Source organism: Actinoplanes sp. G11-F43, from assembly GCF_050589265.1.
Lineage (GTDB): Bacteria > Actinomycetota > Actinomycetes > Mycobacteriales > Micromonosporaceae > Actinoplanes.
On sequence record NZ_JBNZCE010000002.1, the window covers coordinates 42151 to 98608 of the forward strand.

The window sequence follows — 56458 nt, forward strand, 5'->3', positions numbered from 1 at the left end:
CGCGGCTCGAATCGAGCCGCGGATCACCACCCGGACTCAGGGGAGCGCCCCCGCCAGCCGGCCGGTGTGGTCCAGGGCGGACAGGTAGTCGCGGGCCCAGGCCAGGATGTCGTGCTCGGTGAGGTGCCGGCGCATCGCCGTCATCCGGGCGTGCAGGTCCGCGCCGTCCGCCTCCATCGCCTGCAGCAGGGTGTCCTTGAGGCCGTCGACGTCGTGCGGGTTAACCAGGAAGGCCTGCTCCAGCTCGGCGGCCGACCCGGCGAACTCGCTCAGCACCAGGGCGCCGGCGCAGTCCTCCCGGGCCGCCACGAACTCCTTGGCGACCAGGTTCATCCCGTCCCGCAGCGGGGTCACCACCATCACGTCCGCGGTCTGGTAGAGGGCGGCCAGCTGGGACCGGGCGAACGGCTGGTTGAGGTAGTGGATGGCCGGCTCACCGACCCGGCCGAACTCCCCGTTGATCCGGCCGACCTCGCCCTCGATCCGGTCCTTCAGGTCGCGGTAGCTCTCCACCCGCTCCCGGCTGGGCACCGCCACCTGCACCATCACCGTGTCCCGCACCTTCACGTGGCCGTCCCGCAGCAATTCGCTGTACGCGGTGAGCCGGTGCTCGATGCCCTTGGTGTAGTCCAGCCGGTCGACGCTGAGCAGCACCCGTTTCGGCCGGCCGAGGCTGTGCCGCAGTTGTTCGGCCTGGCTGACCACGTCCGGCCGGGCGGCCAGCGCGCGCATCTCGGCGACGTCGATGGAGACCGGGAACGCGCCGGTCCGCACGGTCCGCCCGTCGACGGTGATGGTGTCGCCGGAGGCTTCGGCGCCGAGCAGTTTCCGGGCGAGCTGGGCGCAGTTGTGGGCGGCCTGCTCACGCTGGAAGCCGATCAGGTCGGCGCCGAGCAGCCCGCGCAGCAGCTCGACCCGGCGCGGCAGTTGCATGTAGAGCTCGGGCGGCGGGAACGGCACGTGCATGAAGAACCCGATCAGCAGGTCCGGCCGCAGCTCGCGGAGCATCCCGGGGACCAGCTGCAGGTGGTAGTCCTGCACCCAGACGGCGGCGCCCGGCTCGGCGACCTCGGCGGCGGCCTCGGCGAACCGCCGGTTGACCGTCCGGTACGTCTCCCACCAGCCCCGGTCGAACGTGGGCTGCTGCACCGCGTCGTGGTAGAGCGGCCACAGCGTCGAGTTGGCGAAGCCCTCGTAGTAGTCGCGCAGCTCGTCCTCGGTCAACGGCACCGGCCGCAGGCGGAGGCTGCCGATGTCCGGCAGGGCGGGCGCCGGGCCCACGTCGCCGGTCCAGCCGACCCAGGTGGCCGGGGTCTGCTCCAGGATCGCGTGCAGGGCGCTGGCCAGGCCTCCTGGGCTGCGGCGCCACTCGCAGGCGCCGTCCGGCGCGGCGCTGTCATCCAGGGGCAGACGGTTGGCTATGACGACGAGCGAACTCTGACGCATCACCGTAGGTTATCGGTCCGCCACCCATGATTGTCTATACGACGGCGCCGTCGTCGAAATCGTCGTCGTCGTCACCGGAGCGCAGCCGCCACACCAGGGTGACGGCGCCGCCGACGATCGCGGCGAAGCCCAGCACGGTCACCGTGAACGAGTCGATCGGGATCAGCTGCGGGAACAGGAAGAGGATGAACCCGACGGCCACGCTGAGCATGCCGGCCACCGCGTACTTCGAGATCTGCGGCAGCGGCGGGGGCGGCGGCGGGACGTATCGCTCGTTCTCCTCCTCGCCGTCCGGCGGCAGCTCGGCGCCGAAGGTGTCGAGTCCGTAGAGGATCGACTGCTCCTCCTTCGGATCGGTGCGCCGCCGGTTGTGCTGCGGCGGCTGATCCTCGGCGGCCGGGCGCGGCTCCTCCCGGGGCGGCGCGTCCTCGGCGGCCGGCCAGGGTGGGCTCTCCGCCTCGACGGTGGTGTGGAAGCCCGCGATGATCCGGGCCCACTCCTCGTCCACCTCGGCCTGTGGCTTCGGGGTGGGCGGCGGTGGCGCCGGGGGAGTGGGCGGGGTGCCGCCGGTCACCTTCTGCAGGTGCTCCTTGGCGGTCTCCAGATGGGTCCGGTCCACGAACAGCCGATCGATCGGCCGTGCGGGCAGAGTGGTGGCACGCAGGATCGGATTGAGATCGGCCGTCGGCTGGAGGTAGGCGGCTATGCCACCGGCCGCCAGCACGTCGAGCAGATGCTCACCGATGCGTGGATCCACATCTCCCGCCGCCGCGAAGTCGGCGGCGTCGAGCCCGTTGTCGCGCCGCCCGCGACGGGCGCCACCCGCTGTCACCGATGCACACCCCCTTGCCGACCGTGCCTTGAATGGTGACACGGCGGGCACCCGTTGCGGGAGTGCGTTGTGCCGTGCCGCCCCTGCTTCGTACGCTTCCTGTCGCCCCGGACGCGCGGAGGCCTGAAGTCGAAAGGACGTCGGTGTTCTACTGGCTGCTGAAGTTGGTGGTCCTCGGGCCGGCCCTGCGTGTGTTCTTCCGTCCCAAGGTGGAGGGGCTGAGAAATGTTCCCCGGTCCGGGCCGGTGATCCTCGCCTGTAACCATCTCTCGTTCTCGGACTCGATCTTCACCCCGCTGATCATGAAGCGAAAGGTGACCTTCGTCGCCAAAGCCGAATACTTCACCGGCAAGGGGATCAAGGGATGGTTCTCCCGGATGTTCTTCACCGGCGCGGGGACCATCCCGGTGGACCGTTCGGGTGGTGAGGCGGCCCAGGCGGCCCTGGAGACGCTGCTGCGCGTCCTCCGGGAGGGGAAGGTGGCCGGCATCTACCCGGAGGGCACCCGGTCGCCTGACGGGCGGCTCTACCGCGGCAAGACCGGGGTGGCCCGGCTGGCCCTGGAGAGCGGCGCCCCGGTGGTGCCGGTGGCCCTGCTGAACACCGACGAGATCCAGCCGACCGGCACGCTGATCCCGGCGGTGAAACGGGTCCGGATCCGGATCGGCGCGCCGCTGGACTTCTCCCGGTACGCCGACCAGCGCGGCGACCGGTTCGTCGAACGGGCGATCACCGACGAGATCATGTACGAGCTGATGGCCCTCTCCGGCCGGGAGTACGTCGACGTCTACGCCTCGACCCGGAAGTAGAGACCTCAGCCCTGCATCCCCGCTCGCCGCCGCAGGGCCTGCACGTCGGTGACCACGATGCGCCGGCCCTCGGTGCGCAGCCAGCCACGGCTGGCGAACGAGCCGATGGCCTGGTTGACGCTCTGCCGGGAGCCGCCGGCCATCTCGGCGAGCTGACTCTGGTTCAGCTCGATGGTGATCATCGGGGCCTGGCTCTCGCCGGAGAGCCGGACCAGGGTCTTGGCCACCCGGCCGGGCAGGTCGAGGAAGACGTGATCGGCGTTCTGCTCGGTGAGCCGGCGGATCAGCCCGCCGACCGAGCGCATCACCGCGTCCAGGATGCGCGGGTTGGAGTGCACCAGCTCCATGAAGGCGACCCGGGACAGCGACAGCGCCTGGGAGTCCTCGATGGCCTCCGCGGAGGCGCTGCGGGTGGAGGCGTCCAGCAGGGACACCTCACCGAGCACGTCGGGCGGCCGGACCACGGTGAGGACCGCGCGCTCGCCGGTCGGCGCGGTCCGGAAGACGGCGACGGCGCCCCGCTTCATGATGATCAGCGAGTCGCCGGGATCGTGCTCGACGAAGAGGATCTGCCCCTTGCGGTAGTGCCGTGGCACTGCGGCGGCGATCACCCGTTGCCGAACCTCGGGCTCCAGCCCGGCGAACATGTCGACCCCGGTTAACGCGTCGCCGGGATCCGGCATGCGATGGTCCACGGCGCTATCCCTCCCCCGGTGGGGACCGCGTCGGACTACGGTCGGCGCCGGCCCCACGACGCGAACGATCACTCTTAGCACGAAGCGTGCCCCGAACGCCATTTCGGAAACGGACATCGAAGCTCACCCCGTACGATCATGTCCCTTCGGTAGCGTTCTGTAAACCGCCTATCTCGTAGAGTGACTGTCGCCCACGCTGTCCGTCGCTTTGGTGGCTTGTGTCGAGATAATCCCGCGGTGCCGGATGACGAGTTTCTTCGATCGATCCTGCGCGACCAGTGGCACCTCGTTCCGTCCGAGATGACCGAACTGCCGGTGGCCCTGATGTCGTGCGGCTGGGACTTCACCGCGGGCGGCGAGCGGTACGTCGCACGGCTCACCGAGGCGACCGACCGCCAGCCGGTCGAGGCCGGTCTCGCCGCGGCCCACCACCTGGGCGGTGCCCGGATCGACGCGGGCACCCCGGTCCGCACCCTCGGCGGGGCGCTCACCGTACTCGTACCGCAAGGGGTCCTGGCCGTTCTGCGCCGTCTCCCCGGCCGCTGTCTGGACGGCCGGGACCCGGTGGACCAGCAGTGGTGGGGCGAGCGGCTGGGGACCGTACACCGGGCTCTGCGGGGTTTCCGGCACACCGGTCTGCGGCCCTGGCAGCTGCCCGACCCGGAGGCCGGCCACCTGGACGCCGAACCCTGGCTGCGCGCCGCGGTCGCCACCGCGGTCACCGCGACCACCCGGCTCACCCTGATCGACCGGCTCACCTACGGGGTGCTGCACGGCGACCCGGGCCCGGCGGTGTTCGCGATGGACCCGGCGACCGGCCGCTCCGGGCTGCTGCACTGCGGGACCAGCCGGACCGGGCCGCTGGTCTACGACCTGGCCGCCGCGGTCGCCTACGCCGGCGGCCCGGACCGGGCGGGCGAGCTGCTGGACGGCTACCTGGCCGCCGGGCCGGTGGGCGCCGACGAGGCCGAGGCCGCGCTGCCCGTCCTGCTGCGGCTGCGCTGGGCGGTGCAGGCCGACCGGGCCGCCCGCTACGACTGCCCGATCGGGCTCGGCATGGCGAGACAGGCCCTGGAGTCCATGCCCGGATGACGATGGGCGAGGATGGACCACGATGGTTTACCGCTATTTCTATGACTGCGAATTCATCGAGGACGGCCGCATCGTCGACCTGGTCTCGATCGGTGTCGTCGACGAGTTCGGCCGCGAGTTCTACGCGGTCAGCACCGAGTTCGACGACTCCCGTGCCGTGCCCTGGGTGCGGCGCAACGTCCTCGACAAGCTGCCCTCCCCGTCGGACAAGTCGTGGCGCAGCCGCGAGCGGATCCGGCAGGACCTCTACGAGTTCCTCACCGAGCCGATCCGCGGGCGCAGCGAGCAGATGGAGCTCTGGGCGTGGTACGCGGCGTACGACCACGTCGCCCTGGCCCAGCTCTGGGGCGCCATGCCGGCGCTGCCCCGGGAGATCCCCCGGTTCACCAAGGATCTCCGCCAGAAGTGGGACGACCTGGGCCGCCCGCACCTGCCGGAGATGGCCGGCCGGCACGACGCCCTGGTCGACGCCCGGCACAACCTGGCCCGCTGGAACACGATGACCGCCAAGGCCTGACCCGGCCCGGCCGCCGCTGCTCGGCGGCCGGTCCGCCGATTTGTCCGCTTGCGACCGGATGTTGGTGCGGCGGGGTGGCCTCGCTGATCCTTTTCGGCCGGGTTACCCCATTTCAATCCGTTTCCGGTACGGATCAGGATCTCCACGACCGCACCACGCCTTTCGATGTCGTCCCCGCGAGATGGGCGTTACCCGAGGCCGGAACGCGGCCGCCGGGCGAATGCGGTGGTCTCTGGGCGGTTCCGCCCACTTCCTGCCGACCTCCACTGCCGGTGACGCCGGCGCCATGCCCGGCCGCGCTCCCCACTCGCCTCTGCCCTGCCGGGCCCGGCCGCCCTGCCGGGCACGGCCGCCCTGCCCTGCCGGGCCCGGCCGCCCTGCCGGGCCGTCCCGGCCGCGTCCCGCGCGAGCCTCTGCCCTGCCGGCCCGCCTGCCCTGCCCTGCCCGTCTGCCCTGCAGGCCCGTCTGCCCTGCCGTGCCCGTCTGTTCTGCCGTGCCCGTCTGTTCTTCCGTGCCCGTCTGTTCTGCCGTGCCCGTCTGTTCTGCCGTGCCCGTCTGTTCTGCCGTGCCGTCCCGGCCACGTTCCTTACCGATTTCCGCCGCCCGCTTTTGTCACTTTTTGCGGCATTGCCCAGGTGGGTGCTGGGGCCGGCTTCGTCGGGGGCGGTGTGAGGCGTGGACATCCGGGTGGGTGTGTGGTTGCGGTCTGGTTGCCATGGCGGAGTGGGTGCTGGTCGGTGCGCTTAGCGCCGCTTGGTGTCTTCGTGGGGTCGGTTAGACCTTGTTTTGCGGGAGACATGTCGCTTTTGCCGTCTATGTCAGGCGGGTGACTGCAGCTTGTGGCGATCTTGGTGGATTTACCCCCGTTTTCGGTGGTAAATCCACCAAGATCTCTGCTGGGTGGGTCGCTCGTGCGAGTGGTTGACCGCAAGTGATCAGGCGGTCGACAGCAAGGCTCTTTTCGGTGGTAAAACAGCCAAGATCGCAGATTTTGGGCTGTTCGCGCGCGGGCATCACCGCGGGGGACGGCTCTACGGTGGTCAATCCGTTGATGGTGCTCGTCAGTGGCCGTGGCCGTAACTGAAGAGGGGGGTTGCGGTGTCGTTGGGGACGTCTTCTCTTGAGGCTTCCACCTCTTCCATTGATGACGGGAGCTCGAAGGGCAACGTTGCGGTGGATGTGGTGCGGCCGAAGAGGACGTCCAGCAGGGCCTCGTCGCTGGAGCCGAAGCTGCCGGTCAAGGCCGCCTTTCCGGATAGTGGGGTGAGCACGGCCGGGCGGTCCAGCCACACGTCCACGACCGTCGGCAGGGTGGTGGACAACTTCAGGAGGGGAGCCAGTTCGTCGGCTGTCCAGTCCAGGCGGCCGGCGTGGAAGAACGCCTCGAAGCCTTCGCCTCGGGGGTCGAAGGGGGCCGCGCGGCGCACGATCGCCACCTCGGCCTGGGCCGGGTCGTCCACCACCTTCGCGTAGCGGGCGGCCACCGACGGGTCCACCCCGTCCAGGTAGACGGTTGTGCCCTCGGTCAGGGGCAGGGTGTCCCGGGGGTCCAGTACCACGATCGAGCGACGTTGGGCGTCCAGGCCGGCCTCCCGGAATGTGGGCTGGCCGGCGATCCGGGCGGCTGCCGCCGGGTCGACCGTTCGGCGGTCGTCGAATAGGCCGAGGGTGAACTTGTCGCGCAGGATCCGGCGTACCGAGATGTCGATCCGGGCTTCGGTGATGCGGCCGGCGGTGACCAGGTCGATGATCAGTTCCGGGCAGTGTTCGCCGCCCAGTTGGTCGGCGCCGGCGTTCAGGATGCGTTCCACCCGGGTGTGGCGGTCCAAATGTTCGACGCCCCAGGCTCGGGCGGGCATGTCGGTGCCCATGATTTTCGCGTCGGTGACCAGGCCCCAGTCGGTGCAGACCACGCCGTCGAAGCCGTAGCGCCGGCGGAGCAGGCCCTCGATCACGCCGCGGTTGAAGCTGAAGCCGACCTCCTCGTGGCCGGTGCCCACCGGCATCCCGTAGTACGGCATCACCTGCGCGACGCCGGCCTCGAACGCCGCCTCGAACGGCTTCAGGTGGTAGTCCCACATGTTGCCGGGGTAGACCTGTTCGCGGCCGTAGTGGAAGTGCGCGTCCTCGCCGTTCATCTGTGGGCCGGCGCCGGGGAAGTGCTTGACCATCGCGGCCACGCTGTCCGGGCCCAGTGTGTCGCCCTGGAGGCCCAGCACGTACTCCCGGATCATCGCGGACACCATCTCGGCGTCCGAGCCGAGGGTGCCGTTGGTGCGGGCCCAGCGTGGCTCGGTGGCCAGGTCGGCCATCGGATGCAGGGCTACCCTGATGCCGGTGGCCAGGTATTCCTGCCTGACGATGTCGGCGAACGACCGTACGAGCGTGGGGTCTTTGGTCGCCCCCAGCCCGATCGGTTCGGGCCACGCGGAGAATCCGCCGGCCGACGCGGACGCCGCGGGGTTGTCGATCACGCCGTGCCGGGGGTCGGTGGAGACGGTGACCGGGATGCCGTGGCCGATGTCCGCGGCCAGTTCCTGGATCCGGTTGTGCCATTCGGCCAGCCGGGCCGGCGGGACCGGGGCGAAGGTCAGGATGTTCAGGTGGTTGATCAGTCTGCCGGCGATCAACTCCCGGGCGGACGGGATCATGTCGGTGCCGTCGGCGAGGGTGCCGTCCGGGTTCACCCCGATCATGGTGTGGAACATCAGTCCGGCCTTCTCCGCCAGGGTGAGGCGGTTCAGCAGGTCGGTGACGCGCTCCTCGATCGGAAGGGCGGCGTTCTGGTACGGGTTCATCCTGTTCTCCAGGGGATGGTCAGCGGGCGCCGCGGATCATGCGGACCAGCACCGATCCGATGACCGAGACGACGGCGCCGCAGAGGAAGAGCAGGCTGTAGTTGGAGTTGTCGCTGCTGCCGATCGCCAGGATCGGGGCGGCCAGGATCGGGACCAGCGACTGCGGCAGCGCGTTGGCGATGTTGAGCACGCCCATGTCCTTGGCGGCGTCGTCGGGGTCGGGCAGTACGTCGGTGGCGAGCGCCAGGTCGACGGCGAGGTAGACGCCCTGTCCGAGGCCGAACAGCAGGGACGCGGCCAGGAAGACCGGGAAGCTGGCGGCCAGGGAGATCACCACGAGGGCGGCGGCGACCACGAAACCGGCGCCGAGGACGAACGGCTTGCGCCGGGCCAGCCGGTCGGAGAGGGCGCCGCCGGCGGAGGAGCCGACGACCAGGCCCGCGGTGCTGACCAGGGTGGCGATCAGGATGCCGTTGGCGACGTTGTCGGTGGTGTAGCCGAATCGGTCGATCAGCAGGTACGCCTGGTAGGTGGTGACCGTGCAGAGTCCCATCCAGATCAGGAACCGGCTGAGGATGTTCCAGGAGAAGTCCGGGTGCCGTCGCGGGTTGACGTAGAAGGTGTTCAGGAACTCCTTGAACCGGTAGGGCGCGAAGTGGCCCTTCTCAGCCGGCCGGTCCTTGACCACGACCACCAGCACGAGCACGGTGGCGACGCCGATCAGGGCGGGCACCAGGAACATCAGGAGCGTGTTGCCGGCGAGTACGGCGGCCAGCGCGGTGCCGGCCAGGATCGCGGCGGACGTCATCAGGCCGAGGATGCCGCTGACCTTGCCGCGCTGCTGGGCCGGGATCTGGTCGGGCAGCAGTGCGGTCAGGGTGGCCAGGGTGGCGTTCACACCGAGCTGGGCGACGGCCCAGCCGAGGGTGAGGATCGCGATGGTGCCGCCGGTGGCGACGATCAGCAGGCCGGCCAGGCCGAGCAGGATGCCACCGATCAGCCAGGGGCGGCGGCGGCCGAACCGGGAGGTGGTGCGGTCGGACATGGCCCCGAAGAACGGGTTGCCGAGCAGCGCGAGGACGGCGCCGACGGAGAGCACGGTGCCGAGTGCGGCGGCCTTGCCGTCCGGGGCGATCTGGGCGACCCGGATCGACATGGTGACGATGACCGGGGTGAGGATGGTCAGGTAGGCGCCGAACATGGCCAGCGCCATCGCGGCGATCAGCCTGGTGGGTGCGTTCGGCACGTCCGGGATCTTGGCCGGCGGACGGGATTCGACAGTCGTCATCGCACACCTCGAAACAGGAGGGAAACGGGAGGTCACCGGGCCGGCACCGGTGTTTGTTAACGCCTTGTTTCCGAAGGTATCGAGTTGATTAGCGTCGAACCAGATCCTAAAAGGCCTGCTCACGGCTTTGATTCGCCTGTGCTTTGCCTTTCCCGTGCCAGGTTTGGGGGCATTCGCGTGTGACGGCCGTCGCAGTTGCCGGGAAATTATGTCCAGTCGCGGCAAAACTGGTGCTCATGCCGGGTCGACGCGTCCACGTGGTCCGCCGTGACCTGCTCCTCGCCGCGGTCCGGGAAGCCGGCCGCAGCACCCGCGCCGACCTGGTCCGCCGCACCGGCATGGCCCGGATGACCGTCGACGGCCTGGTCACCGAGTTGCTCGGGGCCGGTCTGCTCAGCGAGGACGAGGCGGTCGCCGACGGCGCCCGCGCCGGCCGTCCCGCCCGGTCCCTGACCCTGGGCCCGGCCGCGGGTGGGGTGGTGGGCGCGCTGGTCACCACCGAGGGGGTACGGGTGGCGCTCGCCGACCTCACCGGCGTCATCCGGGCCGAACGCCACCACCCGGACACCGGCCTGGACACCCTGGCCGCCCTGATCGCCGAGTGCGAGGCGCAGACCGGCGGCCGGACCTGGGCCACCGTCGCCGCCTTCGCCAGCCCACCCGACGGCGACCCCGGGACACGTCTGGGCCGCCCGGTCATCGTGCGGACCGTCGCCGAGCTGAGCCTTCTCGGCGAGGTCGGTTATGGAGCCGCGGCCGGGCACACCGACGTCTGCTACCTGCGGGTCGGCACCGGCATCGACTGCGGGCTGCTCCTCGGCGGCGTCCTGCACCACGGGGCGACCGGGGCGGCCGGGCAGATCGGGCACGTGCAGATCGACGAGATCGGGCCGTTCTGCCGGTGCGGGCACCGGGGCTGCCTGGAGACGATCGCCTCGACGCCGGCCATCCTCACCGCGATCACGACACCCTACGGAGCCGCCGCCGGCCCGCCGGCCATCCCCACCGCGGTCGCGACGCCCTCCGGAGCCGCCGGGCCGCCGGGGATCACCGCGGCCCGGGCCGTCGCGCTGGCCCGGCACGACGCCGCCGCCGAGCGGGTCCTCGCCGACGCCGGGCGGATGATCGGCCGGGTGGTAGCCGACCTGGCCAACACGATCAACCCGGGGCTGGTGGTGCTCGACGGGCCGCTGATCGAACCGGACGGGCCGATCGTCGCCGCGGTCCGCGAGTCGGTGCAGCGGTACGCCCAGCCCGAGGTGGCCGCCGCCACCGGGATCGTGGCCGGGACACTGGGGGCGCGGGCCGGGCTGCTGGGCGCGCTGTTCGCCGGGCTGCGGGCCACACCGACCGGGCGGGGTAGCCGTACGCTGGCGCGGTCCGCCCTGACCGCGCCCACCGTCCTCCCGGCGGCCTCCTCTATCGCTGCCGGGCCTTCCGGGGTGGTGCCGCCCGGTGCTCACGAGCGGGCCGTGCGCCGGGAGATCATCGTCGACGCGCTGCGGGGGAGCGGCCCGGCCGCCCGCAGTGACCTGGTGAAATCCACCCGGCTGCCGCGGGCGGCGGTCGCCGATCTGCTCGCCGGCCTGGTCCGGGACGGGGTCGCCGAGCGGTGTGCCCCGGCCGAGATCCGGCCCGGCCGCCCGTCGCCGTACTTCCGCCTGGTCCGTTCCCCGGCCCTGCTGGTGGGCATCGACATCGGTGGGTTCGGCGCCCGGGTGATCGTCGCGGACGGCGCCGGGCAGGTGCGCTACGACGGATTCCTGCCCAGTCCCCTGTCCGGTGACGCCCGGCCGCTGATGCGGGCCGCCGCCGGGTTCGCCCGCGACCTGATGGGGGAGCACGGCGACCGGCCCGGACCGCAGACCCGGGTCGCGGTCAGTGTTCCGGCCCCGGTGCATCCGGTGACCGGCCGGTTCGGGGAGCGCAGTGTTCTCCCGATGTTCTCCGGCTATGCCCCGGGCGACGACGTCGCGGCGGTCCTCGGCCACCCGGTCCGGGTGATCAACAACGGCCATCTGGCGGCGCTGGCCGAGGCCCGCCGGGGTGCCGCCCGGGGCGCCCGCGACGTGCTCTACCTGAGCGCCGACCAGTACGCCGGGGCCGGCCTGATCACCGGCGGCCGGATGCATCCCGGCGCCATCGGGTACGCGGGCGAGGTCGGCCACCTGCACGTCCGCGAGGTCGGCCCGTTCTGCGCCTGCGGCCGCCGGGGCTGTCTGACCCCGTTCCTCTCCCCGGCCCATTTCGCCGCCCTGTCCGACCAGCGCCCGGGGGCCGGCCCGCCCACCGAGGACCACCTGCTCGGCCTGGCCGCGTCGGGGGACCGGCCGGTCCAGCGCGCGCTGCGGGACGCCGGGCGCCTGATCGGGCGGACCGTCACCCCGCTCGTCACGGTGTTCAACCCGGCGGTGGTGGTGGTCGGCGGCCGGTTCACCGAGCCGGGCGTGTTCGTGGTCGACGGCGTCCGCGAGTCGCTGCTGCGGCATTGCTCCCCGGCTGCGGCGGCCGCGATCACCGTGGTCCCGGCCGTTCTGGGGCGGGACGCGGAGGCGCTAGGGGCGATCGAGTCGTTGCTGTGACGTGACCGGCCCGAAATGGTCGGGCCTTAAGGCCCGCCTTCGACCGGCTCAGACACGGCGACTACAGTTCGGGTGCGGCCCGCCCCGGACCCCGGCAACGCTGCCGACCGATGGACGTCCTCGGGGCCTCGACGGGCTATCCGCATCTCGCGACCCGATCCAGGGGGAAGAAAAATGCGTATCGGCGTGCTCACCGGTGGCGGCGACTGCCCCGGTCTCAACGCGGTCATCCGTGCCGTCGTCCGTAAGGGCGTCTCCGCCTACGGCCACGAGTTCGTCGGGTTCCGCGACGGCTGGAAGGGCCCGCTGGAGGGTCTGACCAAGCCGCTCGGCATCGCTGAGGTCCGTGGCATCCTGCCCCGCGGCGGCACCATCCTGGGTTCCTCCCGCACCAACCCGTTCAAGATCGAGAACGGTGTGGAGCGGATCAAGGAGAACCTGGCCGAGATGGGCGTCGACGCGCTCGTCGCCATCGGCGGTGAGGACACCCTCGGCGTCGCCACCAAGCTGCACGACCTGGGCGTCAAGGTCGTCGGCGTGCCGAAGACGATCGACAACGACCTCAACGGCACCGACTACACCTTCGGCTTCGACACCGCGGTCAACATCGCGATGGAGGCCATCGACCGGCTGCACACCACCGCCGAGTCGCACCACCGCACCCTCGTCGTCGAGGTCATGGGCCGGCACGCCGGCTGGATCGCGCTGCACGCCGGTCTCGCCGGTGGCGCCAACGTCATCCTGCTGCCCGAGCGCCAGTTCGACGTCGAGCAGGTCGCGACCTACGTGACCAAGCGCTTCCAGGTCGAGTACGCCCCGATCGTCGTCGTCGCCGAGGGCGCCCAGCCGCTCGACGGCCAGATGGTCCTGCACAACCAGGAGCTGGACAGCTTCGGCCACGTCCGCCTCGGTGGCATCGGCCAGTGGCTGGCCGAGCAGCTGGAGGAGAAGACCGGCAAGGAGGCCCGCACGGTCGTCCTCGGTCACATCCAGCGTGGTGGCACCCCGACCGCGTTCGACCGGGTGCTGTCCACCCGCTTCGGTCTCCAGGCGATCGACGCCGTCCACGAGGGCGACTTCGGCAAGATGGTGGCGCTGCAGGGCACCGACATCAAGCGGATCCCGCTGATCGAGGGCACCGGCGAGCTGAAGACCGTTCCGCTCGAGCGTTACGAAGAGGCCGAGGTCTTCTTCGGTAGCTGATCGTCCGCCGACGGCGCCGGTCCCGCATGATGGGGGCCGGCGCCGTCGTCGTTTCCGAAGGAGTGCGTTTTGTCCGATCACACCGTCGCGGTCCTGGGCACCGGCAGGATGGGCGAGCTCGTCCTGGCCGGTCTGCTGCGCTCCGGCCACCCCACCTCACAGGTGCTGGCCACGGCCCGCCGCCCGGCCCGCGCCGCCGAACTGACCGAGCGGCACGGCGTCGCGGTGGTCACCAACGAGGAGGCGGTCGCCCGCGCCGACATCCTGGCGGTCGGGGTCAAACCCCAGGACGCCGGTACGCTCCTCGACACGGTCGGCTCCGCGGTCACGTCCGGCAAACTGGTGGTGTCGCTCTGCGCCGGCCTGCCCACCTCGTTCTTCGCCGCCCGCCTGCCGGAGGGCACCCCGGTCATCCGGGTGATGACCAACACGCCCGCGCTGGTCGGCCACGCCATGTCGGCGATCTCCCCGGGCGCGCACGCCACCGATGAGCACGTGGCGATCGCCGAGGAGCTGTTCCGGCCGCTGGGCGCCACCATCCGGGTGCCGGAGTACCAGCAGGACGCGGTCACCGCCGTCTCCGGTTCCGGCCCGGCCTACTTCTACCTGATGGTGGAGGCGATGATCGAGGCCGGTGTGCTGCTCGGCCTGCCCCGCGCCACCGCCCACGAGCTGGCCGTGCAGACCGCGGTCGGCTCCACGGTGATGCTCCGCGACTCCGGCGACCACCCGGCGCTGTTGCGCGAGGCGGTCACCTCCCCGGCCGGCACCACCATCGCCGCCCTGCGGGAGCTGGAGAACCATGGTCTCCGGGCGGCTGTGATGGACGCGCTGTCCGCGGCCCGGGACCGGGCTCAGCAGATCGCCGCGCAAGCCTCCTAGTACCAGATGGCTATCCGGCTGCCGTTCTCCTCCTCCGGGGGACTGGGGTGGCTCAGTGCGGTGCCGGTGGCCACCCGATGGGCGGTCCAGGCCACCGCCGCCGCGTCCAGGATGTCGTCGGGCGGCGCCTGACCGGCCGGTCCCAGCCTGTCGGGCAGCACGATGCCGTTGCGGGCGAGCAGCTCGCGGCGGCGCGTCTGGCCACTCCACGTCTTCTTGGCCCAGGGCAGCGGCTCGCCGGCCATCGTACGGAAAGAGACCTCGGGGTGTGCCTCGAAGAGCAGGCCGGGGTGCCGTTCCCAGATCGCGTTGGCCTCCAGCAGCTTCGGGCGCAGCGCCCATGACTGGCGGCTGAGCCCGGCGCCGGTGAGCTCGCGGCAGAGCCGGTTGGCGGAGGCGAAATCGGTCTCCTGCCAGACCGGCCGGGGCGGCACCCGGAAGACGCTGCCGCGGCGGGGCCCGAGCTGGTCGGCGGCCAGGGTGTCGGCGGCACGCCAGCGGTCCGGGAACATGCCGAGTGGGATGTCGACGCCGATGACGGCGGCGCCCGAGCTGCCCGCGACGATCTCGTAGAGGGTGGCGGCGAGGACGGCCCGCCCGAAGACGCCGTCGCGGAGTTCGACGCCGACCCAGCCGAGCGCGTACGCGTCGACGCCGATGACGTGGATGGCCATCAGTGCGGCAGCAGCTTCTCGATCGTCGCGATCAGTTCGCTGTCGTCGGGCGCGGTGCCCGGGGCGAACCGGGCGGCGACCGTGCCGTCCGGGGCGACCACGAACTTCTCGAAGTTCCACTGGATGTCGTCGCCGGCCCCGACCAGCTCGCGGTAGAGGGGGTGCCGGCCGGGCCCGTTGACCTCGACCTTCTCGGTCACGGGGAAGGTGACCCCGTAGTTGGTGCGGCAGAACTCCTGGATCTCGTCGGCGGTCCCGGGCTCCTGCCCGCCGAACTGGTCGCAGGGGACTCCGACCACGGCGAACCCGCGATCGCGGTAGCGCTCCCAGAGATTCTGCAGCTCGGCGTACTGCGGGGTCAGGCCGCAGCGCGAGGCCACATTGACCACCAGCACGACCGATCCGCGGTAACGGTCCAATTCGGTCGCGCCACCGGTGAGGGCGCCAATGCTGACGTCGAAGATGGTCATGACGGAAGACTACTGGTTGTGTCCGCTCGCTTGCACCCTGTCGAGGCTGGAAGGTCATTGTTAAACAAACCTTAAAGGCGTTCACCTCCCTTGACTGTTGTTAATCGATGTGACTACGGTCTCTGCAACCCCCTCTGGAAAGTTTCCTAACTGTTGAGGAGACATCCCCGTGCAGAAAACCGCCGGCCGGGCGATCTTCGTCGGCGCCGTCATGATCGCGGGCGGCCTCGCCGTCCCGGGCATGCCGGCGTCGGCAGCCGCCGCCTGTGCCCCCGCATGGAGCAGCACCGCCGTCTACGTCAAGGACAACGTCGCCTCGCAGAACGGCCACAACTACACCGCCAAGTGGTGGACCCAGAACGAGTCGCCGGCCACCAACAGCAGCCAGTGGGCGGTCTGGGTGGACAACGGAGTCTGCGGTGGCACCACGCCCCCCACGACCCCACCGACCACGCCGCCGACCACCCCTCCGACGACGCCGCCCACCACCCCGCCGACCACGCCGCCCACCTCGGGTGACAAGTGGGTCGTCGGCTACTTCGCCGAGTGGGGCGTCTACCAGCGCAACTACCACGCGAAGAACATCGACACCTCCGGCTCGGCGTCCAAGCTGACCCACATCCTGTACGCGTTCGCCAACACCACCGGCGGCCGCTGCAGCATCGGTGACTCCTACGCCGACTACGAGAAGGCGTACACCGCGGCGGAGAGCGTCGACGGCGTCGCGGACACCTGGGACCAGCCGCTGCGTGGCTCGTTCAACCAGCTCCGCAAGCTGAAGAAGAAGTACCCGCACCTCAAGGTGATCTACTCGGTCGGTGGCTGGACCTGGTCCGGCGGCTTCACCCAGGCCGCGCAGAACCCGGCCGCGTTCGCCGAGAGCTGCTACAACCTGGTCGAGGACCCGCGCTGGGCGGACGTCTTCGACGGCATCGACATCGACTGGGAGTACCCGAACGCCTGCGGCCTCACCTGCGACAGCAGCGGCCCGGCCGCGTACGCCAACGTCATCTCGGCGCTGCGCACCAAGTTCGGCAACAACAACCTGATCACCTCGGCGATCACCGCCGACGGCAGCAACGGCGGCAAGATCGACGTGGCCGACTACGCCACCGGCATCGCGAAGCTCGACAAGGTCTTCCCGATGACGTACGACTACTTCGGCGCCTTCGCCCCGCAGGGCCCCACCGCCCCGCACTCGCCGCTCAACTCGTACACGGGCATCCCGCAGGCCGGCTTCAACTCCGACGCCGCCGTGCAGAAGCTCAAGAGCAAGGGCGTCCCGGCCTCCAAGATCCTGCTCGGCATCGGCTTCTACGGCCGCGGCTGGACCGGCGTCTCGCAGGCCGCCCCGGGTGGTTCGGCCAGCGGCGCGGCCACCGGCACCTACGAGCCCGGCATCGAGGACTACAAGGTCCTCAAGACCAAGTGCCCGGCCACCGGTACGGTCGCCGGAACGGCCTACGCCTTCTGCGGCAACAACTGGTGGAGCTACGACACCCCGGCCACCATCGCCGGCAAGATGACGTACGCCAAGAACCAGGGTCTCGGCGGCGCCTTCTTCTGGGAGCTCTCCGGTGACACCACCAACGGCGAGCTGATCACCGCCATCAAGAGCAACCTGTAATCAGCAGTTGAGAACGAGGGGCACCGGCCGCAGGGTCGGTGCCCCTCTTCCGTAGGCTTTCCGGTATGCGCCGTGAGTGGCATCAGCTCAGTCATCCCGGGGTGAACAACCCGGCTCTGCAGACCTCCCGACCGTCCACGGACTCGGCCGAGGACGAGGCCCTCGGCCTCGACCACTGGCGGTCCCTGCCGCGCGTGCAGATGCCGCCGTGGCCGGACATGGCCGAGGTCGCCGAGGTCTGCAAGGTCCTCGACAACGTGCCGTCCATCGTCGCCCCCTACGAGGTCGACCAGCTCCGGCACCGGCTCGCTGAAGTCTGCGAGGGCCGCGCGTTCCTGCTCCAGGGCGGTGACTGCGCCGAGACGTTCGCCGACAACACCGAGAGCCACCTGCTCGCCAACGCGCGCACCCTGCTGCAGATGGCGGTGGTGCTCACCTACGGCGCGTCGATGCCGGTGGTCAAGGTGGCCCGGGTCGCCGGGCAGTACACCAAGCCCCGCTCGTCGCCGACCGACTCGCTCGGCCTGCCCGCCTACCGCGGCGACCTGATCAACTCACTGGACGCCGACGCCGCCGCCCGGGTCGCCGACCCGCAGCGCATGATCCGGGCGTACGCCAACTCGGCCGCCGCGATGAACATGCTCCGGGCGTACCTTGCGGGTGGTCTCGCCGACCTGCACGGCCTGCACGACTGGAACAAGGACTTCGTCCGCGCCTCCCCGGCCGGCGAGCGCTACGAGGCCATCGCCCGCGAGATCGACCGCGCGCTCGACTTCATCCGCGCCTGCGGGATGACCGACTCCGAGGCGCTGCGCACGGTCAGCCTCTACTGCTCCCACGAGGCCCTGGCATTGGAGTACGACCGGGCGCTCACCCGCGTCTCCGGCAACCGGGCGTACGGGCTGAGCGGCCACTTCCTGTGGATCGGCGAGCGCACCCGCCAGCTCGACCACGCGCACATCGACTTCATCAGCCGGATCGCCAACCCGATCGGTGTGAAGATCGGCCCCGGCACCACGCCGGAGACCGCCATCGAGTTGTGCGAGAAGCTCAACCCCGACAACATCCCCGGCCGGCTCACCCTGATCAGCCGGATGGGCAACGGCAAGGTCCGCGACGTCCTGCCGACCATCGTGGAGAAGGTCAACGCCACCGGCGCCAAGGTCGTCTGGCAGTGCGACCCGATGCACGGCAACACCCACGAGTCGTCCAACGGCTACAAGACCCGCCACTTCGACCGGGTCGTCGACGAGGTGCTCGGCTACTTCGAGGTGCACCGCGGCCTCGGCACCCACCCCGGCGGCATCCACGTCGAACTGACCGGTGAGGACGTCACCGAGTGCCTCGGCGGCGCCCAGGGCATCGAGGACCTGGACCTGCCGGACCGGTACGAGACCGCCTGCGACCCGCGGCTCAACACCCAGCAGAGCCTGGAACTCGCCTTCCTCGTCGCCGAGATGCTCCGTGGCTGACCTGCGTTCGGACACCGTCACCCGGCCCACCGCCGGAATGCGCGACGCGATGGCGAAAGCCGCGGTCGGCGACGACGTCTTCGGCGACGACCCGACCGTCAACGCGCTCGAAGCGCACGTGGCCGCCCTGTTCGGGCACGAGGCGGCGCTGTTCGCCCCGTCCGGCACGATGGCCAACCAGATCGCCCTGCAACTCGTCGTCCCGCCCGGCGGCGAGCTGCTGGCCGGCGCCGACGCCCACGTCGTCACCTACGAGGTGGGCGCCGCCGCCATGCTCGGCGGCATCTCCACCCGCACCTGGCAGCCGGACGGCGCCGCCCTGGACGTCGAACGGATCGCCGGCATGATCCGCCCGGCCGGCTACCCGTCGGTGCCGACCGCCGCGATCGCCGTCGAACAGACCCACAACCTGGGTGGCGGCGGTGTCGTCCCACTGGCGACGATCCAGCACCTGCGGGCGGTCGCCGACAAGCAGGGCATCGCCCTGCACTGCGACGGTGCCCGCATCTGGCACGCGCACATCGCCGATGGGGTGACGCTGGCCGAGTACGGCGCCCTCTTCGACACCCTCTCGGTCTGCCTCTCCAAGGGCCTGGGCGCTCCCGTGGGCTCACTGATCATCGGCAGCCGCGAGAAGATCACCAAGGCCCGGGTGATCCGCAAACGCCTGGGCGGCGGCATGCGCCAGGTGGGCATCCTGGCCGCCGCCGGCCGGTACGCCCTGGACAACCAGCTCCAGCGCCTGACCGAGGACCACGAACGGGCCCGGATCATCGCCGAGGCCCTGTCCCCCTTCGGTGTGATCGACCCGGAACGCGTCCGCACCAACCTGGTCCCGCTGGACCTCTCCAAACACGACCTGGACGCCCCCACCCTGGCCGCCCGGGCAGCCGAACGAGGCGTCCTGATAGCCGCGATGCTCCCCCGAACCGCCCGCCTGGTAACCCACCTGGACCTGAACGACGAGGCCATGGACCAGGCCATCGAAGTCCTCAGCGACCTGCTGAACACCTGATCGAGCCAGCCCGTCGACATTGTTCGACACCTCGGTCCGGGCCGCATCGCCATCGACTGGCGAGCTTCCGTGACCGAGGCCGGTTCGTGTGCCGGGTTGCGGCTCGATTCGAGCCGCAACCCGGCACACGAGCCCTGACGCCGAAGCCTTCTGGACGAGCAGGTCCTGACTGAGGTCGGTGGTCGTAGGCGATCAATGACCTGGTCGATGGCTGTCCGATGGCCCGGTTGTGCCAGATCGCGGCGGTCCTGGCGAGGATGCGTTGGGCGATGCGGGCGGTGACGCCTTCGATGCTGCGGCCGCCGTGAAGTTCGAGGTCGAGTTGGCCTTTCAACGTGTCGTTGACCGACTCGATGAGTTGACGGACCGGTTTGATCAGGTGTTCGCCGGGGTGTGGGGTCCGGTTGCGGTAGGACGGGGGCAGCAGCCGGGCTCCGCGTTCGGCTGGCCGGCGGTCGAGTTCGGCGGAGGCGTAGCCCTTGTCCGCGATGATCAGCTGGCCGGGGCGGGCGGCAAGCAGGCCAGGGTGTCTTCCAGAGCTGCGGCCAGGACTTGGCGGTCATCGATCTTCGCGTTCGCGAGGGACCAGGCGATCGGCAGGCCGGGCGGGGTGCAGATCAAACGCGGGCGCAGGCCCCGGAAGAACCGTGTATGCGAGGAGCAGTAGCCGTAGCCGGCCCAGCCGGCCAGGTCGGAGCGTTTGACGGTGGGCCTGTATCGGCCGGGAGGGTAAGGGAACGCACCGGGTAGGTGCTTGGGAAGAAACCGCAGCCAGCGGGCCTTGGAACGGATCCCGAGCAAGGCCTGGGCGACGGCCATGGTGATCAGTTCGGCGTCGGACAGCTTCGGTGGCCGCCCGGCCGGCGGGGCTTGCTGAGCCAGTCGTCGATCTTCACGTCCAGTGCTCCAGTCCGGGGCATCGCCTGTCTGTGGAGTGAAGCATCCTCGGTTATGACTCTATGTGATCGAGAAAAAAGTACCCGTGCGTCTGAGGTGCTTGTCGCAGGTGGTCATCAAGTGAATCAGTTACGCCTTGTGGTCGAGTCTACCCGCCACGGCACATACTCGCGCAGGCGAGGATCGGCTTCCTGGTTACTGAGCGCGATGAATCCGTCCTCAACGGTCTCCTTGAGGAGGCTTGATGCCTTGGCGCTGTTGCGAACCTCGATGTTGAAGCGCTCTCGAATGGAGGAATTGGTCACCTTCTCGTGCATGACGTATCGAAGCACGGAATGAAGATAGACGGCCCGCACGCGGTCGGCGCGCGACATCTCCTTCAGTTCGCGATGACTTAAAGCTCCTATCACGATCTCTGACCAGCTCATTCCATCAAGTTGCGCTACGGATGATGACGTCGGTCAGCGAAGCGGGTAGGGAGACGGGGCCATTGATCGTTGCGTTGCGCTGTGCTTGAATTACCGGCCGTGATCAGCTTGGTCTACCCGCCCCCGCTCTGCGATGGAGTTGTCCGTGTACGCCCGTGGCGCGACACAGACCTGTCATGTGTCGAACAGGCCTCGCAGGACCCCAGGATCCCGGTGGGCACGACCGTTCCCGCGCACTACACCGCTGAGGCCGGCTTGGCCTACATCGCCCGCCAGCACACCCGGCTCACCTCTGGGGAAGGCCTGGCGTTGGCCATCGCTGACCAGTGCACCGACCAGGCAGTCGGCCACATCAACCTGATGCTGCGCCCGCAAGAGGGCGTCGCCGGCATCGGCTACTGGATCGTCCCCGCCGCTCGGCGCCAGGGAATCGCCTCCCGATCAATCTCACTGATAACCGCCTGGGGCCTGAGCGCCGGCAACTTCGCACGCATCGAGGGCTGGGTGGAGCCGGACAACTACGCGTCGCAACGAGCGCTGGAAGCCAATGGTTTCCTACAGGAGGGCCTGCTCCGCAGCTTCCTCACCATCGGTACTCGCCGAGCCGACGTGCTCGTTTACTCCCGCATCACAGCAGACGCTCAACGCTAGATGTCCTCCCGGCAACTCTGCAGAGGCTCCATCAACAACTGTGACCATCCCAGGTGATCAGTCGGCGCCAGCAGATCAGGACGCAGGCGAGGCTGACGAAGCCGTCATGGATGTCGAGGCGTCGTTCCCAGCGCACGGCGAGCCGACGGCACTGGTGGAGCAGGGCGAAGGTCTGTTCGACGACGTAGCGCAGCCTGCCGAGGCCCTTGATCCCGGTGGTCTTGGGCTTCGGGATGATCGGCTTGGTGCCGCGCTCGCGGCAAGCCTGCCGGAACGCCGCGCTGCTGTAGGCCTTGTCGGCCAGCAGGGCGGCGAACCGGCGCCGCGGCCGTCCTGGACGGCCGGCGAATTGGCGGGGAGCAGTCGAGCAGATCGAGAGCGCGTTTGATGTCGGGCACGTTCGCGCCGCTGGTCAGCACGTAGATTGGGGTGACGTCGTCGGTGCTGGCGTTCGCTAATGCAACGGAATCCTCAAAGGTCTTCCTCTCCAATGACAGCCGCAGGCGTCGCGTATGCTCGCGGTGATCCTTCAGTCGTTTCTTGTAACTGCCGATGCGGATATATTCCGCGCCGCGAAAGCTCGTTGGTTCCGCCGTTGCCGCGTTGATTTCAAGAAGGACGATGGGCTTCCCCTGATCGCCGTCGCGAATGCCCCAGATCAAGTAGGCTTTGTCTTGATCTTCGAGAGTTGCACTGTTGAACAATGCTGAGATGTACTCGCTAATCATCTCAGGTGTGTCGTTGTTCTCCTTCATCTCCAGCCAGGAGGTTTCATGTGGCAGCGAGATAAGTTCGCGGACGAGATCGACAAGCTGCTCGGTCCTAAGCGATGGTCGTTGCATTCCACTTCATCGGCTGCCGTAGATCACCCTTTCTGTCGGCCTGTCGAGGTCCGGCTGATGGGCAGATCGAGGTCGGCGGGGCCCTTTGCACCGAGGCCGTTCTTTGCTGAGGCCATATCACTGGATCCCGGGCCCAGCGATCTGCTCGTCGACCTTGTCGCAGGGCCCGGGCTGTCGGATGCGCGGTTGTCGGACTCTATGCGGTGACTGACCTTTTCGTGGCTGATCCACCCGCCTCGGCGGTCCCGGGGTCGTTGTCGTCGGGGTGGTCTCGGACGCCGCTGGAGATGGCCTGGACGAAGCCTCGGATGATGGGATGTGGGTCGGTGCCGTCGCCGGTCAGCTCTGGCTGGAAGAGGGTCGCCAAGTAGAACGGGTGGTCGGGGAGCTCGGCGACCCGGACCGCTCCGGTCTCGTCGTGGCCGGTGAAACGCATGCCGTGGGCGGACAGCAGGGTCACGTGGGACTCGGACAGGCCGTAGGAGCAGCGGTAGCGCTCGACCGTGCGGGAGACGCCCAGCAATTTCTCGATCAGGGAGCCGAACCTCAGGTCGACCGCTGCCTCGTGGCCGGCCAGGGAGCACGCCAGCTCGACGATCAGGTCATCCCCGGAGGGCTCGGTGTCTGCGGCGGGGTCGTTGTATTCCGTATGGCGGGCGCCGGTGAAGCCGCACTCGTTGCGTGCGAACTCCAGCATGGCGTGCTGGAAGCCGCCGCACGTCCCCAGGAACGGGATGCCGCCGGTGCGGGCGACCCGGGCCGCGGTGATCCCGCCCTCCGGCTCGCGGTAGGGGCTGCCGGGCACCAGCCAGATGCCGTCGAACCCGCTGAGGGCCGCCGGATCCCGGGCATCCGGTGTGGGAATCCAGTAGATGTCGAGGTCTGTCTCATCGCGGAGGACGTCGAGCACGTCGGGAATGCGGGTATGAGCGCGGACGGACGGTGACCGGTCTCCGACCAGGGCGATCCTTTTCATGCCTCCACTCTTCCGCCCCACCGAGATCAGGTCCAACGATCCTTTCTGTTCTCAGCATTAGCATCCCTGATGTGGATCCGACCCTGCTGCGTACCTTCGTGACCGTCGCCGACGCCGGCTCGTTCTCCGCCGCGGCTCAGCGGCTCCGCTACACCCAGTCGGCGGTCTCCCAGCAGATCGCCGCGCTGGAGGCGGACCTCGGCGTGCCCTTGCTGACCCGCCGCCCGGTCGCGCTCACCCCGGCCGGGGAACGCCTGCTCCGGCACGCCTCGCTCCTGCTGAACCGGGTGGCCGCGGCCCGCGCCGACGTGGCCCGGGTGATCGTCCCGCCCGGCCGGTTGATCGTCGGGCTGACCCCGCTGTCCTGGTCGGCGCGGGTGGCGGCGGCGCTGGCCCGGATCCGTACCGAATCGGACCGGCTGACCAGCCGCATCCTGGTCGCCGACCGGGACCGGATCGTCGCCGCGACCGCCGCCGGTGAGATCGATATCGGTCTGGTGGACGGATTTGTGGCGCCGAGTGATCCGCTGCCGCTGCCGGAGGCGGGCGCTGTCGGGGTGGCCGAGGACGGCGCCGTGGTGGCGGTTCCGGCCGGTCATCCGCTGGCCGGGCGGCCCGCCGTGGAGCTCACCGATCTGACCGGCGCCTACTGGATCGACGCGCCCGCGGTCGCCCCGCTGTCCCGGCTGCCGGTCGACGGGCTACGGGCCGGACTGCGCTACGAGGGCACCGACGTGACGATCCTGACCGGCCTGATCATTGCCGGTCACGGCCTGGCCCTACTGCCCACCAGTCTCACAATCTCACCCAAAAAACCGACAAATCCAATTGTGTACGCCTACCAAGCGCCGACCGGCATCCCGGCCCGAGGGCTGGTGCACCGGGTGGAACTGCTACGAGCAGCGGGCATCGACGGCCCGGCCGCCCGCCTCGCCGGCCTGCTGACCGCCCGGTGAAGGGAAGGCCGGCAGGGGAGGGTGCCGCGGGGCGGCCGGCCGACCCTCAGCGGTCCGCCCGGAGCCCCTTGAGCAGCGCGATGTCCGCCGCATGACCCTCGTGCTCGACGGTCGGCGTCTCCACGATGATCGGCACCCCGGCGGCCGCCGGATGGCTGAACAGCTCGGCGAACGGCTCCGCCCCGATCCGCCCTTTCCCGATGGTCTCGTGCCGGTCCCGGGTGGAACCGCACTCGTCCTTCGAGTCGTTGGCGTGGATCAGTTGCAGGCGCCCGGGCCCGGTGGCGGCGACCAGCTCGTCGAGGGTGGTCGTCATCCCGCCGGGGGTGGCCAGGTCATGCCCGGCCGCCCACGCGTGACAGGTGTCGAAGCAGACGCCGAGCCACGGATGCTGTTCGACGGCGGCCAGGTAGGCGGTCAGGTCCTGCACCTTGGAGGCCAGGCTGCGGCCGCCGCCGGCGCTGGGTTCGACGAGGAGCCGGGGCAGCCCGTCGGCGGCGGCCCGGTCGAGCAGCGGCAGCAGCTGTTCGTGCAGCTGGTGCATGGCCTTCTCGGCGTGCTCCTCGTCGACCGAGCTGCCGGCGTGGTAGACGACGGCGGTGGCGCCGATCGCCTTGCCGCGGAGCAGGGCGTGCTCCAGGGTGGCGAGCGACCGTTCGACGGTCAGCGCGGTCGGCGAGCCGAGATTGACGAGCAGGGAGGCATGGATGTACGCGGGTACGTCCCGCTCACCGATGCCGTCCCGGAACAGGGTGTCCTGTCTGGGGTCGCCGGCGGGCAGGGCCCAGCCACGGGAGTTGGACACGTACACCTGAAGGGTCTCGGATCCCGCCGCGTCGACGTAGGGGAGGGCCGCCTTGGCCAGCCCTCCCGACGTCTTGGTGTGCGAGCCGATGCGGTGTGCGGTCACAGGAAGCAGACCAGCTGGACGGTGGTGCCCGGCGGAACCACTGAACCCGGTCCCGGGTTCATCTGCCGTGCCGTCTGGTTCTGATCGCCGTTCAACTGCACCTGGAATCCCTGTTGCTGGAGCTGCTGTGCCGCGTCCTGGCACCGCTGGTTGGTCACGTCGGGCACGGTGAGCTGCTGCGGGCCCTTGCTGACGCGCAGCGTGATCTGGGTGCTCTTCTCCGCGCCGGTGCCTGCCTTGGGGGTCTGGGCGAGCACCTCGTCGGCCGGTCTGTCGCTGTCCTCGAACTGCTCGGCGACACCCAGGCCGAGCTGGCCGAGGATCTGCCGGGCCTCGTTGACGTTCTTCCCGACCACGTCGGGGACGGTGATCGGCGGCTTGCCCTTGCTGAGCACCAGGGTGACGGTCTCGCCGGGTTTGAGCTCGGTGCCGATCTTGGGGTCGGTGGAGACCACGATGCCCTCGGCGGCGGTGTCGCTGAAGACGGCCTTGCCCTGTTTGACCTTGAGTTTCAGGTTTTCCAGGGTGGCCTTCGCATACGCCAGCTCCTGGCCCTCCACGTCGGGCACGGCGTGCACCTCGGGGCCGAGCGACAGGTTGACCGTGATCGCGTCGCCCTTGATGATCTTCGCGTCCGGGCCCGGGTTCTGGGTCACCACGGACCCCTTGGCGATCTTCTCGTCGTAGACGCCGTCCCCCACGTACACCGTGAAGCCCTGTTGTTTCGCCACCTGGGTGGCGACCTCCTCACTCATGGTGAGCAGTGACGGGGCCTCGGTGTAGCGGCCCAGCGTGACCCACCAGGTGCTGCCCAGGATGACCAGGGCCATCACCGCGACCAGCGCGGTCAGCATCACCCGGCGGCGGTCGGCGAGGAATCCGGCCGCCCCGGCGGCGGGCGCGGCGGCCCGGCGGTGCGGTGCGGTGCGGCCGCCCTGTTCCGGCAGCCGGGCCCAGTTGGGGCGGTGTGAGGCCTGGTAGGCGGTGCCGGCGCTGCCGCCGCCGTAGGCGTTGCCGGACGGCACCGGCGGCACGATGGCGGTGGCGTCCCGGGCGGGGACGGCCGGCACGATCCGGGTCGCGTCGGCGCCGCCGCGAGGGCTGCCGGGGACCTGGCGGAGCAGTGCGGTCTCCACATGGGTGACGCCGAGGCCGTCGCGGGCGCTCTGCACCTCGGACAGCAGGCCTCCGGCGTCGGTCGGCCGCGCCGACGGGTCGCGGCGGGTGGCCCGCGCGACCAGCTTGTCCATCACCGCCGGGGTGCCCGGGACGAAACGCGAGGGTGCGGGCACGTCGTTGTCGACGTGCTGCCAGGCCACCTCGATCGGTTTGTCACCGTCGTACGGCACCCGGCCGGTGAGCATCTCGAACAGCACGATGCCGGCCGAGTACACATCGGTGCGGGCGTCGGCCTGACCGGTCTGCACCAGCTCGGGCGCCACGTAGGCCACCGTCGCCATCAGCTGGCCGGAGTCGTCGACCGTGCTGGCCTCGATGGCCCGGGCCAGACCGAAGTCGGCGACCTTGACCACCGCGTCGACCAGATCGGCGGAACCACCGCTGGGCGCCTCGGCGACCAGCACGTTCTCCGGTTTGACGTCGCGGTGCACCAGGCCGGCGCGGTGTGCGGCGGCGATCGCGGCGAGCATCTGCTCCAGGATCGCCAGGGCCTCGACCGGGCTCAGCCGGGTGCGCTGAGTGAGCAGGTCGCGCAGGGTGCGGCCCTGCACGAACTCCATCACCAGATAGGGGAGCCCCTGGTGACGGCCCTGGTCGTAGACGGCCACGACGTTCGGGTGAGCCAGGCGGGCGATCGTCTTGGCCTCGTCGGTGAAACGGTCGACGAAGTGGACGTTGGTGGCCTGCGACGGGTGGATTATCTTCAGCGCGACGGTGCGCTCAAGCCGCTCGTCGGTGGCCCGGTAGACGGTCGCCATGCCACCACGGGCGACGCGACCGGTGATCCGGTAGCGCCCGTCAATCGTTGTGCCGATCAACGTATCGGCGACTGTGGTGTCCATCGGCGTGAAGTGTATGTGTCTTTCCAGTGAGGGTGACCCAGGATGCCACAGCTGAGTCCAAACGGGTATCGAAACGCCGGTGACCTGCGCCGATTGACGCGAAAGTCATTCACATAACGGGAAATTCCGACTTCATCGTGGATGGTGCCGCCGGTGACGGCGTTCACCGTTGGTGCTCGGTGATCCGTCGCTCACGCCCGGTACCGCCGAAGGGCTCGAATCCGGAGTCGAAGGGTCACTCACGGTGGCCGATGGTGACGGTGAGATCGAGGCGACCGGTGCCGGAGCCGTCGGAGTGGGTACCGGGGGCATCTCACAGTCGCAGTCCGGCTCACCCGGCCGGGGCGGCGCGCCGTCCACCGTACCGGCGCCGGGTCTGACGGTCTTCTCGCTGGTCCGGGTGGTGACGGGAGCCTGCGGCGCGGTGATGCGCGGTGCCGCCGAGGCGGTCGGCGCCGGGGCCTGCGGAGTGATCGCGGCGGTACGCGCCCGGCGTGCCGTGGTCGGGACGGCCCCCATTCCGGCATCGGTTTCCGGGACCTCCGTCACATCGGTGGAGGGCGATGGCAGGGGCGCCGCGGCGATCGCCGGCGGGTCGGTCATCCGGTCCGCGAGAGTGGTGGTGGCGACCAGATAGGAACCGGCCGCCCCGCAGACCGCGAGTGCGCAGAAGGCGGCGATCGCGACAAATCGCCGCGGGGGCCGGGCGCCCGTCTCGGGCGGGTTCACGGGGATCTCTGCCAATGAGCCGGGCATGCCCACCAGAGATCCGGGAAACGTGTTCATCCCCGTGCAGGTGACATCCGGCCGGGTGTCCGTGCCCACCGCCGGCTGCCGGCCCAGGTCGTAGCAGACCGAACGCCAGGCCCCGGCCATCTCGCCCCGGACGCTGTGCCACAGGCTCATCAACAGTTCTCCGATCTGGTCTGGCACGCTGTACAGGTGACCGATCCCGTAACCCCTGGCCCGGCAGGCTGGATCACCCTGCCGGACGTGTCCGAAAAGCTCGGTGTGTCGATCAGCAAGGTGCACCAGCTGATCCGCGAGCACGCGCTGCTCGCGGTCCGCCGGGACGGCGTCCGCGTGGTGCCCGCCGAACTGGTGGCCAACGACGTCGTCCGCAAGCACCTGCCCGGCATCCTCACCGTGCTCCATGACGCCGGGTACAACGACGAAGAAGCCTTCGGGTGGCTCTACGAACCCGACGAGACTCTCGGCGGCAACGCGGCGATCGCGCTCGGCGGCGACCGGGCGCGTGAGGTCAAGCGGCGGGCCCAGGCCCTCGGCTTCTAGTTCTCGAGACCAGGCGGTTGGTTTTGATCAAGCGGTCATCCGGCGTCAGACCGAACGCCGGGTGGCCGCGTCAGCCAGCTCCCGCAACACCCCACGGGCCTCGTCCTCGATCGCGGCCCCGGCCAGCGCGGTCAGCGCCGCACCGGTCAGCGTGTCGATCCGGCTCTCGGTCGCGTCCAGCGCGCCCGACTCCCGGATCAGCGCCCGCAGCCGCTCCACACCCGCGTCGTCCAGCTCCGGCGACCCCAGCCCGGCCTCCAGCACGGCCCGGCCCGCCTCGTCCAGCCGCTCGGACGCCGACGCCACCAGATAGGTGCGCTTGCCCTCGCGCAGGTCGTCACCGGCCGGCTTGCCGGTCCGCTCCGGATCCCCGAACACCCCGAGCACGTCGTCGCGCATCTGGAAGGCCTCACCCAGCGGAAGACCGAAGGCGGCGTACGACGCGAACACCTCCGGCCCGGCCCCGGCCAGCGCCGCGCCCAGCAGCAGCGGGCGCTCGACGGTGTACTTCGCCGACTTGAACCGGGCCACCTTCCCGGCCCGCTCCAGCGAGGTGTTCCCGGTCGCCTGGGTGTGCACGTCCAGGTACTGCCCGACGGTCACCTCGGTCCGCATCCGGTCGAAGACCGCCCGCGCCCGGGCCAGCTCGGCCAAGCCCATCCCGGAGGCGTGCAGCAGCTCGTCCGACCAGACCAGCGCCAGATCACCGAGCAGCACCGCCGCCGAATCCCCGAACCCGGCCGCCCCGCCACCCCCGCTCCAGCCCGCACTGCGGTGCAGCAGCTCGAACCGCCGGTGCACCGACGGCTCCCCGCGCCGGGTGTCCGACCGGTCCATCAGGTCGTCGTGGATCAGCGCACTGGCCTGCACCAGCTCCAGCGACGAGACGGCCGCCACCACCTCGTCCGCATCGACCCCGCCGGCACCCCGGAAACCCCAGTAGGCGAACGCCGGCCGCAGCCGCTTGCCGCCACCCAGCACGAACGCCGACACCGCGTCGGCCACCTCGGCCAGCTCCGGGTCGATCTCCAGCAGATGCGACCGCTGGGTGGCCAGGAACGCGGAGAGCGCCTTGTCGACACGCGGCCGCAGACCGGCACGCTCGAGCGGGGAATTCGTCACCCCGAAGACGCTATCCGGTCGGTCACCGCCCCGTTCAGCCAGATCACCCGGTTCCACCGGCCGGTAGAGTTCCGGTGTGGCACTCGGTCTTCCTTCCCGGCTCCCCGGCACGCCGTCGGTCGGCGAGCTGGTCCGCGGCGCGGCGCCCACCTTCTCCTTCGAGTTCTTCCCACCCAAGACCCCGGCCGGTGAGCAGGCGCTCTGGCAGGCCATCCGGGAGCTGGAGCCGCTGCGGCCCGACTTCGTGTCGATCACCTACGGGGCCGGCGGCACCACCCGGGACACCACCGTCGCGGTCACCGAACGGGTCGCCACCGAGACCACCCTGCTGCCGATGGCCCACCTCACCGCGGTCGACCACTCCGTCGCCGAGCTGCGCAACGTCATCGGCCGGCTGGCCGGAGCGGGGATCAGCAACATTCTCGCGGTCCGCGGGGACCCGCCCGGCGATCCGGGAGCCGAGTGGGTGCGCCACCCCGACGGCGTGCTGTACGCGGAGGACCTCGTCCGCCTGATCCGCGAGTCCGGCGACTTCAGCGTCGGGGTGGCCGCTTTCCCGTACAAACACCCCCGCTCCGCCGACGTGGAGGGCGACACCCGCAACTTCGTCCGCAAATGCCGGGCCGGCGCCGACTTCGCGATCACCCAGATGTTCTTCGACGCCGACGACTACCTGCGCCTGCGCGACCGGGTGGCCGCCGCCGGCTGCGACACCCCGATCCTGCCCGGCGTCATGCCGGTCACCCGGATGGCCACCATCGAGCGTGCGGTCCAGCTGTCCGGCGCGCCGTTCCCGCCCGCGCTGCTGCGCCGGTTCGAACGCCTCGCCGGCGACGAGGAGGCGGTCCGGGCCCTCGGTGTCGAGACGTGTGCCGAGATGTGCGCGCGGCTGCTCGGCGAGGGCGTGCCCGGCATCCACTTCATCACCCTCAACCGGTCCACCGCCACCCGCGAGGTCTGGCAGCAGCTGTCCCCCGCCGCGGTCTGACCGGCACGACCGGGGTGGCGATGACCTGGGACGAATACGCCGAGGCGTGGTCCGGGCTGCACGGCGGCTTCGACCCGCGGACGGCTTCACCGGTGGTCCGGGGGTGGATCCGGGGCGCGTACCGAATCGGGTCCTGGCTGGGCCGGCACGGCGCCACCCCGCTCACCGTGACCGTCGCCGGCCTGCTGTTGTGCCTCGCCGTCCCGCTCGCCGCCCTGGCCGGACCGCCCGGCCTCGCCCTCGGCGCCCTGCTCGTCCTGCTCGCGTCGGTCGCCGACGGACTGGACGGCGCCGTCGCGGTGATCACCGGCAAGATCACCAAGACCGGTTTCGTGTACGACTCGGTCGCCGACCGTCTCGGCGAAGCCGCCTGGCTGACCGCGTTCTGGCTGGCCGGAGTGCCCGGCTGGCTGGTGGTGTTGGCGGGTGCGGCGGCGTGGCTGCACGAGTACGTCCGGTCCCGCGCCACCGTCGCCGGCATGCCCGACATCGGCGTGGTCACCGTCGGTGAACGGCCCACCCGGGTCTCGGTCACCGTCACCGCCCTGCTCGTGGCCGCGGCGGCGGCTCTCGTCGACACCGCCTGGCCGCCGGTGGTCCTGGCCGTCGGTGCCGCCGTCTGGCTGCTCCTCCAGCTGGCCGGCCTGAGCCAGCTCGCCGCGGCGGTCCGCCGCGCCCTCCGCTAGCCCCCACCACACCGCGGCCGGCCCTCCAGCCCCGCGTGCCGCGCTCCGGTCCAGATCGTATGGCGGCACGGTGTCGGTGGCGCGGGTTGGTGTGCCGCGTTGTGGTGCGGATCGGACCGTATGGCGGCACGGTGTGGGTGGTGCGGGTTGGTGTGCCGCGTTGTGGTGCGGATCGGACCGGAACGCGGCACAACTGTTCGGGGCGTTTATTCGGTTGTCGGGAATCGATGCGGTGATTACTTTTTCCTCAGCGGATCCGGCCGGGGTGGAGCGCCTCTGAGCTGTGGATTCTCCATTGTGCAAACGATTTTCCGGGGGGTGACGAAATGAGTGCGGTGCTGGTGCTCAATGCCGACTGCGGGCCGCTGCACCGGGTCAGTCTCCGGCACGCGATCCGGATGCTGTTCCGTCAGGTCGCCGTGGTGCACGAGGCCCGGCCGGACGACCGGATCGGGGTCTACCCGGTGCCCACCGTCGTGCGGCTGGTCTCCTACGTGGTCACGCGCTGGCGTCGCGGCCGTGGTCCGGGCTGGTCGCGGGCCGGTGTGCTGGCGCGGGACGGGCGCCGGTGCGCCTACTGCGGTGACACCGCCACGACCATCGACCACGTGCTGCCGCGTTCGCGCGGTGGCCGCAACGAATGGCTCAACACGGTGGCCGCGTGCGGGCGCTGCAACAACCGGAAGCGCGATCGCACTCCGGCGGAAGCGCGCATGCCTCTGCGGGTCACCCCTTTCGCCCCGATCTGGGCCGCGTCCCCGATCTGACCGGCGACGAGCCCTGACCGGCGACGAGCTGGATCGGCGACGAGCTTTACCGAGCGGCGGCCGGTGGGTTTACACGGGGATCCGCCGGCCGCCACCCCTCGGGTGCGACCGGTCCGTCCGGGCGCACCGCCAGATCCGGATCGCCGCGGTGAGCAGGCTGGCGCTCGCGAAGATCAGATATGACACGAGGATCCAGAAGTAGGGCGCGCTGAGGTGCGGCGACAGCGAGAACGCCACGACGATCAGCGCAATCGCGGCCAGTAGAAGGAACCACGGGCGAATCCGGTGCCGGACCATTTCACGCTCCTTGCGAACGTTTAACTGCGTATGAGGTACGCAATAAGCGTACGGCATACGCAGTAATCGCGAAAGTGCCTAGGATGGGGCGGTGCCGACCGAGATACCTCGTACCCTCCAAGTCCTCTGGGGTCTGGAGAAGGGCCGCACCCGCGGCCCGCAGCCGACCCTGAGTCTGGATCGCATCGTCGCCGTCGCCATCGAGATCGCCGATCAGGACGGGCTCGCCGCCCTCTCGATGGCCCGGCTCGCCGAGCGTCTCGGGAGCCGGCCGATGTCCCTCTACCGGCACGTGGCCAGCAAGGACGAGCTGCTCGTCGTCATGCAGGACGCGGCGCCGGGCGAGCCACCGGAGCTGCCGCCGGGCTGGCGGGCCGGGCTGGGCGTGTGGGCGCGGGCGCTGCGGGCCGTCTACTACCGGCACCCGTGGATCCTCCAGGCCTCGGCCGGCCGGCCGCCCCTGGAGCCGGGGCAGCTCGTCTGGCTGGACCGGGCTCTGTCCGTTTTCGACGGCACCGCTCTGACCTCCGGCGAGCGGCTCCGGGCCGTGATGTCGACCCTTTATCTGGTACGCGGTGAGGCCCAGGTCTCCGCCGTGCCGCCGGATGTGTCCGAGTCATATCCGGAGCTGGTCGCCGAGCTGGTGACCGCCGACCGGTTCCCGGCGCTGGCCGCGGTGATCGCGGACGGGATGTTCACGCCGGACCACGCCGACGTGATTGATTTTGGACTGGAGCGCTTATTCGACGGCATCGAGGTGCTGTTGTCAACGAAGCGTTGACAACTATAGGCTTGAGGCATGGCTGACCTGGCGGAACTGCGCGCGATCCGGGCCCGGCGGGCGAGCCTCGACGCCGAAGAGTTGGAACTGATCGACCAGGCCCGGCGTTCCGGCGCCACCTGGCCGGAGGTCGCCGAGGCGCTCGGGCTGGCCAGCCGCCAGGCAGCCGAACAACGCCGGCACCGTCTGGCCACGGCCGCCGAGCGCGCGTCCCGGTCGCGGCGGCAAGAGCTCGATTGCGGGTACGGGCGGGACGTCCCCGAACTCCGCGAACGTGCTGTCGAGTTGTACCGCAGGATCGGCGCCGACCGTCGCTGGGACGGCCGTTTCATCAGGGCGATCCTGGTGCGGGAGACATTGGCCGCGGCCCCGGACGCGCCGGCCGGCGCACTGTACGACCTGGTGGTTGCGGTGTTGTCCGACCTGTCCGGGCCTGGGGTGCCGCCGTTCCCCGGCCCGCTGCGATCGGCGATCGAGCGGCTGCGCGAATCGGTCACCGTCGCCTGACCCGACCCCGGGATCGATCGCTTTCCGTCGTCCGTCTCCTTCCTGCCCCGCCCGTCGCTCGCTCGCCCGCCTGTCCGTCTGCCCGCCCACTTGTGTCCCGCCCGCCCACCTGACTGTCCGCCCGCCCTGCCCATCGTTTTCGGTCGTCCGCCCACTTTCCGCCCCTGTTCGTCGTTCTCCGTCGCCCGTCCACCCTCCCACCCTCGGTGCCCGCCGCCCTCCGTTATCCACAGCGGGCGGTTATCCACAGGGTGCGTTGTTGTCGGTTGACTTCGCTGTGCGGCGGCGGCCAGGATGTGAGTCCGAGCGACTCAACTCCCTCGACGTGGCAGGCCTGCCGAGGGGTTCCTTCACTGTGCCCGTGTGACGGTTTCCGGCCGGGCGATTGGGGTGCGGCATGCGACGAAACGCTGCTCTGTTCGTCCTCATCTCGGTCCTGTCCGGGATGGGCGGCACCCTCGTCAGCCTGGCCGCCGGCATCTGGATCTTCGATCTGACCGGTGATCCGGGCCTGGCCGCCCTCGCCGCCCTCGGGGTCTACCTGCCCAGCCTGGCCGCACCCTGGCTGGGCGCGCTGGTGGACCGTTTCCCACGCCGGGCGCTGCTGATCGTCGCCGAGTTCGTGGTGACGGCCGTGCTGCTCAGTCTGCTGGCAGTGGACTCGGCCGGCCAGGTGTGGCTGATCTACCTGGTGATGCTGGTGCGCGGCGCCGGCTACGTGATCCTGGACGCGGGCGAGTCCGCCCTGCTCCCGGCCGCCCTGCCCGCCGACCGTCTCGGCGATGTGAACGGCTGGCGCTCCAGCGCCCAGGAGGGCATCAAACTCGTCGCGCCACTCGGCGGTGCGGCGCTCTACGCATGGGCGGGCCCACACCCGGTGATCCTGCTCAGCGCCGCACTCCCACTGCTCAGCGCCGGCCTGTACGCCCTGCTACGCCTGAATGCGGCAAAGCCCCAGCACCCCGCCACCCCAAGTCCGGAGCGCACCGCCACCCCAAGTCTGAAGCGCACCGCCACGGCGTGTTCGGAGCGCACCGCCACGGCGAGTTCGGAGCGCATCGAGACCCCGAGGCCCGAGCACACCACCACCCCGAGAGCGGGAGGGCCCGCGGAGGCGTGGGCAGAAGCTCGGGCGGTGGCGGAGGGTGCGACGGCGGCGGAAGTGAGGGCCGGGGCGGGTACGGAACCGGTGGCCGAAGCGGGGGCGCGGGTGGAGACGGGGGAGAGGCGGCGGGCCGGGCTGGGGTGGAGCAGCGTGCGGGAAGGGCTGATCGCGCTGAGGGTGGAGCCGGTGCGGACGCCGGTGCTGCTGGGGGCCGTGGTGATCGCCGTGTCCGGGTTGACCAACGCGGCCGTGCTGGCTCGGATCGTCGGTGGGCTGGATCTTCCGGCTACCTATCTGGGGGTGCTGTCCAGTGCTCAGGGCGCCGGCTCGATCGTGGCGGGGCTGTTGGTGGGACGGTTGCTGGCCCGGTTCCCGGCCGGGCGGGTGGCCGGGATCGGTGGGCTGACCTTCGGGGTGGCCTGCCTGTTCTGGAGCCTGCCCTGGTGGCCGGGGATGATCGTGGGCAGTGTGCTGGCCGGTATGGGACTGGTCTGGGCGCTGATCGCCGCGGTCACCGCGGTGCAGACCGGAACTCCGGAGCATCTGCTGGGCCGGGTCGCGGCTACCAGCAACACGGCGCTGTTCGGGCCGCTGGCCGTGTCGATTCCGCTGGGTGCCGCCCTGATCGGGCTCGGCGCCCGGACTGCCTTGCTGGCTGCGGCAACCCTCCTGCTGATCACCGTCACGACCGTGTGGCGATGGAACCGGAAGCGCCCAGCGCCGACCACGGTCGAGGTCGGCGAGGCGACCGGCCGAGGGCGACGGTGACCGCGGGGTATGGGCGGCAGTCGGCGAGACCGGCAGTCGGGGGGACCGGCGCGACGGACCGGCAGTTGGAGGACCGGCAGCGGCGAGACCGGCAGCGGCGGGACCGGCAGCGGCGGGACCGGCAGCGGCGGGACCGGCGGAAAAACCGGGCGCCCGGCACGTCGTTGTGCCGGGCGCCAGGGGTATTTCGCGATCAGCGCTTGGTGATCGCCTTGCGGTAGTCGCTGTTCAGCCGGCCGATCAGGCTCAGCGGAATGCCCTTCGGGCAGACCGTGGTGCACTCGCCGGCGTTGGTGCAACCGCCGAAGCCGGCGTCGTCCTGCGCCTGGAGCATGTCGATGACCCGGCTGTCCCGCTCCGGCTGGCCCTGCGGCATCAGACCGAGGTGGGCCACCTTCGCCGCGGTGAACAGCATCGACGAGCCGTTCGGGCAGGCCGCCACGCAGGCGCCGCAGCCGATGCAGGTGGCCGCCTCGAACGCCAGGTCGGCGTCCTTCTTCGGCACCGGCGTGGCGTGCGCGTCCGGCGCGGTGCCGGTCGGCGCGGAGATGTAGCCACCGGCCTGGATGATCTGGTCGAACGCGGAGCGGTCCACCACCAGGTCCTTGATGACCGGGAAGGCGGCGGCACGCCACGGCTCGACGTCGATCACGTCGCCGTCTTTGAACTTGCGCATGTGCAGCTGGCAGGTGGTGGTGGCCTTCTCCGGGCCGTGCGCCACACCGTTGATGACCATGCTGCACGCGCCACAGATGCCCTCACGGCAGTCGTGGTCGAACGCGATCGGGTCGTCCCCGTCGAGGATCAGCGTCTCGTTGAGCACGTCGATCATCTCGAGGAACGACGCGTCGGGGGAGATCCCCTTCACGTCGTAGGTGACCATCTTGCCGCCGGCCGAGGGGCCGGATTGACGCCACACCCTGACCTTGATGTCCATTACTTGTAGCTCCGCGTGCTCGGGTGGACGTACTCGAAGTTGAGGTCTTCCTTGTGCAGCGTGGGCTTGCCGTCGTCGCCGAAGTACTCCCACGCCGCGGCGTAGCTGAACTCGTCGTCGTGACGCAGCGCCTCACCGTCGGGGGTCTGCGACTCGCCCCGGAAGTGGCCGCCGCAGGACTCGCGGCGGTGCAGGGCGTCGATGCACATCAGCTCACCGAGCTCGATGAAGTCGGCGACCCGGCCGGCCTTCTCCAGGTTCTGGTTGAGCTCCTCGCCCTTGCCGGGCACCTTCACCCGGGTCCAGAACTCCTCCTTGAGCGCCCGGATCAGGCCGATCGCCTTGGTCAGGCCCTCCTCGGTGCGCTCCATGCCGCAGTACTCCCACATGATGTGGCCGAGTTCGCGGTGGAACGAGTCCACGGTGCGGTCGCCGTCGATCGACAGGAACTTGGCGATCCGGTCCTCGACCTGCTTGCGGGCCTCCACAACCGGAGCATCCGTGGCCTTGACGGCAGGGAACGGGCCGGACGCGAGGTAGTTGCTGATCGTGTTCGGCAGCACGAAGTAGCCGTCGGCCAGACCCTGCATCAGCGCGGACGCGCCGAGCCGGTTGGCGCCGTGGTCGGAGAAGTTCGCCTCGCCGACCACGAACAGGCCGGGCACCGTCGACTGCAGGTCGTAGTCGACCCACAGGCCACCCATCGTGTAGTGCACGGCGGGGTAGATGCGCATCGGCTCCTCGTACGGGTCCTCGCCGGTGATCCGCTCGTACATCTCGAAGAGGTTGCCGTATTTGGCCTCGACCGCCTTGCGGCCCAGCCGGCTGATCGCGTCGGCGAAGTCCAGGTAGACGCCGAGACCACCGGGGCCGACACCACGGCCCTCGTCGCAGACGTTCTTGGCGGCCCGGGACGCGATGTCACGGGGCACCAGGTTGCCGAACGACGGGTAGATGCGCTCCAGGTAGTAGTCGCGCTCGTCCTCGGGGATGTCGGACGCCTTACGGGTGTCCTTCTGCGCCTTCGGCACCCAGACCCGGCCGTCGTTGCGCAGCGACTCGGACATCAGGGTCAGCTTCGACTGGTGCGAGCCGGACTCCGGGATGCAGGTCGGGTGGATCTGCGTGTAGCAGGGGTTCGCGAACAGCGCGCCCTTGCGGTGCGCCCGCCACGAGGCGGTGACGTTGCAGCCCTTGGCGTTCGTCGACAGGAAGAAGACGTTGCCGTAGCCGCCGGAGGCCAGCACCACCGCGTCGGCGAACTCGGTGGTGATCTCGCCGGTCACCATGTCCCGGACCACGATGCCGCGGGCCTTGCCGTCCACGATGATCAGTTCGAGCATCTCGTGCCGGGCGTTCATCTCGACGTTGCCGAGGCCGATCTGCCGCTCCAGGGCCTGGTACGCGCCGAGCAGCAGCTGCTGGCCGGTCTGGCCCCGGGCGTAGAACGTGCGGGACACCTGGGTACCACCGAACGAGCGGTTGTCGAGCAGGCCGCCGTACTCGCGGGCGAACGGGACGCCCTGGGCCACGCACTGGTCGATGATGTTCACCGACACCTCGGCCAGGCGGTAGACGTTCGACTCGCGGGCGCGGAAGTCGCCACCCTTGACCGTGTCGTAGAACAGCCGGTAGACGGAGTCGCCGTCGTTGCGGTAGTTCTTCGCGGCGTTGATGCCACCCTGCGCGGCGATCGAGTGCGCGCGGCGCGGGCTGTCCTGGTAGCAGTACGACTTGACGTGGTACCCGGCCTCGGCCAGGGTCGCCGCGGCCGAGCCGCCGGCCAGGCCGGTGCCGACGATGATGACGGTCAGCTTGCGCCGGTTCGCCGGGTTGACCAGTTTGGCGTTGAACTTGCGCCGTTCCCAGCGGGTCTCCACCGGGCCGTCCGGGGCGGCCTTGTCGAAGACGGGTTCGCCCTCGGTCCAGAAGTCCGTCGTAGCCGTCATGATCAACCCACCAATCCGAACGTGACCGCGAACGGCACCGAGAGGTACATCGCGACCAGCACCACCGAGAGCACCAGCGCGATCGCCTTGGCCCGCTTCTCACCCTTGGTCGTCTGCTGGCCCATCGTGCGGACCGCGCTCCAGATGCCGTGCCGCAGGTGGAAGCCGACGGCCACGACGGCGAGCACGTAGAAGAGCGTCACGTACCAGCGCTCGGGGGCGAAGCCCTCGACCACGCGCGCGGAGGCGTCGGAGTCGGCGCCGGCCGGGTTCACCCTGCCGAGGGTCAGGTCGAGGATGTGCCAGACCACGAACAGCACGATGATCACGCCGCCCCAGCGCATGGTGCGCGCGGCGTAACTGCCCTGGATCTTGGGCCGGTGGGCGTACTTGACCGGGCGGGCCTTCTTCGCCCGGATGGTCAGTGCGGCGGCCGCCCAGATGTGCAGGCCGATCGCGGCCAGCAGGCCGAAGCGCTGGATCCAGAGGAACCAGGCGTGCGGGAGCAGGGGCGTGCCCAGCTCGCGGAGCCACTCCGCGTAGTGGTCGAAGTCCGGCAGGCCCACGAAGATCTTGAGGTTGCCGGCCGCGTGCGCGAAGAGGAAGAGAACCAGCAGCGTGCCGCTGGCCGCCATGATCAATTTGAGGACGACCGACGAGGGTCGTTGCTTCTTGGGAGCCGGAGCGGGCGTTGCCGCGCCCGCCGGCTTCGAAGCCTTGGATGAAGTCGTGTCTACCGCCACAACCTGAAAGGTAGAAAGTCTCTGTCGATTCGTCTAATGCATGAAAGGTAAGATGTTCATACCGATAGGCTATTACGATGCAGCTGCAACAACTCCGGTACTTCGTCATGGTGGCTGAGCTGCGACATTTCACCCAAGCGGCGGACGAAATGGGCGTCTCGCAACCTACCTTGAGTAAGCAGATTCACACCCTCGAAGCATCTCTCGGCGCGCCGCTCTTCGAGCGCATCCGGGGTGACGTCACCCTCACCGTCGCCGGGCAGACCCTCCTCCCGCTCGCGCAGCGGATGATCGCGGACGCCGACGCCGCCCGGGACGCGGTCGCCGACATCGTCGGGCTGCGCAAGGGCGAGGTCCGCCTCGGTGCCACCCCGAGCCTCTGCTCCTCGCTGGTCCCGGCGGTGCTGCGCGCCTACACCTCCGAGCACCCCGGCATCCAGCTGCACGTGAGCGAGGGCAGCTCACAGGACCTGATCGACAGTCTGCTCGCGCACTCCCTGGACCTGGCCCTGATCGTGCAGCCGGAGCACGGCGCCGACCCGGGGCTGGACGCGACCGAACTGCTCCGGGAGAGCCTGGTGGTGGCCTCGGTGGTGGACGGCCCGCCGTTGACCGTGGCCCGCCAGCTCGACCTGAGCGAACTGCGGCACACCCCGATGGTGATGTTCCGGGTCGGCTACGACATCCGCGACGTCACCCTGCAGGCCTGCGAGCGGGCCGGGTTCACCCCCAAGCTCGCGGTCGAGGGCGGCGAGATGGACGCGGTGCTGGCCTTCGTCGAGGCCGGGCTCGGGGTCGCCCTGGTGCCGAGCATGGTCCTGGCCAACCGGCCGCTGCTGCGGGCCACCCCGCTCGCCCCGCCCGGCATGCGCCGCACCATCGCCCTGGCCCAGCGCAGAGGCGCCGTCCTGCCGCACGCGGCGACCGCGCTGCGGGCCGTGGTGATCGAGCACATCGCCTCCGGGGTGTTGCCCGCCGGGGTCAGGGCACTGTGAACCGTCCACATCGGGTAGTCAACCGGACACCCCGCGTCTAGGCTCCGAGGTGTGTGGCATGGCGAGTACCGGGATCCCCGGCTGGTCGAGGTCTCCGACGCTGAGCGCATCTGGGGCTGGGAGCACGACTTCTTCATGCGGGTCCTCGCCGACCGGGTGACCCCCAGGGTGCTCGACCTCGGCTGCGGCACCGGCCGGCTGGCCGTCGCGATGGCCGCCGACGGTCACGAGGTGACCGCCGTCGATCCGGCCCCGGCCTCGCTGGCCGCGGCCCGCCGCCGGTCCGGCGCCGCCCGGGTCCGGTGGATCGAGGGCTCCTATGAGGTGCTGCCGGCGCAGTCGTTCGACGCCGCCTTCATGACCGGCCACGTCGTCCAGCATCTATCCGATCAGGAGTGGACCGGGGCGCTGAAGGCGCTGCGCGACGCCCTGGTCACCGACGGCCGGCTGATCTTCGACGGCCAGGACCCGTCCGGCCGCCCGTGGGCACACTGGGGCCGGGAGTCCACCGAGCGGCCGATCGTGCTCGCCGACGGCTCGACGGTGTGGGCCTGGACCGAGCGGTCCGAACCGGACGGTGACGTCGTCCCGGTGGCCCACCACTACCGGTTCGAGGACGGGCTGGAGCTGACCAGCACCGCCACGCTGCGGTTCCGCGACGAGACCGAACTGCGCGGCGCGCTGCGGGCGGCCGGCTTCCGGGTGGATCAGGTGTACGGCGGATGGAGCCGCGAACCACCGGGCCTCGGCCCCGACGGCGAACTGATCGTGATCGCCGTCGCGGAGCCCCGGATGCTCCCGTGAGAATCTCACCGAACATGCCAGGATCTGCCGGTTTTCCTACTGAACCATTGCAGGACATGAATCCCGGATTAGCATCCGGCAGGCATCCGTACCGACCCATCACGACGGGCTAGGTGGTATGTCCGACAACGAGTGGCCAAGGGAACCCGGCAGTGGCGAGTGGACCGAACACCCGCCGCCGCGGAGCCGTGTGCTCCTCTCCGCCGCCCTAGTGGTCGTGGTCCTGCTGGTCGCGGGCGGCGTCACGTGGCAGTTGATGAACAACGGATCGGCCCAGCCGGCCACCCGTGCCACCGCCGCGCCGGACCCGTCGGCCAGCCGGCCCACCGTCACGCCCTGCCCCGACCCGGAGCTGACCGTCGCCGCGGCGCCGGAGATCGAGCCGGTGATCCGGGTCGCCGCCGACAGCCTCAAACCGGCCGGCCAGCGCTGCGCCCCGATCCTGGTGCGGGCCGAGGAACCCGGCGTGACTCTGGAGACCAAGGACAGGCCGGACGTGTGGGTGCCGTCCTCCTCGGTCTGGCTGACCATCGCCGAGCAGCGCAAAGCCGTCTACAAGGCGTCCGGGGCGACCCTGGCCTGGTCCCCGATCGTGCTCACCGCGCCGGAGTCGCTGGTGCCGCTCTACTCCACGGACGGCAAACCCAGCTGGACCGCCCTGCTCCAGGCGATCACCGACGGGCGCATCCCGGTGGTCACCATGCCCGACCCGCTGCGCACCACCGCCGGCCTGCTCAGCGTGCACGGGGTGCACGCCGCCGCCGCGCTGACCACCAAGGACCCGGGCATCGCCCAGCTGCGGGCGCTCACCCTGCGCAGCCGGCTGGAGGAGGCCGCCGCCGACCCGGTGTCGGTGCTCAACCAGATCGCCGACCAGAACAGCCCGACCGACGCGAGCTACGCGGTCGGCGTCTACCCGATGATCGAGCAACAACTTCTCGCCTACCAGAAGGCGGGACACCCGGTCGCGCTGGGTGGCGCACCGCCCGCCGACGGCATGGTCCAGGCCGATTATCCGTACGCCGTACGCAAAGGCGTGAAGACCGACCTGGTCGACCAGCTGCGCACGGCGATCAGCCGGCCGGCCCTGGAGCAGGCCGGGTTCCGCACCGAGCCGACGGCCGGCGCCACCCGGCTGCCCGAGTCCGCCGCCGGGCTGCTCACCCCGGCCCGGCAGTGGGCGCAGTTCCAGAAGCTGGCCTTCCAGGTGCTGCTGCTGATCGACGCCTCCGGCTCGATGAACGAGAGGATCGGTGCCGGATCGGCCACCAAGGCCTCGCTGCTGCGCGAGTCCGGGGTCAGCGCGGCCGACCTGTTCAACGAGGACACCACCATCGGTATGTGGTATTTCGGCTCCTCCTCGGCCAGCGGTCCGGCACACACCGAGGAGGTCGAGTTCGGCCCGATCACCTCGAACATCGGCGAGACGCCCCGGCGTGACCTGCTGGCCGAGAAGATCGGCTCGTACCGGCCGAACACCGGCGCCGGCACCCCGCTCTACCAGAGCGTCCTGGACGGCATCGCGGCGATGCGCGAGGACGCCGCGCCGGACCGGCCGTCGGTGGTGGTCGTCCTCACCGACGGATCCGACGGCGGGACCCGGTTCTCGATGTCCCAGCAGGAGTTCCTGCGGAAGGTCAACGCCGATCGGGACCCGAAACGGCCGATCCCGGTGATCGCGGTCGGCTACGGCCCGGACGCCAACATGGGTGCGCTGCAGGGCATGGCCAAGGCCACCGGAGGCCAGGCGATCGCCGCCCGCGACCCGGCCGACCTGGCCTCGGCCATGGCCAAGGCGTTCCTGGCCGCCCGCGCCACCCCCTAATCCCGCGTGCCGACTTGCGGCGCGCTCCGCGCCGGAAGTCACCACGCGGGCTTGGCGTCGCTTCAGCGTGGTCATTCGCGGCGCGCTCCGCGCCGCAAGTCACCACGCGGGCTTGGCGTCGCTTCAGCGTGGTTATTTGTGGTGTGTTTCGCGCCGGAAGTTGGCACGCGGGTTGGGCGTCGCTTCAGCGTGGTTATTTGTGGTGTGTTTCGCGCCGGAAGTTGGCACGCGGGTTGGGCGTGGCTTCGGCGTGGTTATTTGTGGTGTGTTTTGTGTTGGGAGGTGGCACGTGGGTCAGCGGGGTGGGCCGATCTCGTCGGCGACGATCCGGGCGGACAGGGCCACCATCGGGAGGCCGCCGCCCGGGTGCACCGAGCCGCCCACCAGGTGCAGGCCGGCCACCGGGCCGCGGTTGGCGGGGCGCAGCAGGCCACCGGCGGTGCCGTAGATCGCCCCACCCGGCGCGGCCGCCGACTCGGCCAGGTCGGCCGGGGTGCGGGTCTCCACGAACTCCAGCCGGTCCCGCACGTCCACCCCGCGCTGGGCCAGCACCGACAGGATCCGGTCGGCGTACGCGTCGGCCAGCCCCGGCCGCCGCCAGTCCACAGCGGACCAGCCGGTGCCGTGCCGTGGGGTGTTCACCAGCACGAACCACGCCTCCCCACCGGCCGGGTGGACCGCCGGATCGTCGGCCCGGGTGACGAACACGGCCGGATCGTCCACCGGCCGGGCCCGCCGCCCCGGCCCCGGGAAGATCGCGTCGAACTCGGCGTCGTAGTCGCGTGGGAAGAAGACCGTGTGATGGGCCAGTTCCGGGGTGTGCCCGCGCACCCCGAGCAGCAGCACGAACCCGCCCAGGCTGCGGTCGGCCAGCCCGGTCAGCCGTCCCGGACTGGGCAGCAGATCCCGGTACAGAGTCAGGGCGTCCACGTTGGAGACCACCACGTCGGCCGGCACGTGCTCGCCCGAGGACAGCAGGATCCCCCGTACCCGCTGATCGTCGGCCTGCACGGCGGCGACCTCGGCGCGCGTGACCACCCGTACCCCCGCCCGGTCGATCTCCGCGCGCAGCGCGCCGGACAGGGTGCCCAGCCCACCCGGCAGGTACCAGCCACCGTGAGCCAGCTCCGCGTAGGGGATCGCGGCCAGCGCCGCGGGCGCGCGGCGCGGATCCGTGCCGGTGTACGTCGCGTAGCGGTCCAGCATCATCCGCAGCCGGGGATCACGCAGGTGCCGGCGGCCCAGCGACCGCAGCGACCGGCCCGGCGCGATGGCCAGCAGATCCGGCACCCGCCACGACATCCGGGCCAGCGACGCCGCCGACACCGGCCGCCGCAGCACCGAGTCCCAGGAGGCCCGCCAGATCCGTGCGGCCCGCCGCCAGAACCGGTCCCAGTCGGCCGCCGCCTCCGGGCCCAGTGCCGCGCCGATCCGCTCCAGGAAGACACCGTGATCGGAGGACGAGTCGAGCACCGTGCCGTCCGGGAAGACGTGCCGCACCACCGGATCCAGCGGCACCGGTTCCAGGCCCAGCTCCAGTTCCTCGAACACCTGCGGCAGGGTGAGCAGGCTCGGGCCGGTGTCGAAACGGAAGCCGTCCCGCTCGTACACCGCAAGCTTCCCGCCGACCTCGGCGGACCGCTCGTACACCGTCACCCGGTGCCCGGCCCGGGCCAGCCGCAACGCCGCGGCCATCCCCCCGACACCCGCACCGATCACCACGATCTCACTCATACCGGACGGCCTTTCCAAGTCAGCAGACGTCGGCGGCGACGGTGGAACGACCGGGCCACCAGCCCGGCGAACACCACCACCGACAGGGGATGGGCCAGCGCGTCCAGCAGCCGTCCGCCGGTGGCCGCCGCGCTGATCAGACGGCCCAGCACCCCCAGCAGATAGGCGGGCAGGGCCAGGCCGGGGACCAGCAGTGGGGCGACGTACAGCAGAAGCAGCAGGACCACGACGCACGCCGCGCCGGCCGCCGACCCGAACGACGCCCACAGTGATTTGCCGTAACCGTCGGCCAGATCGCGCCACGAGTCGTACATCCGGCAGACCGCCAGCCGGGAACCGTCGGCCAGCGCGATCCGGCCACCGGACCGCTTCACCGCGCGGGCCAGGCCGATGTCCTCCAGGATGTCGTCACGGACCGCGCCGTGCCCGCCGGCCCGCTGATATCCGGCCCGGTCCACCACCAGCCACTGGCCGCCGGCCGCGGCCAGCGACGGGCGCGGGGAGCGTTCCATGCCGCGCAACGGCAGGAAGGTGAGCCAGGACCATTGCAACAGCGGCTGGACCAGGCGGCCGGCACCGACGATCTTCGGGTACGGGGACAGCAGGGTCACCTCGGTGGCACGGAGCAGATTGACCGCTCCGGCTATCGCGTCCGGTTCCAGGATCACGTCGGCGTCGACGAAGACCAGCACGTCCGCGTCGGCCGCGTCGTCGGCCAACGTCTGGCAGGCGTTCGGTTTGCCGCGCCAGCCGTCGGGGGGTGGGGTGCCGGTGAGCAGCCGGATCCGGTCGCCACCGATCTCTCGCACCAGGTCGGCGGTGCCGTCGGTGGAGCCGTCGTCGAGGACGTGGATGGTCAGGTTCGCCACACCTCGCTGGGCCAGCAGGGCCCGCAGGCACGGAGTGACCCGGTCCGCCTCGTCGCGGAGGGGTAGCAGGACGGCCACCCGTTCCGCCGTGCTGGTGTCTCTCTCCGGGCGGCGCAGGAGCAGTGCGTTGACCAGGGTGTGGGCCGTGAGCAGGGCCGTCGGGAGCAGGATCAGCGGCGACATAGCCTGATCACGAGGGGGAGGACCGCGGCGCCCATCAGGATGCCGCCCCAGGCCGCTGAGGACGGCAGGTCGAGGAAGACCACGTGCGCGAGCACCGAGGAGAGGTAGGTCCAGATCCACAACGCGTACATCGGACGGTCGTCTGCTTTTTGCCCGATTTTTGCGGACATGAAGCTCATCATGAGCACGGCGAAGCCCAGCCAGCCCAGGTAGTTGCTGATCGGGATACCGGGCACCCCGGGCAGTGCCGGCACCGGATCCTGCCAGCTCCAATAACCCTCGGCCACCATCTGCGGATCCAGGAACAGATCCCAGCAGGCCAGCCCGAACGCGGCCACCACGATCCGCAACGGCCGGCTCCCGGTGATCCGCAGCGCCGCCAGCCACGCCGGCCAGGCCATCCAGGTCCAGGCCAACGGGATGATCAGCGGTACGCCCAGCAGCTTCGGCCCCAACTCGCCGGAATAGTCGTAGGTGCCGAACGGGAACCCGGTCGCCACCCCGACCGCCTCCACCAGGAAACCACCCAGCATCGCCGTGCCGATCAACACGGCCACCGCCCGCGGACCCCGGCTGATCAGGGCATGCGACACCGACAGCGCCACCCCGATCAGCACCGTCGCCACGGTGATGGCGGCCCGGTCGTCAAGCAGCGGATAACAGATCTGGGCCAGGATCAGACAGCCCAGCAGAACCCAGGGAACTCTACGCACGGTCGTGATCAGCCGCCGGCCTCGGCGGGCAGCGGAATCTCCCGGCCCAGGATCGCGAACGGCCGCTCGTCACCCGGAAACAGAAAACTCCGCAGTACGTCGGTGAAGCCGAACCGCCGGTACAGCCGCCACGCCCGGGACACCTGCTCGTCAGCCTCCGGAGTGGACAACAACACCGTCTTGCCGTCCGCCATCGCCAACAGCGCCCGCAACTGCCGGGCGCCGATCCCATGCCCCTGCGCGGCCGGCCGCACATGTAACTCGACCACCTCGAAACAGTCCGTCAGCCACTGCCGGCGGGCCGTCTCGTCCACCGCCGACCGCACCTGATCGTGCCACCACTGGCCCGGCGCCGAGGTGTAGCCGTAACCGAAACCGGCCAGCCCACCCTCCGTCGTCAACGTCGCCACCGCGCGGAAACCCGGCCGGCGCACATGCGAGCCGATGTAACCCCGGCGGGTCTGCAACAGCTCCTTGCGGTAACCCATCGCCGCGCCGTACACGGACACCACGTCGTCCAGCCGGCGCAGCAGATCGTCCGGCTGCCAAGCAACGAGCCTCATCGCCCTATCCCTCTCTCCAGCCGGCATCTTCCCGCCAGTCCAGCACGGTGCGGTCACCGCTGATCTCCCGCACCGCGAAACGGGCGAAGAGCTCCTCGGCGTACCACCGGTCGGCGGGCGTGCGCGCGATCGCCTCCCGATGGTGCGGCTGACGGTACGCGAACGCGGTCAGATCCGCCGTGCTCCGCCACACGCTGACCGTCCCCTGCCAGCCGATCGGAGCCTCCCCGATCCCGAACCCGGCCAGCAGACCCGGCGCCGTCGCCAGCTCCCGCGACACCGCCGGGATCGCCCGGTAGAAGCGCACCGCCCGGGAGGGACGCAGCCGTGCCCTGGTCAGCGCCAGCACCATCCCGTCCGCTTTTCGGCCGGTTCCCCGGAACGGGCTCCGGCCCGCCCACGAACCACGGCTCACCAGCGGCTCCAGATCCAGCCGGGACCAGCCCTCGGCGATCCCGTCCCACGCCGGGAACCGGACCGGGCCGTCGCTCACCGTCACCGCGGCCCAGCGCGTCAGATCGGCGTCACCAGGGCCGAAGGTGGTGCCGGTTCCCGTACCCAGAAATCTGCCGAACCGGACCACGGAGAGATGGTGGCGGGCGAATGCCATGCGCAGCATGGCGGAACCGATCGAACGGCGCGGCACCCGCCAGACATGCAGGCTGACCTGATCGTCGGACACCGCGTCACGCTACCTCCGCCGGTGTGCCCGAGGTGACGCGGACCAGCTCGGCATAGGTGATCGGAAAGACCGATCGGGGTACGCCACCCGCCGCCCAGACCACCGGGAAGCGCTCCAGATCGACGTCGACCAGGGTGCGCACCGGCTTCGGATGGCCCAGCGGCGCCACCCCGCCGATCGCCTGCCCGGTGTGCAGCCGGACGAACTCCGGAGTGGCCCGGCGCAGCTTGCCGATCGCGAGCGCGCCCGCCACCTTCGCGGTGTCCACCCGGTGCGCGCCGGACGTCAGCACCAGCAGCGGAGCGCCGTCCGCGTCGAAGATCAGCGAATTGGCGATCTGGCCGACCTCGATCTCCAGAGCGGCCGCCGCCGCGGCCGCCGTGTGCACCGCCTCGTCCAGGATGACGATCTCGGCGTCGTGGTTCTGTGCTCGCAGCGCGTCACGGACCGCTGCCACGTTGGGATGATCGTGCATGCCTACTCTTCTACCGCCTCGGCGCTGGTATCCCACAGGCGCGCGGCGAGTCCCGCGCTCCGGGCGTGTGCCGCCGGGGTGGCCGGCTTGTCACGGCCCACGTAGTAGGCGCCGTTGGTCAGCCGGTCCGCCGGGGCCGTCGCCAGCCAGACCAGCAGGTCACCGGCCTCCTCCGGGGTGACCAGGAACGGCGCGTACCGGTAGAAGAAGCGGGTCACCCGGCCGGCTCCGAAATTGGTGCGCACCACACCCGGATGGAACGAGACGCTCAGCACATCCGGCCAGCGGCGGGCCGCCTCCGCGGCGAACAGGATGTTGGCCGCCTTCGCCGCGCTGTACGCCGACCAGGAGCTGTACTTCGCCGGGTCGCCCTGGAGCCGGGCCGGATCGGGGACGCCCCGCATGTGGGCGCGGGAGGCGGTGTTCACCACCCGGGCGTCGCGCAACTCCTCGCGCAGCAGGGTGGTCAGCAGGAACGGGGCCAGGTGGTTGCTCTGGATCGTGGCCTCGAAACCGTCCGGCGTGCGGCGGTACTCGCCGACCATGCCGCCCGCGTTGTTCGCCAGGACGTCGATCCGGCGGCCCTTCAGGCTCGCGGCCAGGGCCCGGACCTCGGCCAGGTTCTCGAAGTCGGCGCGGAAGCTCTCCACGGTCTTCGTCTCTTCGGCCCCGGTCGTTGCCGTTGTCTCGCCGGCCTTGGCCGCTGTCGTCGTCCCTCCGGCCTTGGCCGCTGCGGTTGTCTCGGCGACCGCTGTGGCCAGGCGATCCGGGTCCCGGCCGACCAGGATCACCTCGTCGCCGCGGGCCGCGAACCGCTTCGCGGCCGCCAGACCGACACCCGAACTACCGCCCGTCACCACGATCGTCGCCATGGGGCCATGGTATTTGCGGTGCGCTGTGTTCGCTGCGCTGCTCTCCGTGCTGCGCGTTCGTGCATTTTGGATCCTTCGTCCTCTTTTGGCGTCGTCGCCGGTCGGGCTCGTCGGTCCTGAGGCGCCTCCGGCTTTCGATCATCCGTTCGAAAAAGCCGGCGGCGTGGCCTCGTGAAGGTTGCGGTTTTGTCGTAGGGGGGTGTTAGTCTCTGCGTAGTTAGAACGGATGTTCGAAAGGGTGTTCGTTCGGCTCCGGGAGCGTGTTTCGCGGCGCGTCTCCCGGGTGCGGCGCCCGCGAAGCGCCGCGCTGATGGTCCGGGCATTCGCGGGTCCGGGCCTGTGTTGAAGGCAGGCCGTCGCTCGCTGCCCCCGACCCCCGGTGGCGGGCGACGGACCCGCCGGCGGTGCCGGCCGGGTGTGGTGTGGGGAAGCTTCACGCCTGGCCGGCTCGCCGCCCGGCGGCCCGCAAAGGCCGCCCACCGGGGCTCCGGCCGCCCGTTGGAGCCCCGGTTCAAGCAGGCTGCGTCTTCCTCCGCAGTTGATCGGTTCGACCCACCACGTCGGATGCGGAACAGGCGAGGAGAAACGACGATGGCGAGCATCCCGGCCTTCGGTCTCACGGAGATGGAAGACGCCCCGGCCCCCGGTCCGACGCCGACCGCCGGCTCAGCGCCGGCTCCCGGCCTTGCGCCGGTGCCCGGTTCGGTGGCCTCCGGTTCGGGGCCCACGGTTCCGGCGTACATGCTGCCGCATCGCACGCCCGCTCAGTTGCTGGTCATGGCGCGGGAGGGGCTGGACGAGGCGTCGCACACCACTCCCGACGGTCTTCGTTATGCGACGGCGCACATGGCCGCCCTGCGCGCGGCGGCCGCTCTGCTCGCCGCCCGGGCCCGGCCGTCCCCACGCGGCGCACGCCGGACCAGGGCGACCAGTGTGTGGTCCCTGCTGGCCATGGTGGCGCCGGAGTTCAGCGAGTGGGCGGGCTACTTCGCACTCGGGGCCGGCAAACGTGCCGCCGCCGAGGCCGGGATCCCCCATGTGGTGAGCGCCCGAGAGGCGGACGACTTGTTGCGCGCGGCGGAGCAGTTCGTCACGGTCGCCGAGTCCTCCCTGGGTGTGCCCTATCAGCCCCGGCTCGCCGCATGATGCCCGAGTCGGTGTCGGCGTCGGCCGATCGGGTGGGGGCACGGTCCGTTCTTCGGGCTTGCGGCGGGGCGGCCGGCAGCGGGTAGCGAAAGCCGGTTCCGCAGGAGGCTTCGCCAGCGGTGGGAGCCACTGCGATGGGCGGCTACTGCGATGGGCGGCTACTGCGATGGGTGGCTGGTGCCGTCCTTGATGTGCCGTGTCGAGGGCTCGCGATGACCGGGTCGATCTCGCGTATGAGCCCGGCTCCTCGACCGCCGGCCCGTGCGCAACCAATCCCGGACGCAAACGTCCACCGCTCGGCCGATCTTGGAGGATCTACCACCGATTTGAGCCTTCTCTTCGGCGGACTGGTTGCTCGTCGTCGATTCCCGGCGCGAGTGCCCTCCCGCGGCGGATCTCGGTTGATGGACCGCCGGCCTCGGTGTGAGAGCGACCGCGATCGCGGATTCGGCGAGCGCCCGCACGAGGGGTGAGCCGCGAGCGGGCCGGCGGTCGAGAAGAAGACCCGCGGGGGTGCGGCGTTTTACGGGGAGCAATACAGAGCGAGGCGTGACGTGGCAGGGCGCATGATCAGTGGTGCGGTCGCGTTGGCGGGGATGGTTCGGACGGCTAACGAGGCCGGCGAGCCCGATCTGGACCGGATGCTGCCGGTGGCGGCTGAATTGAGCGGCTTGTTGCCAGGGCGAGGACTGCGCCGGGGCAGCACCGTCGCCGTCGCGGGTGGCTGGAGCGCGTCCGCCGGCAAGACCGTCCCGGCAAACGGAGTCATCGCGACGACCAGGACCGCCGCCGCTCGCCGAGGAGTTCCGGCTCGCGGGGACATCTCAGCTCACGGAGACACCCCTGCCCGCCGGGACGTCTCGGCTCACGGAGACGTTTCTGCCCGTCAGGAGGCTCCGGCGCGCGCGGGGGTCGCTGCCCGCCGGGATGGTTCGGCTCGTGGGGACGATTCTGACCGGCGAGGTGTTCGGGCTGGTGGGAACGGTTCTGTCTGGCGAGGTGTCGCGGCGGGTGGAGGCGTCGCGCCCGGTGATGGTTCCGAGGGCGCCGGGGCCGGTCTCCAGGCTGTGCCCGACCTAGGGGCCGAGGTCGGTGGCCTGCGAGTGGTGATCGGTGGGGGAGCGGCAACCGGCAGACCCGCCGCCGCTGGGCCGGGTGACTCGGCGGGGTGGAGTGTTTCGGCGGGTGGGGACACCTCGCTGATGTTGGGCCTGCTCGCCGCCGCCTCCCGGAACGGATCCTGGTGCGCCGTCGTCGGAGTTCCCTCTCTGGGGCTGCTCGCCGCAGCGGAGAGTGGTGTCGTGTTGGAGCGGCTTGCTCTCGTACCTCATCCGGGCCCGGACTGGCCGACCGTCGTCGCCGCTCTGATCGATGGGGTGGATCTGGTTGTCGTGGCTGTTCCGGGGCCGGTGCCGGCTTCGATCGTCAGCCGGCTGGCGGCTCGGGCCCGGCAGCGGGGGAGTGTGCTGGTGCCGTTCGGGGACTGGACCGGAGCGGATGTCACCCTCAACGTCGGTCACGGACGGTGGGAGGGACTCGGGTTCGGGAGTGGGCGGCTGCGCCGCCGGGAGGTGACCGTTCTGGCCCGTGGTCGGGGTGCCGCTGCCCGGCCTCGTGAGATCACCGTCTGGATGCCGGGGGTCATGGTCCGCCACGAGCCGATCCCGCCGCCGTCACCCCGTGTTGCGGGAGATCATTCCGCGGATCCCGTCGTGACATCTTCAGTACGGTCCGAGGATTCCGTGCCTTTGCCGCCGGCTCGGTCGGAAGGGCTTGTGCCGCGGCTCTCGTCACGGTTCCCGGGGCTCGTTTCGCTGCCCCCACCGCGACCGGCGGGACTCGCGGCCCGCCGCCGAACCGAAGTGGGCGGCGGCCGTGCGGTGGAGGGCCCGGTGGGCGGGGATCGTCTTGCCGGAAATCGCCCGGTTGTGTCATTCCCGGTGGTTTCCGGGGAGAGGGCCGCGGTCGATCGAGGCCCGGGCCGGGGCAGAGAGAGTGCGGACACGGGGAAAACCGCTGGTCGGCGGGCCGTGGGGCGGGGCTCACCGCTCGCGGACGGTGCCGGGCGGAGAACCGGGCCGGAGAAGGAAGCCGGGCCGGAGGGGGTGGGGTAGTGGAGGTGGCGGTTCGCACCCTGCTGGTCTGGTGTCCGGACTGGCCGGTGGTGGCGGCGGAGATCGTGGGTGTGACGACGCCCTCGGAGCCGGTGGCCGTGATGGCCGCGAACCGGGTGCTGGCCTGCTCGGAGAGTGCCCGGCGGGAAGGGGTCCGGCGTGGGCTCCGGCGTCGCGACGCGCAGGGGCGGTGTCCGCAACTGGTCGTGATCGAGCACGATCCGGGGCGGGACGCCCGCGCCTTCGAACCGGTGGTGGCCGCCGTCGAGGAGGTGGTCGCGGGGGTGGAGGTGCTGCGGCCGGGGGTGTGCGCGGTGGCGGCGCGCGGGCCGGCCCGGTACTTCGGTGGGGAGGAGGCCGCCGCCGAGCAGATCGTCGAGCAGGTGGCGCTGGCCTGTGCGGTGGAGTGTCAGATCGGGATCGCGGACGGGATGTTCGCGGCGGGGATCGCGGCCCGGGCGGGGCGGGTCGTGGAGGCGGGGCGCAGCCGGGACTTCCTGTCCGGCGTACCGGTGGAGGCCTTGGACGAGCCGGAACTGGGCGACCTGCTGAAGCGGCTCGGAATCAAGACGCTCGGGGATTTCGCGGCGCTGCCGCCGGGTGACGTGCTGACCCGGTTCGGGTTCGGTGGGGCGCTGGCCCACCGGCTGGCCTCGGGCGCCGATCACCGGCCGCTCGCGGTGCGCCGGCCGCCGCCGGATCTCGCGGTGGAGGAGACCTACGACGAGGTTCTGGACCGGGTGGACGTGGCGGCGTTCGCGGGACGGGCGCTGGCCGAGCGGTTGCACGACAGGCTTTCCGCGTACGGGCTGGCCTGCACCCGTCTCGGCATCGAAGCCGTGACCGCGGATGGTCAGGAGTTGTTCCGGGTGTGGCGGCATGACGGGATGCTGACGTCCGCAGCGATCGCCGAGCGGGTGCGCTGGCAGCTGGACGGGTGGCTGACCGGGGCCCGGCGTGGTCACCAGGCCCGGCCGACGGCGGGGCTGATGCGGTTGCGGCTGGTGCCGGAGGGGGTGCTCGCCCACGTCGGGCTGCAGCCGGGACTGTGGGGGGAGGCCGGGGACGGCCGGGAGCGCGCGCACCGGGCGTTCAGCCGGGTGCAGGGTCTGCTCGGGCCGGATTCGGTGTTGACCGCGGTGGTCGGCGGCGGCCGGTCGGGGGATGACCAGGTGCGGCTGGTGCCGTGGGGTGACGAGCGGGTGCCGGTTCGGCCGGCGGCGGAGCACGGTGAGCCGATCGCCGGGATCGAGACGGTGGCGCTGCTGGGGCCGGAGAGCACGGCCCCGGTGAAGGCCCCGGTGAAGGACGTGAAGGCCCCGGTGAAGGAAGAGCTTCCGCCCTGGCCGGGCCGGATGCCCCGGCCGGCGCCGGCGATCGTGCTGGCCCATCCGCTGCCGGCGGCGGTGCACGACGAGGACGGGAATCCGGTGACGGTGAGTGCCCGGCTGGAGGTGTCCGGCCCGCCGGCCACGGTGCGCATCGACAGGCGGGAGCCGGTGGCGGTCACCGGCTGGGCGGGCCCGTGGCCGGTGGATGAGCGCTGGTGGGCGGCGAAGGAGTCGCGGCGGCGGGCCCGGTTCCAGATGCTGCTGGCGGACGGCCGGGCGCTGTTGCTGTCGCTGTCCGGCGGCCGGTGGATGGTCGAGGCCGTCTATGACTGAGTACGGGGAGTGACTGACAGTGGGATTCAACAACCCGGATGTGCCGTGGCGCCGGCTGGAGGCCGCGCTGTCCGGCCGGGCTCCGCTGGAGGGGGACGGCGGGGACGCGCCGGCCTGGACCAGTAGGCGGGAGCCGTACCGGGCGGCTCCGGGCCTGATCCGCCGGGAGAGCACCGTCGAGTACGCGGAGCTGCACTGTCACACCAATTTCAGCTTCCTGGACGGTGCCAGCCACCCGGAGGAACTGGCCGAGGAGGCGGCCCGGCTGGGGTTGACCGGTCTGGCGGTGACCGATCACGACGGCCTCTACGGTGTGGTCCGGTTCTCGCAGGCGGCCCGGGAGCTGAACCTGCCGACGATCTTCGGGGCCGAGTTGTCGCTGGGCCTGACCCGGCCGCGTGCCGGTGAGCCGGATCCGGCGGGCCCGCATCTGCTGGCCCTGGCGCACGGCCACGAGGGGTACGCCCGGCTGGCCCGGGTGATCTCCGAGGCCCAGTTGCGGGGTGGTGAGAAGGGGCGCCCGGACTACGAGAGTCTGGAGCGGTCGGCCGAGTCGTTGCGCGATCACGTGCTGGTGTTGACGGGTTGCCGCAAGGGCACGGTGCCGATGGCGCTGGCGGCCGGGGGGATGGCCCGGGCGGCGTACGAGCTGGATCGTCTGGTGTCGAATTTCGGTGCCCCGAACGTGGCTGTCGAGTTGACCGATCACGGGGACCCGTACGACGGCGATCGCAATGATGCTCTTTTCGCCCTGGCCCGCAGTCGTGGCCTGGAGGTGGTGGCGACGAACAACGTGCACTACGCGGCACCGTCGCGACGGCGGCTGGCGACGGCTCTGGCCGCGGTGCGGGCGCGGCGGAGCATGGACGAGATGGACGGCTGGCTGCCCTCGGCCGGCGCCGCTCATCTGCGCGGGGGCGAGGAGATGGCCCGCCGGTTCGCGAACTATCCGGGCGCGGTGGCGAACGCCGCGATGTTCGGCCGTGATCTGGCGTTCAGCCTGGACCTGGTGGCGCCCCGGCTGCCGGATCATCCGGTGCCGCCGGGGCACACCGAGATGAGCTGGCTGCGGGAACTGACCATGGAGGGCGCGCGGCAGCGGTACGGGGACAACCCGAGGGCGTACGAGCAGATCGAGTACGAGCTACGCATGATCGAGGAGTTGGGTTTCCCCGGCTACTTCCTGGTCGTGTACGACATCGTCAGGTTCTGCCGGGAAAGTCGGATCTACTGCCAGGGGCGTGGATCAGCCGCGAACTCCGCTGTCTGTTTTGCCCTGTGGATAACCAACGTCGACGCGGTGAAGCACCGGTTACTCTTCGAGCGGTTCCTCACTCCCGAGCGTGACGGCCCACCGGACATCGATGTCGACATCGAGTCGGACAGACGCGAGGAGGTGATTCAGTATGTCTATCGCACCTACGGCCGCGAGCACACCGCCCAGGTCGCCAACGTCATCTCGTACCGTCCACGGTCGGCGGTGCGGGACATCGCCCGCGCGTTCGGGTTCTCCCCGGGCCAGCAGGACGCGTGGAGCAAGCAGATCGACAGGTGGGGTGACGTCGCGACCACCGACACCGACATGCCGGAGAGCGTGCGCGCGTTCGCCGAGGAGGTCCAGGACTTCCCCCGGCACCTGGGCATCCACTCCGGCGGCATGGTCATCTGCGACCGCCCGATCATTGAGGTGTGCCCGGTCGAGTGGGGGCGGATGCCGGGCCGCACCGTGCTGCAGTGGGACAAGGACGACTGCGCGGCCGTCGATCTGGTCAAGTTCGACCTGCTCGGGCTGGGGATGCTGTCGGCGCTGCACTACGCCTACGACCTGATCGAGGACGAGCTGGACATCGGCACCATGCCACTGGACGACCCGGAGGTGTACGAGATGCTCTGCCGCGCCGACTCGGTCGGGGTGTTCCAGGTGGAGAGCCGCGCCCAGATGGCCACCCTCCCCCGGCTCAAGCCCCGCGAGTTCTACGACCTGGTCATCGAGGTGGCGCTGATCCGCCCGGGGCCGATCCAGGGTGGTTCGGTCCACCCGTACATAAGACGGAAGAACGGTCTGGAGAAACCTGAGGTCCCGCATCCGCTGATGGCGAACGCCCTGGCCAAGACCCTCGGGGTGCCGCTCTTCCAGGAGCAGTTGATGCAGCTGGCGATCGACGTCGCCGGTTTCGACCCGGGCGAGGCCGACCAGTTGCGCCGCGCGATGGGCTCGAAACGGTCGATGGAGAAGATGGAGCGGATCAAGAGCCGGCTGTATGAGGGGATGGCCGCCAATGGGATCACCGGGGCGCTCGCCGACGACCTCTTCGTCAAGCTCTCCGCGTTCGCCAGCTACGGCTTCCCGGAGAGTCATTCGATGAGCTTCGCCTATCTGGTGTATGCGAGCGCGTGGCTGAAGCGGTACCACCCGGCGGCGTTCTGCGCGGCGCTGCTCAACGCCCAGCCGATGGGGTTCTACTCGCCGCAGTCGCTGGTCGACGACGCGCGCCGGCACGGTGTCGAGGTGCGCCGCCCGGACATCAACCTCAGCGACGCGGCGGCCACCCTGGAGAAGACTCCACGGACCCGGCATCGCAGCGAGCCGGGGGAGCCGCCGTCGAGGTGGGGGGTGGGCGGGCCGGCGGTGCGGCAGGGGCTGTCCCGGATCCGGACGATCCCGGCGGAACTCGCCGAGCGGATCGAGCAGGAGCGGCGTACCGGCGGGGCCTATCAGTCGATGACGGATCTCGCACGGCGTACCGGATGCTCCACCACCCACCTGGAGGCCCTCGCCACCGCCGACGCCTT

49 protein-coding genes and 2 pseudogenes (1 of these 51 cut by a window edge) are annotated in these 56458 nt (G+C 70.6%); 26 read left to right on the top strand and 25 right to left on the bottom strand.

Features of this window, described 5'->3' with window-relative positions:
* Positions 1-36: 36 nt before the first annotated feature.
* Positions 37-1446: an alpha,alpha-trehalose-phosphate synthase (UDP-forming) gene (locus ACQ0O7_RS01080; RefSeq protein WP_430779806.1), complete on the bottom strand. Its 1410-nt coding sequence runs from the start codon at positions 1444-1446 to the stop codon at positions 37-39.
* Between the two features lie 34 nt (positions 1447-1480).
* The gene (locus ACQ0O7_RS01085) at positions 1481-2278 is read right to left on the bottom strand and encodes a DUF308 domain-containing protein (RefSeq protein WP_430779807.1); all 798 of its coding nucleotides are present in this window, start codon (positions 2276-2278) and stop codon (positions 1481-1483) included.
* A 143-nt stretch (positions 2279-2421) separates the two neighbouring features.
* Between ACQ0O7_RS01085 and ACQ0O7_RS01090 the strand changes: the two genes are divergently transcribed.
* Positions 2422-3087, top strand: a complete 666-nt coding sequence (locus ACQ0O7_RS01090) for a lysophospholipid acyltransferase family protein (protein WP_430779808.1) — start codon at positions 2422-2424, stop codon at positions 3085-3087.
* Positions 3088-3092: 5 nt separating this feature from the next.
* Here ACQ0O7_RS01090 and ACQ0O7_RS01095 read toward each other — a convergent pair whose 3' ends face one another.
* Positions 3093-3770 carry a Crp/Fnr family transcriptional regulator gene (locus tag ACQ0O7_RS01095; RefSeq protein ID WP_373872582.1) on the bottom strand — a complete coding sequence of 226 codons (678 nt, stop codon included), beginning with the start codon at positions 3768-3770 and terminating at the stop codon, positions 3093-3095.
* 249 nt (positions 3771-4019) lie between these two features.
* Between ACQ0O7_RS01095 and ACQ0O7_RS01100 the strand changes: the two genes are divergently transcribed.
* The gene (locus ACQ0O7_RS01100; protein WP_430779809.1) at positions 4020-4874 is read left to right on the top strand and encodes a phosphotransferase enzyme family protein; all 855 of its coding nucleotides are present in this window, start codon (positions 4020-4022) and stop codon (positions 4872-4874) included.
* Between the two features lie 22 nt (positions 4875-4896).
* Positions 4897-5391 (top strand): polyadenylate-specific 3'-exoribonuclease AS, encoded by a 495-nt coding sequence (locus ACQ0O7_RS01105; protein ID WP_430779810.1) that lies wholly within the window; start codon positions 4897-4899, stop codon positions 5389-5391.
* A gap of 1061 nt (positions 5392-6452) precedes the next feature.
* On the opposite strand, the gene ACQ0O7_RS01110 is transcribed toward ACQ0O7_RS01105, so the two are convergent.
* Complete coding sequence (locus ACQ0O7_RS01110; RefSeq protein ID WP_430779811.1) at positions 6453-8189, bottom strand: glycoside hydrolase family 3 protein; 1737 nt, start codon at positions 8187-8189, stop codon at positions 6453-6455.
* A gap of 19 nt (positions 8190-8208) precedes the next feature.
* Positions 8209-9477, bottom strand: a complete 1269-nt coding sequence (locus tag ACQ0O7_RS01115) for an MFS transporter (protein ID WP_430779812.1) — start codon at positions 9475-9477, stop codon at positions 8209-8211.
* A 236-nt stretch (positions 9478-9713) separates the two neighbouring features.
* On the opposite strand from ACQ0O7_RS01115, the gene ACQ0O7_RS01120 reads away from it, so the two are divergent.
* The 3 genes from ACQ0O7_RS01120 (at position 9714) to proC (ending at position 14144) form a co-directional block, all read left to right on the top strand.
* On the top strand, positions 9714-12059 hold the full coding sequence (locus ACQ0O7_RS01120) for an ROK family protein (RefSeq protein ID WP_430779813.1): 2346 nt from the start codon (positions 9714-9716) through the stop codon (positions 12057-12059).
* A 174-nt stretch (positions 12060-12233) separates the two neighbouring features.
* Positions 12234-13262, top strand: coding sequence for a 6-phosphofructokinase (locus tag ACQ0O7_RS01125; RefSeq protein WP_430779814.1), 1029 nt, complete (start codon positions 12234-12236; stop codon positions 13260-13262).
* Between the two features lie 69 nt (positions 13263-13331).
* On the top strand, positions 13332-14144 hold the full coding sequence (proC, locus tag ACQ0O7_RS01130; protein WP_430779815.1) for a pyrroline-5-carboxylate reductase: 813 nt from the start codon (positions 13332-13334) through the stop codon (positions 14142-14144).
* Here proC and ACQ0O7_RS01135 read toward each other — a convergent pair.
* The gene (locus tag ACQ0O7_RS01135; RefSeq protein ID WP_430779816.1) at positions 14141-14818 is read right to left on the bottom strand and encodes a DUF429 domain-containing protein; all 678 of its coding nucleotides are present in this window, start codon (positions 14816-14818) and stop codon (positions 14141-14143) included. The two genes, proC and ACQ0O7_RS01135, sit on opposite strands and share 4 nt — an antisense overlap.
* Positions 14818-15288 (bottom strand): glutathione peroxidase, encoded by a 471-nt coding sequence (locus tag ACQ0O7_RS01140; protein WP_430779817.1) that lies wholly within the window; start codon positions 15286-15288, stop codon positions 14818-14820. The genes ACQ0O7_RS01135 and ACQ0O7_RS01140 overlap by 1 nt, the downstream gene beginning before the upstream one ends.
* Before the next feature lie 169 nt (positions 15289-15457).
* Between ACQ0O7_RS01140 and ACQ0O7_RS01145 the strand changes: the two genes are divergently transcribed.
* The 3 genes from ACQ0O7_RS01145 to ACQ0O7_RS01155 all read left to right on the top strand — a co-directional run bounded on the left by ACQ0O7_RS01145 (position 15458) and on the right by ACQ0O7_RS01155 (position 19402).
* On the top strand, positions 15458-16915 hold the full coding sequence (locus ACQ0O7_RS01145) for a glycosyl hydrolase family 18 protein (protein ID WP_430779818.1): 1458 nt from the start codon (positions 15458-15460) through the stop codon (positions 16913-16915).
* Between the two features lie 65 nt (positions 16916-16980).
* On the top strand, positions 16981-18387 hold the full coding sequence (locus ACQ0O7_RS01150) for a class II 3-deoxy-7-phosphoheptulonate synthase (RefSeq protein ID WP_430779819.1): 1407 nt from the start codon (positions 16981-16983) through the stop codon (positions 18385-18387).
* Positions 18380-19402, top strand: a complete 1023-nt coding sequence (locus tag ACQ0O7_RS01155; RefSeq protein WP_430779820.1) for a threonine aldolase family protein — start codon at positions 18380-18382, stop codon at positions 19400-19402. The genes ACQ0O7_RS01150 and ACQ0O7_RS01155 overlap by 8 nt, the downstream gene beginning before the upstream one ends.
* A gap of 178 nt (positions 19403-19580) precedes the next feature.
* Here the strand turns inward: ACQ0O7_RS01155 and ACQ0O7_RS01160 are convergent.
* Together ACQ0O7_RS01160 and ACQ0O7_RS01165 are read right to left on the bottom strand one after the other, a co-directional pair.
* Positions 19581-20322 (bottom strand): annotated as a pseudogene (locus tag ACQ0O7_RS01160) (transposase); the annotation flags it as partial.
* A 102-nt stretch (positions 20323-20424) separates the two neighbouring features.
* Positions 20425-20727 (bottom strand): hypothetical protein, encoded by a 303-nt coding sequence (locus ACQ0O7_RS01165; RefSeq protein WP_430779821.1) that lies wholly within the window; start codon positions 20725-20727, stop codon positions 20425-20427.
* 99 nt (positions 20728-20826) lie between these two features.
* On the opposite strand from ACQ0O7_RS01165, the gene ACQ0O7_RS01170 reads away from it, so the two are divergent.
* Positions 20827-21378, top strand: coding sequence for a GNAT family N-acetyltransferase (locus ACQ0O7_RS01170; RefSeq protein ID WP_430779822.1), 552 nt, complete (start codon positions 20827-20829; stop codon positions 21376-21378).
* Between the two features lie 31 nt (positions 21379-21409).
* On the opposite strand, the gene ACQ0O7_RS01175 is transcribed toward ACQ0O7_RS01170, so the two are convergent.
* Both ACQ0O7_RS01175 and ACQ0O7_RS01180 read right to left on the bottom strand, forming a co-directional pair.
* Positions 21410-21751 carry a transposase gene (locus tag ACQ0O7_RS01175; RefSeq protein ID WP_430779958.1) on the bottom strand — a complete coding sequence of 114 codons (342 nt, stop codon included), beginning with the start codon at positions 21749-21751 and terminating at the stop codon, positions 21410-21412.
* A gap of 665 nt (positions 21752-22416) precedes the next feature.
* The gene (locus tag ACQ0O7_RS01180; protein ID WP_430779823.1) at positions 22417-23196 is read right to left on the bottom strand and encodes a CTP synthase C-terminal region-related (seleno)protein; all 780 of its coding nucleotides are present in this window, start codon (positions 23194-23196) and stop codon (positions 22417-22419) included.
* Positions 23197-23267: 71 nt separating this feature from the next.
* Here ACQ0O7_RS01180 and ACQ0O7_RS01185 point away from each other — a divergent pair, with 71 nt between their 5' ends.
* The gene (locus ACQ0O7_RS01185) at positions 23268-24152 is read left to right on the top strand and encodes a LysR family transcriptional regulator (protein ID WP_430779824.1); all 885 of its coding nucleotides are present in this window, start codon (positions 23268-23270) and stop codon (positions 24150-24152) included.
* Between the two features lie 46 nt (positions 24153-24198).
* Here the strand turns inward: ACQ0O7_RS01185 and ACQ0O7_RS01190 are convergent, their stop codons facing one another.
* Positions 24199-25062 (bottom strand): deoxyribonuclease IV, encoded by an 864-nt coding sequence (locus ACQ0O7_RS01190; RefSeq protein WP_430779825.1) that lies wholly within the window; start codon positions 25060-25062, stop codon positions 24199-24201.
* On the bottom strand, positions 25059-27083 hold the full coding sequence (pknB, locus tag ACQ0O7_RS01195) for a Stk1 family PASTA domain-containing Ser/Thr kinase (protein ID WP_430779826.1): 2025 nt from the start codon (positions 27081-27083) through the stop codon (positions 25059-25061). Before pknB ends, ACQ0O7_RS01190 begins: the two co-directional genes overlap by 4 nt.
* A 244-nt stretch (positions 27084-27327) precedes the next feature.
* Between pknB and ACQ0O7_RS01200 the strand changes: the two genes are divergently transcribed.
* Entirely contained in the window at positions 27328-27720 is a 393-nt protein-coding gene (locus ACQ0O7_RS01200; protein ID WP_430779827.1) for a hypothetical protein, read from the top strand.
* 305 nt (positions 27721-28025) lie between these two features.
* Complete coding sequence (locus ACQ0O7_RS01205) at positions 28026-28376, top strand: Rv2175c family DNA-binding protein (protein ID WP_430779828.1); 351 nt, start codon at positions 28026-28028, stop codon at positions 28374-28376.
* A gap of 45 nt (positions 28377-28421) precedes the next feature.
* On the opposite strand, the gene ACQ0O7_RS01210 is transcribed toward ACQ0O7_RS01205, so the two are convergent.
* Positions 28422-29498 (bottom strand): polyprenyl synthetase family protein, encoded by a 1077-nt coding sequence (locus tag ACQ0O7_RS01210; RefSeq protein WP_430779829.1) that lies wholly within the window; start codon positions 29496-29498, stop codon positions 28422-28424.
* Between the two features lie 76 nt (positions 29499-29574).
* On the opposite strand from ACQ0O7_RS01210, the gene metF reads away from it, so the two are divergent.
* The 3 genes from metF (at position 29575) to ACQ0O7_RS01225 (ending at position 31939) form a co-directional block, all read left to right on the top strand.
* Entirely contained in the window at positions 29575-30486 is a 912-nt protein-coding gene (gene metF / locus ACQ0O7_RS01215) for a methylenetetrahydrofolate reductase [NAD(P)H] (RefSeq protein WP_430779830.1), read from the top strand.
* Between the two features lie 20 nt (positions 30487-30506).
* Positions 30507-31172 carry a CDP-alcohol phosphatidyltransferase family protein gene (locus ACQ0O7_RS01220; RefSeq protein ID WP_430779831.1) on the top strand — a complete coding sequence of 222 codons (666 nt, stop codon included), beginning with the start codon at positions 30507-30509 and terminating at the stop codon, positions 31170-31172.
* Positions 31173-31498: 326 nt separating this feature from the next.
* On the top strand, positions 31499-31939 hold the full coding sequence (locus tag ACQ0O7_RS01225) for an HNH endonuclease (protein ID WP_430779832.1): 441 nt from the start codon (positions 31499-31501) through the stop codon (positions 31937-31939).
* Positions 31940-32008: 69 nt separating this feature from the next.
* On the opposite strand, the gene ACQ0O7_RS01230 is transcribed toward ACQ0O7_RS01225, so the two are convergent.
* Positions 32009-32236 (bottom strand): hypothetical protein, encoded by a 228-nt coding sequence (locus ACQ0O7_RS01230; protein WP_430779833.1) that lies wholly within the window; start codon positions 32234-32236, stop codon positions 32009-32011.
* 91 nt (positions 32237-32327) lie between these two features.
* On the opposite strand from ACQ0O7_RS01230, the gene ACQ0O7_RS01235 reads away from it, so the two are divergent.
* From ACQ0O7_RS01235 to ACQ0O7_RS01245, 3 genes are all read left to right on the top strand, one after another.
* Positions 32328-33017, top strand: coding sequence for a TetR/AcrR family transcriptional regulator (locus ACQ0O7_RS01235; protein ID WP_430779834.1), 690 nt, complete (start codon positions 32328-32330; stop codon positions 33015-33017).
* An 18-nt stretch (positions 33018-33035) separates the two neighbouring features.
* Positions 33036-33524: a hypothetical protein gene (locus ACQ0O7_RS01240; protein ID WP_430779835.1), complete on the top strand. Its 489-nt coding sequence runs from the start codon at positions 33036-33038 to the stop codon at positions 33522-33524.
* 397 nt (positions 33525-33921) lie between these two features.
* Positions 33922-35397, top strand: a complete 1476-nt coding sequence (locus tag ACQ0O7_RS01245) for an MFS transporter (protein WP_430779836.1) — start codon at positions 33922-33924, stop codon at positions 35395-35397.
* A 193-nt stretch (positions 35398-35590) separates the two neighbouring features.
* On the opposite strand, the gene ACQ0O7_RS01250 is transcribed toward ACQ0O7_RS01245, so the two are convergent.
* From ACQ0O7_RS01250 to ACQ0O7_RS01260, 3 genes are read right to left on the bottom strand one after another with little or no spacing between them, the layout of a single operon-like run.
* Positions 35591-36334, bottom strand: coding sequence for a succinate dehydrogenase/fumarate reductase iron-sulfur subunit (locus ACQ0O7_RS01250; protein ID WP_430779837.1), 744 nt, complete (start codon positions 36332-36334; stop codon positions 35591-35593).
* Entirely contained in the window at positions 36334-38283 is a 1950-nt protein-coding gene (locus tag ACQ0O7_RS01255) for a fumarate reductase/succinate dehydrogenase flavoprotein subunit (RefSeq protein ID WP_430779838.1), read from the bottom strand. The genes ACQ0O7_RS01250 and ACQ0O7_RS01255 overlap by 1 nt, the downstream gene beginning before the upstream one ends.
* Before the next feature lie 2 nt (positions 38284-38285).
* Complete coding sequence (locus tag ACQ0O7_RS01260; RefSeq protein WP_430779839.1) at positions 38286-39026, bottom strand: succinate dehydrogenase cytochrome b subunit; 741 nt, start codon at positions 39024-39026, stop codon at positions 38286-38288.
* Positions 39027-39097: 71 nt separating this feature from the next.
* Between ACQ0O7_RS01260 and ACQ0O7_RS01265 the strand changes: the two genes are divergently transcribed.
* The 3 genes from ACQ0O7_RS01265 (at position 39098) to ACQ0O7_RS01275 (ending at position 42650) form a co-directional block, all read left to right on the top strand.
* Entirely contained in the window at positions 39098-40021 is a 924-nt protein-coding gene (locus tag ACQ0O7_RS01265) for a LysR family transcriptional regulator (protein ID WP_430779959.1), read from the top strand.
* Positions 40022-40072: 51 nt separating this feature from the next.
* Positions 40073-40825: a class I SAM-dependent methyltransferase gene (locus ACQ0O7_RS01270; RefSeq protein WP_430779840.1), complete on the top strand. Its 753-nt coding sequence runs from the start codon at positions 40073-40075 to the stop codon at positions 40823-40825.
* Positions 40826-41015: 190 nt separating this feature from the next.
* Positions 41016-42650, top strand: a complete 1635-nt coding sequence (locus ACQ0O7_RS01275; RefSeq protein WP_430779841.1) for a substrate-binding domain-containing protein — start codon at positions 41016-41018, stop codon at positions 42648-42650.
* 294 nt (positions 42651-42944) lie between these two features.
* Here ACQ0O7_RS01275 and ACQ0O7_RS01280 read toward each other — a convergent pair whose 3' ends face one another.
* From ACQ0O7_RS01280 to ACQ0O7_RS01310, 7 genes are all read right to left on the bottom strand, one after another.
* Positions 42945-44384 carry a phytoene desaturase family protein gene (locus ACQ0O7_RS01280; protein ID WP_430779842.1) on the bottom strand — a complete coding sequence of 480 codons (1440 nt, stop codon included), beginning with the start codon at positions 44382-44384 and terminating at the stop codon, positions 42945-42947.
* A complete protein-coding gene (locus ACQ0O7_RS01285) occupies positions 44381-45436 on the bottom strand; it encodes a glycosyltransferase (RefSeq protein WP_430779843.1) in 1056 nt (351 codons plus the stop codon). Before ACQ0O7_RS01285 ends, ACQ0O7_RS01280 begins: the two co-directional genes overlap by 4 nt.
* Entirely contained in the window at positions 45424-46158 is a 735-nt protein-coding gene (locus tag ACQ0O7_RS01290) for a carotenoid biosynthesis protein (protein ID WP_430779960.1), read from the bottom strand. The genes ACQ0O7_RS01285 and ACQ0O7_RS01290 overlap by 13 nt, the downstream gene beginning before the upstream one ends.
* Positions 46158-46712: a GNAT family N-acetyltransferase gene (locus ACQ0O7_RS01295; protein ID WP_430779844.1), complete on the bottom strand. Its 555-nt coding sequence runs from the start codon at positions 46710-46712 to the stop codon at positions 46158-46160. The genes ACQ0O7_RS01290 and ACQ0O7_RS01295 overlap by 1 nt, the downstream gene beginning before the upstream one ends.
* Before the next feature lie 4 nt (positions 46713-46716).
* Positions 46717-47331 (bottom strand): monooxygenase, encoded by a 615-nt coding sequence (locus ACQ0O7_RS01300; RefSeq protein WP_430779961.1) that lies wholly within the window; start codon positions 47329-47331, stop codon positions 46717-46719.
* A gap of 67 nt (positions 47332-47398) precedes the next feature.
* A complete protein-coding gene (locus tag ACQ0O7_RS01305; protein WP_430779845.1) occupies positions 47399-47869 on the bottom strand; it encodes a YbaK/EbsC family protein in 471 nt (156 codons plus the stop codon).
* 2 nt (positions 47870-47871) lie between these two features.
* Positions 47872-48741: an SDR family NAD(P)-dependent oxidoreductase gene (locus ACQ0O7_RS01310; protein WP_430779846.1), complete on the bottom strand. Its 870-nt coding sequence runs from the start codon at positions 48739-48741 to the stop codon at positions 47872-47874.
* Positions 48742-49482: 741 nt separating this feature from the next.
* Between ACQ0O7_RS01310 and ACQ0O7_RS01315 the strand changes: the two genes are divergently transcribed.
* The 4 genes and pseudogenes from ACQ0O7_RS01315 to ACQ0O7_RS01330 form a co-directional block, all read left to right on the top strand.
* Positions 49483-49887: an SAV_6107 family HEPN domain-containing protein gene (locus ACQ0O7_RS01315; protein WP_430779847.1), complete on the top strand. Its 405-nt coding sequence runs from the start codon at positions 49483-49485 to the stop codon at positions 49885-49887.
* A 1067-nt stretch (positions 49888-50954) separates the two neighbouring features.
* A pseudogene (locus ACQ0O7_RS01320) lies at positions 50955-51596 on the top strand (hypothetical protein); the annotation flags it as partial.
* Between the two features lie 404 nt (positions 51597-52000).
* On the top strand, positions 52001-53665 hold the full coding sequence (locus tag ACQ0O7_RS01325; protein ID WP_430779848.1) for a DNA polymerase Y family protein: 1665 nt from the start codon (positions 52001-52003) through the stop codon (positions 53663-53665).
* Positions 53666-53684: 19 nt separating this feature from the next.
* Positions 53685-56458, top strand: the 5' portion of a protein-coding gene (locus ACQ0O7_RS01330) for an error-prone DNA polymerase (protein WP_430779849.1). The gene runs 532 nt beyond the window's last position; 2774 of the gene's 3306 nt are visible here — the first part of the coding sequence; its start codon is at positions 53685-53687; the stop codon falls past the right edge of the window.

Excerpts from the sequence above, each read along its gene's own strand:
- ACQ0O7_RS01080 (WP_430779806.1), bottom strand. The coding sequence starts at position 1,446 with ATGCGTCAGAGTTCGCTCGTCGTCATAGCCAACCGTCTGCCCCTGGAT.
- ACQ0O7_RS01095 (WP_373872582.1), bottom strand. The coding sequence starts at position 3,770 with ATGCCGGATCCCGGCGACGCGTTAACCGGGGTCGACATGTTCGCCGGG.
- ACQ0O7_RS01105 (WP_430779810.1), top strand. The coding sequence starts at position 4,897 with ATGGTTTACCGCTATTTCTATGACTGCGAATTCATCGAGGACGGCCGC.
- ACQ0O7_RS01110 (WP_430779811.1), bottom strand. The coding sequence starts at position 8,189 with ATGAACCCGTACCAGAACGCCGCCCTTCCGATCGAGGAGCGCGTCACC.
- ACQ0O7_RS01115 (WP_430779812.1), bottom strand. The coding sequence starts at position 9,477 with ATGACGACTGTCGAATCCCGTCCGCCGGCCAAGATCCCGGACGTGCCG.
- ACQ0O7_RS01120 (WP_430779813.1), top strand. The coding sequence starts at position 9,714 with ATGCCGGGTCGACGCGTCCACGTGGTCCGCCGTGACCTGCTCCTCGCC.
- ACQ0O7_RS01125 (WP_430779814.1), top strand. The coding sequence starts at position 12,234 with ATGCGTATCGGCGTGCTCACCGGTGGCGGCGACTGCCCCGGTCTCAAC.
- ACQ0O7_RS01135 (WP_430779816.1), bottom strand. The coding sequence starts at position 14,818 with ATGGCCATCCACGTCATCGGCGTCGACGCGTACGCGCTCGGCTGGGTC.
- ACQ0O7_RS01140 (WP_430779817.1), bottom strand. The coding sequence starts at position 15,288 with ATGACCATCTTCGACGTCAGCATTGGCGCCCTCACCGGTGGCGCGACC.
- ACQ0O7_RS01150 (WP_430779819.1), top strand. The coding sequence starts at position 16,981 with ATGCGCCGTGAGTGGCATCAGCTCAGTCATCCCGGGGTGAACAACCCG.
- ACQ0O7_RS01165 (WP_430779821.1), bottom strand. The coding sequence starts at position 20,727 with ATGAGCTGGTCAGAGATCGTGATAGGAGCTTTAAGTCATCGCGAACTG.
- ACQ0O7_RS01180 (WP_430779823.1), bottom strand. The coding sequence starts at position 23,196 with ATGAAAAGGATCGCCCTGGTCGGAGACCGGTCACCGTCCGTCCGCGCT.
- pknB (WP_430779826.1), bottom strand. The coding sequence starts at position 27,083 with ATGGACACCACAGTCGCCGATACGTTGATCGGCACAACGATTGACGGG.
- ACQ0O7_RS01220 (WP_430779831.1), top strand. The coding sequence starts at position 30,507 with ATGACCTGGGACGAATACGCCGAGGCGTGGTCCGGGCTGCACGGCGGC.
- ACQ0O7_RS01225 (WP_430779832.1), top strand. The coding sequence starts at position 31,499 with ATGAGTGCGGTGCTGGTGCTCAATGCCGACTGCGGGCCGCTGCACCGG.
- ACQ0O7_RS01230 (WP_430779833.1), bottom strand. The coding sequence starts at position 32,236 with ATGGTCCGGCACCGGATTCGCCCGTGGTTCCTTCTACTGGCCGCGATT.
- ACQ0O7_RS01240 (WP_430779835.1), top strand. The coding sequence starts at position 33,036 with ATGGCTGACCTGGCGGAACTGCGCGCGATCCGGGCCCGGCGGGCGAGC.
- ACQ0O7_RS01245 (WP_430779836.1), top strand. The coding sequence starts at position 33,922 with ATGCGACGAAACGCTGCTCTGTTCGTCCTCATCTCGGTCCTGTCCGGG.
- ACQ0O7_RS01250 (WP_430779837.1), bottom strand. The coding sequence starts at position 36,334 with ATGGACATCAAGGTCAGGGTGTGGCGTCAATCCGGCCCCTCGGCCGGC.
- ACQ0O7_RS01255 (WP_430779838.1), bottom strand. The coding sequence starts at position 38,283 with ATGACGGCTACGACGGACTTCTGGACCGAGGGCGAACCCGTCTTCGAC.
- ACQ0O7_RS01280 (WP_430779842.1), bottom strand. The coding sequence starts at position 44,384 with ATGAGTGAGATCGTGGTGATCGGTGCGGGTGTCGGGGGGATGGCCGCG.
- ACQ0O7_RS01285 (WP_430779843.1), bottom strand. The coding sequence starts at position 45,436 with ATGTCGCCGCTGATCCTGCTCCCGACGGCCCTGCTCACGGCCCACACC.
- ACQ0O7_RS01295 (WP_430779844.1), bottom strand. The coding sequence starts at position 46,712 with ATGAGGCTCGTTGCTTGGCAGCCGGACGATCTGCTGCGCCGGCTGGAC.
- ACQ0O7_RS01300 (WP_430779961.1), bottom strand. The coding sequence starts at position 47,331 with ATGCTGCGCATGGCATTCGCCCGCCACCATCTCTCCGTGGTCCGGTTC.
- ACQ0O7_RS01305 (WP_430779845.1), bottom strand. The coding sequence starts at position 47,869 with ATGCACGATCATCCCAACGTGGCAGCGGTCCGTGACGCGCTGCGAGCA.
- ACQ0O7_RS01310 (WP_430779846.1), bottom strand. The coding sequence starts at position 48,741 with ATGGCGACGATCGTGGTGACGGGCGGTAGTTCGGGTGTCGGTCTGGCG.
- ACQ0O7_RS01315 (WP_430779847.1), top strand. The coding sequence starts at position 49,483 with ATGCTGCCGCATCGCACGCCCGCTCAGTTGCTGGTCATGGCGCGGGAG.